We start from the raw sequence: 56,893 nt of genomic DNA, 5'->3' as shown, positions 1-56,893 counted from the left end.
CGGCCACCTGGTGACCCCCGGTCTGGTCAACACCCACCACCACTTCTACCAGTGGATCACCCGGGGCATGGCCACGGACCACAACCTCTTCAACTGGCTCGTCGCCCTGTACCCGGTCTGGGCGCGCATCGACGAGCGGATGACGTACGCGGCCGCGCAGGGGTCGCTGGCGATGATGGCCCGCGGTGGTGTCACCACGGCGATGGACCACCACTACGTCTTCCCCCAGGGCTCCGGCGACCTGTCCGGCTCCATCATCCGCGCCGCCCGCGAGACGGGCGTCCGCTTCACCCTCGCCCGGGGCTCCATGGACCGCAGCGAGAAGGACGGCGGGCTGCCGCCGGACTTCGCCGTGGAGACCCTCGACGGCGCGCTCGCCGCGACCGAGGAGACCGTCAAGCAGCACCACGACGCCTCCTTCGACGCCATGACGCAGGTCGCCGTCGCCCCCTGCTCCCCGTTCTCCGTCTCCACCGAACTCCTGCGTGAGGGCGCCGAGCTGGCCCGCCGCCTCGGCGTGCGCCTGCACACGCACGGTTCGGAGACCGTGGAGGAGGAGAAGTTCTGCCACGAGCTGTTCGGCATGGGCCCGACCGACTACTTCGAGTCCACCGGCTGGCTCGGCGAGGACGTGTGGATGGCGCACTGCGTCCACATGAACGACTCCGACATCGCCGCCTTCGCCCGCACGAAGACCGGTGTCGCCCACTGCCCCTCCTCCAACGCCCGGCTGGCGGCCGGTATCGCCCGGGTGCCCGACATGCTCGCCGCCGGTGTGCCCGTGGGCCTCGGCGTCGACGGCACCGCGTCGAACGAGTCCGGCGAACTGCACACCGAGCTGCGCAACGCCCTGCTCATCAACCGCCTCGGCGCCCACCGCGAGGCCGCCCTCAACGCCCGGCAGGCGCTGCGGCTCGGCACGTACGGCGGCGCCCAGGTGCTCGGCCGCGCCGACCAGATCGGCTCCCTGGAGCCCGGCAAGCTCGCCGACCTGGTGCTGTGGAAGCTGGACACCCTCGCCCACGCCTCCATCGCCGACCCGGTGACCGCGCTCGTCTTCGGCGCGGCGGCCCCGGTCACGCTGTCCCTGGTCAATGGCGAGGCGGTCGTCGAGAACGGCCGGCTGCTGCACGTCGACGAGGACGCGATCGCCCGCTCCACGCGGGACGAGGCGCGGCGGCTGGCGCGGATCGCCGCCCAGGGCTGAGGGGTCCTCGCACTATGAGCGTCCGGTCAGGTCGCGTGGTCTGGCAACGCGGCGGGGTGCGGTGCCAGACCACGCGACCCGGGCGGGCATAGTGCAAGGACCCCTGAAGCCGGTGAAGACTCCGGCCGGGAGGGACGGCTCCCGGCCGGCAGCCGTGGACCCGATCGGGGTCCATGGCGGCCGTCTCCGGGGCGTGCTTGGACGAGCGCGCCCCGGAACGGTCCCGTTCCCCGTCGAACGGCCGTCCCGGTCCCGCACGACCACCCGCACCACCTCCTTGAAACCCACGGCCGCCGTTCCGCGCTGCCGTGTAACCGACCGGAGGAGCCGCCGTGGCCGCTCAGCCCGATGCCGTACCGCCCACCGCCCCCGAGCAGCGGGCCGTCCATCCCGTCGACGAGAAACTCCCCGCCCTGAAGATGGCCACCACGGGCCTGCAGCACGTGGCCGCCATGTACGCGGGCGTCGTCGCCCCACCCCTGATCGTCGGCGCGGCCATCGGCCTGACCGGCACCGAACTGACCTTCCTCACCGGCGCCTGCCTGTTCACCGCGGGCCTCGCGACCTTCCTGCAGACCCTCGGCATCTGGAAGATCGGCGCCCGGCTGCCGTTCGTCAACGGCGTCACCTTCGCCGGTGTCGCCCCCATGACGGCGATCGTCGCCTCCACCGAGGACAAGTCCGACGCGCTGCCGATCATCTTCGGCGCGGTGATCGTCGCCGGCCTGCTGGGCTTCATAGCGGCCCCCTTCTTCAGCAAGATGGTCCGCTTCTTCCCGCCGGTCGTCACCGGCACGGTGATCACCCTCATCGGCGTCTCCCTGCTGCCGGTGGCCTTCGGCTGGGCGCAGGGCGCGAGCCCCTCGGCGGACGACTACGGCTCGGGCACCAACCTGGGCCTGGCCGCGGTGACCCTGCTGCTGGTCCTGCTCCTGCGCCGCTTCACCCGGGGCTTCGTCAAGCAGATCGCCGTGCTGCTCGGCCTGGTCGCGGGCACGCTGGTCGCGATACCGCTCGGCGTCACGGACTTCAGCCCGGTCACGGACGCGGACATCGTCGGCTTCCCGACGCCCTTCCACTTCGGCGCCCCGCAGTTCCAGCTCGCCGCGATCATCTCGCTGTGCGTGGTGATGGTGGTGTCGATGACCGAGTCCACGGCGGACATGCTGGCGCTGGGCGAGATCGTCGACCGCCCGGCCGACGAGAAGACCATCGCCGCGGGCCTGCGCGCCGACACCCTCGGCTCGGCCGTCAGCCCGCTGTTCAACGGCTTCATGTGCAGCGCCTTCGCCCAGAACATCGGCCTGGTCGCGATGACGAGGATCCGCAGCCGCTACGTCGTCGCCACCGGCGGAGGCTTCCTGGTCCTCATGGGCCTGTGCCCCGTGGCCGCCTCGCTCATCGCCGTCGTACCGCGCCCGGTGCTCGGCGGCGCGGGCGTGGTCCTGTTCGGCTCGGTCGCCGCGAGCGGCATCCAGACCCTGGTCCGGGCCGGTCTGGAGAAGGACAACAACGTCCTGATCGTCGCTGTCTCCCTCGCCGTCGGCATCATCCCGATCACGGCGCCGGAGTTCTACCACGCCTTCCCGGAGACCGCGAAGATCGTCCTCGACTCCGGCATCTCGACGGGCTGTGTGGCGGCGGTCCTGCTGAACCTGGTCTTCAACCACCTGGGCCGGGGCCGTGAGGCCGACGATGTCACGGCGCCGATGGAGCCGGTCTCCACGCCATGAGGTTCGCGAACAGCTCGGCCTGCTCGACGGCGTCGTCCAGCGCATGGTGCGTGTGACGGCGCCGCGACAACAGCTCACGCGGCATCGTGCCCTTGGCCACCGCCCGCAGCGGCAGCCCGGCCTTGACGGCGTACAGCGTCTTCATGTCGAGGCAGCCGGAGTGGCCGAAGGGGCTCGATCCGGTGAAGCGGATCAGGTACCAGTACAGGAAGGTCCAGTCGTACGACGCCGGATAGCCGCACATCACCGGCTGCGCACCCGCGGCGACCCCGTTCACCCAGCCGGTGAACTCGGCGAGGGCGACGGCGGGTTCGGCCCCGTCGCGGACGAGGCGCTCCCGGTCGAGCCCACTCACCGCGAGCGCCTCGGGCACGAACTGCTCGCTGATCGGCCGGAGTTCGCGGTAGAAGGTCAGCTCCTCCGGATCGGCGGCCTCGAACCCGTCGGCATCCTGCCGCCCGGCGACCGCCGCCCCCAGGCTCAGCATCGAGTACGGCCCCGGGATCGGGCCGTCGGCTTCGATGTCCACGGAGATGTAGAGGCTGGGTTTCACGCGTCGTGGGGCCATGGGGCCGGAGCATCGCAGGTCGGGGGCGGGTCCCGCATCCGATTTCAGGCCTGTGTCCGGCGTGTTCTCAGGGCCACCGCCGCCAGCCCCGGCGCTGGTCGACTCGCCGTAGCCGACAGCGTGCCCGCTTCGTCTCAGAGGCCGAACAGGCTCGGGTCGGTCGCCAGCTTCTTGAAGTGCGCCTGCGGATCGGCCAGCAGCCTGCGCTCCTTCAGGTCCAGCAACCCGCCGACCCCCACCAGTTCGGCCGCGACCGTGCCGTCGACCTTGCGGAGGGTCTGTCGCATCGTGAACGTCTTGCCCTCGCCCCACTCGAAGGCGCACGTGACGTCGACCTCGTCGCCCGCCAGCAGTTCCCGCAGGTAGCGGATGGTCGTCTCCAGGGCCACCGGTCCCACGCCCGTGGCCACCAGACCGGCCTGTGTGATCCCCGCCGCCTGGAGCAGTGACCAGCGAGCGTGCTCGGCGTAGTTGAGATAGACCGCCTGGTTGAGGTGGCCCTGCACATCGGTCTCGTATCCGCGGACCGTCACCCGGACGGAGAACGGTTCGGTCATGGCTTCCCCCTGTCGTGGTCGGCGCACTGCGCCATCAATCTTGGCATGCTCATCACGCCCGCCGCGGTGACGCCAGCAGATACCGCCTCCGCGTCCGCGGCTCCGTGTGCTCGCCCACCTGCCAGCCCGCCCGCTCCAGCGCCGCCGCGCAGGCCCGCAGCGCCTCGGCGTCCGGTTCGTGCACGGCGACGGCCTCCGGCTGCGGGGTCGCCCGCACCCGGTAGCCCTCGGTGTCCTGACCGGCGGGACGGTGCCCGGCGGCCTCCAGCGCGAGGGCGGCGGCCTGCACCAGATGCGTCCGCTCCCAGCCGCACGGCCGGTCCGCGGCACCGTCGGGATTCGTCATCCGGCGCAGCTCCAGCAGGCCCTGCCAGGCGCTGTGCACCTCGCGGACGCGGGAGGGACCGGCGTCCGGCGCGGCCTCCTCGCCGCCGACGCGCGCCGCGAACACACCGGCGTTCGCGACAGGCTCCGGCGCGGGCGCCTCCGCCTGCCGTATGCGATGCCCGGCCGGTGTCAGAAAGTGATCGTGCGGCGGCCGCGGATGCCGGAACGCCAGTCCGCGCTTCACCAGCCCCGCGAGCTGCGAATCCGTCCCCCTGAGCCGCCCGGTCACCGGATCGGCGGCGTCGATGACACGCCGCTGGGCGGCGGTCGGCGGTCGTGTCACGGCGTACTCCCTCCGGGCGCTGGGCCATGTCCCCACCGCTTCGAAGGTTAGGGCCTGTCGTTTGGATATCGTCGGCGTCGGGGGCCTGGCACGCGCATCCGCCGCGTTGTCGTCGGTTGCCGACACCCCACTCTCGACTTCGCTCGGGCGGGGGACCCCCATCGCGTCGCCGCCCTCCTCCGCCTTGCAGCTGCACCTGCCAGACCCCGCTCGGGTCGGCCGAAGGGTGCCGTCTCTCTCAGCCGACCTGATCCGAACGCCAGGCCCTACGACCCGGCTCTGACATTCCACCCCGCGATCACCGGCCGCCCGTGCTCCGTGCCCAGTCGGCACACCGCGCCGGTCGCCAGCTGGAACAGCGCGCCGTCCGCCGGCGGCAGCCCGAGCCGCCGGGCGGTCAGCACCCGCAGGAAGTGCCCGTGCGACACCAGCACCACCACGCCCTCGGTGTTGGCCAGGGCGGCGTCCACCTTGCCCAGCATCCGGTCGGCCCGTGTCCCGACCTGCTCCACGCTCTCCCCGGGATGCTCCGGCGGCCCGGGCGTCACCCCGTCCGTGAACAGGAACCAGCCCGGCCGCTCCCGCTGGATCTCGACGGTGGTGATCCCCTCGTAGCCCCCGTAGTCCCACTCCCGCAGATCCGCGTCCACCCGCACCGCGCCGTGCAGCCCGATGAGCTCGGCCGTCTCCCGCGCCCGCTGCAACGGACTGACGAAACAGGCCCCGATCCGGTGCGACCGGATCAGCGGCACCAGCCCGCGCGCCTCCTGACGGCCGTGCTCGGTCAGCGGGACGTCCGTCAGTCCGGTGTGCCGTCCGGACCGCGACCACTCGGTCTCCCCGTGCCGCACCAGCAGTAGATCACCCATACGGCACAGGCTATGTGGCCGCTACTGCCGGTACCCGCTGAGGAACCGCCCGATCCGCCCGATCGCCGCCTCCAGATCATCCGCGTGCGGCAACGTCAGGATCCGGAAGTGGTCCGGTGTCGGCCAGTTGAAGCCCGTCCCCTGCACCACCTGGATCTTCTCCCGCAGCAGCAGGTCCAGGACGAACTTCTCGTCGTCGTGGATCCGGTGCACCTTGGGATCGAGCCGCGGGAACGCGTACAGCGCGCCCTTCGGCTTCACGCACGACACGCCGGGGATCTCGTTGAGCTTCTCCCAGGCCACGTCGCGCTGTTCGTGCAGCCTGCCGCCCGGCGCGGTCAGCTCGTGGATGGACTGCCGCCCGCCGAGCGCCGCCTGGATGGCGTACTGCGCGGGCGCGTTGGAGCACAGGCGCATGGAGGCCAGCATGGTCAGCCCCTCCAGATAGTCCTTCGCGTGCTGCTTCGGACCCGTCACCACCAGCCAGCCGGAACGGAACCCCGCCACGCGGTACGTCTTCGACAGGCCGCAGAAGGTCAGGACCACCAGGTCGGGCGCGAGCGCGGCGGCCGAGTGGTGCACGGCGCCGTCGTACAGGATCCGGTCGTAGATCTCGTCGGCGAACACCATCAGGCCGTGGCGGCGGGCCAGGTCGAGGATGCCCTCGACGATCTCCTTCGGGTAGACCGCGCCGGTGGGGTTGTTCGGGTTGATGATCACGACCGCCTTCGTGCGGTCCGTGATCTTCGACGCCATGTCGTCCAGGTCCGGGTACCAGTCGGCCTGCTCGTCGCACAGGTAGTGCACCGCCTTGCCGCCCGCGAGCGTGGTCACCGCCGTCCAGAGCGGGAAGTCGGGGGCGGGGATCAGGACCTCGTCGCCGTCCTCCAGCAGCGCCTGTACGGCCATGGAGACCAGCTCGGACACGCCGTTGCCGAGGAACACGTCGTCGACGCCGACCTCCAGGCCGAGCGTCTGGTAGCGCTGGGCCACCGCGCGGCGGGCGGAGAGGACGCCGCGCGAGTCGGTGTAGCCGTGCGCCTGCGGCAGCATCCGGATCATGTCCTGGACGATCTCCTCCGGCGCCTCGAAGCCGAACAGCGCGGGGTTGCCGGTGTTGAGGCGCAGCACGCTGTGGCCCGCCTCCTCCAGCGCGTTCGCGTGCTCTATCACCGGGCCGCGGATCTCGTAACAGACCTCGCTCAGCTTGCTCGACTGCCGGAACTCCATGCGCCCCTCCGGTGACTGGTGTTGCTTGGTTTTACCAAGTTCGAGCTTGGAAAGTCCAACGACATGTCTAGACTGCGTCGCATGTCACCTCGTCGAAGCTACGACCAGTACTGCTCCGCCGCCCGCGCGCTCGATGTCGTCGGCGACCGCTGGACCCTGCTGATCGTCCGCGAACTCCTCGCCGGCGCGCGCCGCTACACGGACCTGCACGCGGACCTGCCGGGCGTCAGCACGGACGTACTGGCGTCCCGGCTGAAGGACATGGAGCGCGACGGGCTGACGACCCGGCGTCGGCTGCCGCCGCCCGGCGCGGCGTACGTCTACGAACTCACCCCGCGAGGCCGGGAGTTGCTGCCGGTGCTGCAGGCGCTCGGCGCCTGGGGGCAGGCCGAGCTCGGCGAGCGGCGGCCCACGGACGCGGTCCGCGCCCACTGGTTCGCACTGCCCTTGCTGCGGGCGCTGGAGGGGGAGGGGCTCGTCGAAGTGCGGCTGGAGGAGGGGGACTTCCACCTGTACGTCGGTGCCGAGGAGGGTCCCGTGTACGGCGACGGGCCCGCGCCGGGCGACCCCGACGCCCTGCTGGTCCTCGACACCGCCACGTGTACGGCCGTCGGCCGCGGCGAGGTGAGCGTGATCGACGCGGTGCGGGACGGTCGTATCACGGTGAGCGGCGACGGCACACTGGCCAAGGCGTTGCGGGAGGCGTGAGGAAAGGCAGAAGGCCCGCACGACGCGGGCCTTCTGATCGTGCGTCAGGCTCGCGGTGGCCGCCCCGCCCCCCGCGTCAGCGCATACCCCCCGACCCCGGCCAGCGCCGCCAGCGCGCCGCCCACCGCGGTCCACACCCACCGGTCGGACCACCAGCCGGAGGCCCAGCCGTCCTCGGGTTCGATGCTCGACAGGACGGCGGAATCCTCCCGCTCCTCCTCGGAGTTGACGGCCACGCCCGGCACCAGCGGCTCGGCCAGAGACCCGTCCACCGCCGCCGCGCCGCCGATCTCCCTGGACTCCACCCGTACCTCGGCGCTCACCGGCAGCCCCAGGTCGGACGTCGGCAGGCCCACCGCCGTGAGGCGGACGTAGTACGTGCCCGGCAGCGGGTCGCCCGCCCACGGCTCCGACCAGGCGCGGACCGTGCGCAGCGTGCAGGCCAGCTGCACGGAGGCCGCGCCCGGGGCGGCGGTCCGCGTCTGCGAGCCGTACTGGCAGGCCTGGCGGCGCCGCAGACCGTCGTACACGTCGATCTGCCAGGTCTCGGCGGCGTGCGTGTCCGGCAGTTTCACCGTCGCCTTGACGGTGGGACGCTGACCGGCGTCCGCAGGGAACGACCAGTAGAGGTAGTCGCCCGCGGAGCCGTCCGCCGTGGCCGTCTGCCCCTGGTCGAACTCGGCCGCCGTACGGAACGACGTACCCGCCTCGGTCGGGGCCGCGCTGTCCTCCGACGGGCTCGGCGACGGGGAGTCGGCCACAGCGGGAGAGACGGCCCAGCCCAGCGCCAGCACTGCCGCGCCCAAAGCCCTCACGATACGCATCAGTTGGTCCTCCAGACCGCGACCCGCCAGCGCGACAGCCAGCCCCACAGCAGACCGGCCACGAAACCCGTCAGGACGAGGGCGCCGAGCAGCCACCAGCCGCGCCCGAGGCCGAAGGCGGCCACATCGCTCGACGGCGCAGGCCCGTCGACGACGTCGATCGTCAGCTCCAGCGGCAGCCCGGGCGTGGTCTTCACGCCGGAGGCGGCCGAGAAGGAGTGGGTGACCTGGAGGCACACGGTCTCGGCCGCGGGCTTGTCCTCGTCCTCATCGCTCTCGCGCTTCGGATGGCGCAGTCCTGTCGAGATCACATCCGTACGGCCGATCCCGGCCGCCTCGCCCCGCACGATCTCGCGGCCCTTCACCGTGACCGCCCGCAGCAGCACCCCGTAGGCCGGACTGACGTCCCGGTCCGCCGACACGCTCACGGAGGCGCGCAGCTCCTGGCCGGGCAGCACGTCCACCCGGTACCAGCGCTGCTGCCCGAACTCCTCGCGGTCGGTGTACAGCCCGGACTTCAGCGTCGGCGCCTGCGCGCACCGCTCCGCGCCTTCCACGGCCACCGGCGTCACCACCGGATCGGCCGCCCGGTCCACCAACTGGTTGACACGGTCGGTGAGTTCGTCCGTGTGCCGCACCGACGTGTAGGTGCCGCCGGTCGCCTCGGCGATACAGCTGAGCTGCTGCCGCATCCTGGTGTTGGGCACCAGTCCGAGCGTGTCGATGGTGAGACCGATGCCCTTGGCGGCGATCTCGCGGGCCACCTCGCACGGGTCGAGCGGGGCGCAGGTGTCCTCGCCGTCGCTGATCAGCACGATCCGCTTGGAGCCGGTGCCGCCGTCGAGGTCGTCGGCGGCCTTCAGCAGCGCCGGGCCGATCGGGGTCCAGCCGGTCGGCGTCAGCGTGGCCACCGCCGCCTTGGCCTCGGTGCGGTCCAGCGGGCCGACCGGGTAGAGCTGCGCGGTGTCCTCGCAGCCCTTCTTCTGGTCGTCGCCCGGGTAGTTCGCGCCGAGGGTGCGGATGCCGAGCTGAACGTCCTCGGGCGTGGCGTCCAGCACCTCGTTGAACGCCTGCTTCGCCGCCGCCATCCGCGACTGGCCGTCGATGTCCCGCGCCCGCATCGAACCGCTGACGTCGAGTACGAGGTCGACCTTGGGCGCGGCGGCCGTGGTCTCGTCGGCGAGCGCCGTCGACGGGAGGGCGATCCCGGCCGCCAGCGCGGCGAACAGGGCGCAGGCCCCTGCCGCCAGCCGTTGTCTTGTGATCATCGGCGGATCTTATTGATCAGAGGTGTCGGGCTCCAAAACGGAAGATCGTCCTGCTCGGAAACGGCGGGTCACAGCAGCGGATTGGGCAGCTCCGTCCACAGATCGCCGACCGTCCCCGGCGACAGCCGCATCAGCGTCAGCGCCTTCGTGGGCAGCGGATCTTCGCACAGCGCGGAGAGGTCGGGGGTGCGCGGCAGGTCTCGTACGGCTCTCTCCAGCGCCGTCCGCAGCGCCGCCCTCGACCCGGCGGTCCCGGCCAGCGCGCCCGCCACCAGTGACCCGAACAGCTTGCGCCGCAGCGCCGTCACGTCGTCCGTGAGGATCCGGGCGGGCAGTTCCGGCACCGGGATGCCGTGCCGGGCCAGCCGGGCGGGGCTGACCCGGATGTCGGCCAGGTCGCGGTAGACCAGCCGTGCGGGGGCGCCGGTCGCGGACAGCACGACGAGGAGGTTCTGGCCGTGCGCCTCCAGCGCCACGCCCAGCTCCAGCAGCCGCAGCCCGACGCCGAGGGCGAGCCGGGCGAAGTCGCCCAACCAGGCTGCGGAGGCGGGGAGTCCGGTGGTCGCCAGCGCGGCCACCGGCAGGACCCGCTCACCGGGACGCCGGTACTCCTGCGGCGACTCCCGCAGCACGGCCGCCAGGTCCGGCGACCCGTCCGTGACCGCGCCCAGCGTGCGCGTGACGTGCAGCAGGCCGTCCGTGCACGCCGCCAGCTCCTCGGCGAACGCCGACAGGGTCATGGACGCGGCGACCGACGGCACCGAGATGTCCCGCACGGACGACGTCAGACGCGCGCTGAGCGCCGTTTTGACGTGAACTCCGGCGTCCAGGGCGAGGGTGCGCAAGGACATCAGCGGGTGCCCGGTGAGCCGCTCCTCGCACGGCCGCTTCAGCACATGCGCCGCCTGCCACGGATGCACCGGGACCAGCACCCGCCGCCCGTCCCGCATCCGCTCCGGCCAGGCACCCGTCACCAGGCACGCCTCCGCCGGGACCGGCACCAGCCCGAGCCCCACCAGCGGGCGGTGCTCGGGCGCGTGGGCGAGCTGCTCGGCGACCGAGAAACCGGGGCGGGAACGGCAGTTGGGGTGGTACGGATGCCCGTCCACCACCCGCTGCTCCCACTCCCAGTCGCTTCCCGGCCACTCCTCCGGGCGAGGCGGCTGTCCGGCCCTCGACAGGGCCAGCGAGGCGACACTGTGGTCGAGTTCGGCGGCGAGGTCCACGCCGTGCGGTACGGCGAGGTCCGTCATCAGCCGTGCCGGACGGTCGTACGGCACGTCGTCGAGCCGTACGGCGGTGACGTAGGCGGCGGTCGCGTACGGGTCCGGCGTGGGTCCGTGCAGGCGGCGGCCGTCGCGCAGGCGCAGGGTGACGCCGTCCCCGCCCGGGGTGCGGCCTTCCACCCAGGGGAGCGGCTCATGGGTGAGCGCACGCCACAGGCGCGTCAGTACGGCCGCCCGGGCGGCGGGCAGTTCGGCCGCGTACCGCTCGGCGAGGTCCGGGCGGACGACGGACAGCTCGTCGGCGACCTCGGCCTCGGCGGTGGGGCGACGGTGCACGGGCGGGCTCCTCGGGGGCGAGTCGGGGCGGCACGGCGCGACCTGGGCGGTCACGGCGGGGGTGACGACAGCGATACTGATCGTCTCCGCACGAAGGAACCGTAGGGAACGAGTGGAACGCGTGGACCTCATCCCCCCACCCGCCGACGCCGCAGCACATGACGCCGTCGCCGATCTGGCGGACGCCTACGCGGCCGCGCCGCTGCTCAACTGTCTGCTGCGCGAGGTGGCGCGCCCGCTGCCCGGCCGGGAGGGGGTCTACCGGCTGCCCGGCGGTGACCGGCTGCTGCGGGTGCGCGGCGGCCGGCGGCCCACCGCACCCGAGGTGTACACACCGCACGGCTGGCACCGCCTCGACCACACCGAACTCGTCAAGCTGGTCGGCGAGGAACTGCGCCGCCACACCGGCCTGTCCAACCACGAACTGCCCGCCGAGATGCTCGACAGCCGGGACGCCGTCGCCGCGCTCCTGGCCGCACGCGCGCGTGCCACCCCGCCCGACGACCCCTATCTGCGCTCCGAGCAGTCCCTGGTCACCGGCCACCCCCACCACCCCGCCCCCAAGGCGCGCGGCGGCGGCCCGGTGACAGGCTGGCTGCCCTACGCCCCCGAGGCGCACGCCCGTTTCCCCCTCGTCCTGCTCGGGGTGCGTGAGGACACCGTCGTGGAGGAGGGCGACACCTCGGCGCTCGACACCTTCGGCCAGCCCCCGCCCGGCTACCGGCTGCTGCCCGCCCACCCCTGGCAGCTCGACCTGACCGCCCGCGACCTCGCCCCCGCCTTCGCCGACGGCCGACTGATCCGGCTGGGCACCACCGCATCCCCGGTCTGGCCCACGGCCGCGATCCGCACGGTGTACGCCCCGGAGCGCGATCTCTTCCTCAAGTTCAGCCTCGATGTGCGCATCACCAACGACGTACGGCGGCTGTGGCGGCACGACCTGCTGAAGCTCCGCCGCACCGACGCCGCCGTGCGCAGGGCCTTCGCGGGCGGTACGGCGGCCTGGCTGACCGACCGGGGCTATCGCACCGCCGACTTCGCCTTCGAGGAACTCGCCGTCCTGGTCCGCGACGGGGTGCGCGGCCACGTCCTGCCCGGCGCGGCCCCGTTCCTCGCCGCCGGGCTGGTGGAGGGCTTCGCGGGCAGCCCGCTGGACGGTCCGGTGGACCCGGCGTGCTGGTGGGAGGCGTATCTGCGCCAAGTGGTGCCCCCGGTCCTCGCGGCCTTCGCCGACCACGGCGTCGTACTCGAAGCGCATCTGCAGAACTCGCTGGTCGCCTGTGCCGCGGACGGGACACCGGTGCAGGCGCTGTTCCGGGACGCGGAGGGCGTGAAGCTGCTGCCGGACGTGTCGCGGGCGGCCGGATGGGAGCGGCTGGTGTACTGCCTGGTCGTCAACCACCTGGCCGAGCTGGCCGGGGCACTCGCCGAACGGCACGGCGGGCTGGACCCCTGGCCCGCCGTCCGCCGCGAACTGGCCCGGCACGACCTGCCCGAGACCGCCGCGCTGCTCACGGCGCCCACGCTCCCCGCCAAGACCAACCTCCTGCTGCGCTGGACGGGCGCGGACGGCGCCGCCGCCCGCTATCGGCCGTTGCCGAATCCGCTGGTCGGCGGAGCCTGAGTACTGCTGGAGAGTCAGAGCATCAGCTGGTCGATGGTGATCGGCAGGGAGCGGATGCGGCGCGCTGGTCGTCGCGATGCTCGACGGTGCGGCCCGGCAGCTCCCGCGCCTGCCCGAAGCCGGTGAGTCCCGGGAACGCCCGCGACCCAGTCCTGGGCAGTCCCGGCCCCGCTCGTCCACGACCCGGTAACGCTGGACCGGATCGACGCCTCGGTCGCCCCGCCCAGGGCCACCAGACGGCAGCCGGGCCACGGTCGCGGCGAGGCGGCCGGGCAGGTCGAGGCCGACCCAGTCGCCCGACACCAGGGCCAGCCGCAGATCCGCGCTCCCCGGCTCGTCCCAGCGTGGGAGCATGCCGTGAAAGGTGAGGCACCCCTGCGCTCCGGCGGCTCCCTCCCCGCCGTCGTCGAGGCCGACGACCTGGGCACGTACGTCGTGACCAGATTCTCCCCAGGGAGGGCCGCTGCCACGTGCAGTGGCGAGCGGAAAACCATCGCTGCCGTAGGCGCGCTGAGTGGCTGCGGGCGATCCGGCGGGCCGTACCGGATCACCGTCCCTGTGACCCGGTGCTGGAACTCCCCCGGACAGGTGTCCGCGAAGACGAGGGCGAAGGGGGCGCCGTCGTGTCGACACCGGTCCCCAGTTCGAGGATCCGGCCGCCGGGGCAGGTCGCGGCGAGGGTGGCGAGCAGGCTCGCGGTACGGGGTTTCGCACGACATGGTGAAACCGGTGGCGTGGGCGGCGGCCTGCGGCTCCGTCAGGGCGGCGGGGAGCTGGTTGATGGTGGGGTTGTCGTCCATGCCGCAAGCGAATGCGCCACGCCGCGCACCTCAACCCAATTCCGGCCCGCGGACCGGGCTGGGGGCGGGCAGCCGTCAGATGGTGACGACGAGCTTGCCCCGGGGGTGGCCCTGCCTCAGGTGGTGGATGGCTGCGGGTGCCTCGGCGAGGGGGTAGGTGCGGTCGATGACCGGGGTGATCCGGTCCTTCTCGGTGAGGTCCTTCAGCGTCAGGAGGTCCTCGCGGCGGGTGAGGGAGACGAGGTTGCGGAGGTTCTGGGCGATGAAGGGGGAGAGCAGGACGGCCCGAAGGCCACGGCTCATACCGCCGAGGAAGCCGCTCCCGCCCTCGCCGCCGACGATGACGAGAGTGCCGCGTGGCGTGAGGGCCCGGCGGAGTACGGGCAGCGGCCGAAGTCCCGCGTTGTCGACGATGACGTCATAGCGGTGCGGGCTGTCGGTGATGTCCTCGCGCGTGTAGTCGATGACGTGGGTGGCGCCCAGGGACCGGACGAGGTCCGCGCCGGCGGGACCGCAGACGCCGGTGACCTCGGCGCCGTACATCGTGGCGAGCTGGACGGCGTACGTTCCCACGCCGCCGGACGCGCCGATGACGAGGACCCGCTGACCGGGCTGGGGGCGGGACTTGCCGCTGAGGGCCTGGAGGGCGGTCATGCCGGAGACGGGGAGGGCGGCGGCCTGCTCGAACGTGAGGTTGGCGGGCTTGAGCGCAATCCTGTCGGCCTTGGCACGGGCATACTCGGCGAAGGTCCCCTCGCAGTTGCCGAACACCTCATCCCCCGGCTTGAAGTCGGTCACCTTCGCCCCGACCGCCTCGACCCGCCCGGCCCCGTCCCAGCCCCGGACGGGGTTCTTGGGCCTACGAAGTCCGAGGGCGACCCGGGCCACGTACGGCTTGCCTGTCATCAGGTGCCACACTTCGGGCCCCACACCGGCGGCACGTACCTCGACGAGCACCTCGTCGTCGCCCGGTACGGGGCGGTCGATGTCACGCAGGTCCAGGAGATCCTCCGACCCGTACGCATCCTGAACGATCGCCTTCATGGCCGTAGCTCCCCTCTGCGGTCTCCGACACCGAACAACCATCCCGACGGATCGAACGTCTGACCAGATTCCTGAGTACGGTCTTGGGACCGGGCGCGATGAACTTTCCTACGGTGGACGCCCTACCGATCGACGACCCGGTGACCCGACGGGGGTGCATGTAGCGGACGTGTGGGCCGCCCAAGTAGCTGCGGACGACGTGTGGCAGACGCCGGCGCCGGTGGAAGAACCGGCGGGTCTCGGCGGCGAGTGGGGCCTGGTCGCGGGCCCGGCCGTGCATCGGAAGGCTCCGTTTGAGGTCGGCGTTGACCAGCTCGCCGGGGTTCAGCTCCGGCGAGTACGACGGCAGGAAGTGCAGTTCGACGCGTGCGCGAAGTGGCCGTCCACGACGAGGTGCACCTCACGGTCGAAGTGGCCCGCGAGCCGGTCCAGGAAGCGGCACATGACGTCGGCGTCGAAGGTCTCGGTGAACACCATGAAGTGCATCCGGCCCTTCGTGCTGATCGCGGACGTGGCGTTGACCGAGAACCGGTTGCCCGTGCGGCGCACGACGGGGGTGCACCCCTTGGCGCCCCAGCTGCGGCCGGTGACCTGGTCGGAGCGGATGCCGCCCCGGTCGGCAAGTGCACCTCGCCGCCCTCGGCTTTCGCCCGGGCCTGGATCGCCGGGCTCCTCGGCCCGTTGGTCCGGGCGCTGGAAGGACAAGCGCCAGCGGCGCAGTTACTAGCCCACGCCCTGCCCGGTCAGCCGCATCCGGTACGGCTTCGCGATCAGATGCCCACCCCGGCCCGCGTCCGCTGAGCCGGTACGCCAAGTGCCTGTATGACCGCAACCTCTTCCTCCCTGATGGCCGGAGAGCCGCGTGCCCGACGGCGCCGGCAGGGAGGGGCAGCCGCCGGCTTCCGGGGGGTTGGCCGTGCAGCTGGTGTTGCGAGCGACCGAGTGCACCTGTGCGCCCTCCTGCGTGGCAGACACCGGGGGCGGTAGGAGGCGGGTCATGGTGGAGGTACGGATGCGCTCTGCGAGGAGGAGTACGGCATGGCCGGGTCTGGCGCTGGCGGTACCGAGGGCGTGGCGGGCGGCAAGTCGCGGTTCGACGACATCTACGACCGGCCAGATCCCCGCACGTACTTCAGGCGGCTGGCCCCGTTGGAGTACGAGATCCCGCACCATGCCCAGCCGGTCTTCCGGCAGGTCGCCGCTGAACGGGCCGCATTCGACGACGGCCGTCCCCACAGGCCGGCGGTGCTGGACGTGTGCTGCTCGTACGGGATCAATGCCGCGCTGCTCAACCACGACGTGACGCTGGCGGAGATGTACGAGCGGTACACCCTCCCCGCCTGCCAGACGATGTCGACCACGGAACTCGCGGCATGGGACAAGGAGTTCTATGCCGAGCGGCGCCGACCGGACGCAGGGCCGGTGTTCGGCCTGGACGTCGCGGCACCCGCCGTGCACTACGCGCTCGAGGCGGGGCTTCTGGACGCCGCCTTCACCGACGACCTGGAACAGGGCTCACCCAGCCCCAGGCTGAACCGCGCGCTCGCCGAGGTCGGCCTGATCACGCTGACAGGCGGCGGCAGCTATATCACCGCCCGAACGTTCACGGCACTGCTGGATGGTGCCCGCAGACCGGTATGGGTCAGCGCGTTCGTGCTGCGGACGGTGTCGTACCACCCGATCGTCCGGACGTTGGCCGCGCACGGTCTGAGCACCACCGTCGATGTCTCCCGCACCTATCCGCAGCGCCTCTTCACCGGCGAGCGGGAACGGCAGTATGCGATCGCGGCGGTAAGGGCGCTGGGCGGCGACCCTACCGGGCGCGAGGAGAACGGTCGTTTCCACTGCCTGCGCTATGAGTCCCGACCCGGTACACGGTGACAGCCGGGAGTGGAAAGACAGCGATCAGGTGGAGCCGCCACTTCGATCACGTCGCCGTGGACCGTGATCTCTTCGTGCATCTCGTCCGGTACGTCGAAGAGCACGTTGGCGGCCCGTTGGATCAGTTCGACCCGCCCGTGACACGATCGCGAAAGGCGGTGCTCACGGGGTACGGCCGGACGCCTGCGTGCTGACGGACCGAGCCGTCGGCCGCGGGCCCGGCATCGACGTCAACGCATGCCGGTCCGCCCCCGCCCAGCCGGTGCCGCCCTCCTCGGCTGAGGCCCGGGCGAGAAGGCCCTCTGCCTGTGCCACGGCAGCGGCGGCGTTCCGTTGTCCCATGAGGACGCAGAGTGTAGAGGCGGCGTCGTTCGAGCCGACGGTAGCTGAGCGGGCTCGCCGGATCACGCAGCAGAGCGGCCCATGCGGACCGGTAAACGTGAAGTGCCGTGGCGACGGTCCTGACGTGGGGCATCAGCATCGGGGCCGCGGAGGACGGTACGGCGGGGAGGATGCTCCCTCCGCCGACGGCGGCGGATGACGGTCAGGTCCGCTGTGGAGAACACGGCGAGGGCGGGACACGGTCCTGCCAGACCCGCCAGTTGTGAGGAAGCCGGGCTCCTGCCCGGCCCCGAGTGCGCCGACCATACGGCGAACAGCACCGCCGGGCCCGGCCGCCCAGAGCACGCGCCGTGATAGCTGACGTGACTCATGCTTGGAGCCGGCGCCGCCGGTCGTCGTGGCGGGCCATGACGACGGGCGGTGCCAGGCGGGCGGCCGGGCCGACGCCTGTCGAGCCGTGGCGCCTCCTCCTGCTCGCCTGGTGATTGCCAGGAGGCGCCCTGGTTACCCGGCGAGCAGGGGAAGCCTCACAGATCCTGGCGGGAGGTGCAGGGGAATGCGCCACGAGGAGTTCACCGGTCAGGTGCAGTCGCGGGCGCGACTGGACAGTCGTGGCGCCGCGGAAAGGGCGACCCGTGCAACGCTGGAAACGCTGGCCGAACGCATCCCCGCCGGGCTGGCGGAGAAACTCGCCGCCCAGCTGCCGCACGAGATCGCGGAGCATCTGCGGCGCATCGAGAAGGCGCCGGACGTTCCCGCCACCGGGGTGCACATGAGCGCACACGAGTTCTTCGAGCGGGTTGCCCAGCGGGAGGAGAAGAACTTCCCCAAGGCGGTCCACCACGCCCGCTCGGTGATCGAAGTGGTGGCAGAGGCCGTGCAGGGCAGCGTGACCGCAAAGATCCGCGAGTGTCTGGACGATGAGCTGGCCACCAGCCTCTTCGCCGGCAGTACCGGTAGCGCGCCGTCCCGCCGGCCTGGCGTCCGCCACCAGCCGCCGCAGCGGAAGGAGGAGTCACGCAAGACGGCGATCAAGCTGGAAAGCCCCGCCTTCGAGGACCATCACCGTCTTCCGCCCCAGTACACCGAGGACGCCGGAGACGTCTCACCGCCACTGGCCTGGTCCGGTGTGCCGGACGAGGCGACGGAACTGGTGCTGCTGTGCGAGGACGTCGACGCGCCGTCGGGCAGTTTCGTCCACTGGACTGTGGTCGGCATCGACCCCCACAGCCGGGGCGTGGAGGCGGGTCGGACCCCGCCGGGCGGCACGGCACTCGTCAACGGCTTCGGCCGACGCGGCTGGAGCGGGCCCAACCCACCGCCCGGGGAGCAGCCGCACCGCTATGTCTTCCATGTCTACGCGCTCGCACAGCCGTGCGTCCTGCCCGACGCCCCCACCGCCGAGCAGGTCCACGGAGCCGTGGAGAGGCGGGAACTGGCCGACAGCACGCTCGTGGGCCTGTACCGACACTGACACGAACACGACGGCACATGTGGCAAGGCGGTCGGTATCGGGCGAGCATCTCCCGGCGGCAGGCCCTCTGACGTCACCTGCGTCGTGCACGTGGACGAGAGCAAGGAGTACATCTCGTGAGGCTGCACTTCCTCGACTCCCTGTATGCCAGGCCGGGCCCGTACGCCTCCGTCTATGTCGACACCTCCCGGGACATCGACGAGCCGGACAGGGCGATCGAGCTGCGCAGGCGCCACACCCGCTCGGACCTGATCGAGCTCGGAGCCGACCCGGCTACCGCTGACGCCTCCGCCGAGGCCGTAGGGACCGATGCCGATCTGCCCGGCCGCCACGGCCAGGCGCTCTTCGCCACCCACGGCGAGCTGGTCCTCACCGAGGAGCTGCCCCAACCTCCCTCCGTGGACAAGACCAGGTACGCCCTGCTTCCCGACGCCATGCCACTGGCGCTGGCGCATGCCCCCGACATCCCGTACGCCGCCGCCGTCCTCACCCGTGTCGGACCAGAGGACAGCGACACCGCCCCCGAAGACGTGCAAGTGAAGCTGCAAACCGGGCGTTGGCCGAGCAGCGCGGTCGCCCCTCGCGCCCTGACCTCCCTGCGCATACCGGTCCATGGCTGGCACCGGGAGGCCGAGCGGCTCGCCGACGAGCTGGCCCACCTCGTCGACCTCGGCCACGCCGACACTCTCGTGGTGTGCGGCGACGCCTGGGCCCGAGGCGTCCTGGTCAACCGCCTGCCCGCCCCCGTACGCCACCGGGTGGCCACCGTCCCCCGCAACGGACAGGACGTCGAGAGCGGCCGGGCCCTGCTCGAGCCCCAACTCGCCGCCCTCTTCGGCGGCCGCCTCTCCGCCCACGACCGCGACCGGCTGGAGGGCTTCGCCGCCCAGCGCGCCCGCCACCCCGACAGCGAGGGCCTCCCCGCGACCATCGCAGCCCTGCAACGTGGCCGGGCCGAAGCCCTCGTGGTCAACCACCCCATCGAGCAGTGGCCTCGCATCTGGTTGGGTACCGACCCGGACCAGATCGCCCTGTCCGCCGCGGACCTGCAAACCTTCGGCGTCACCGGCTACGAGAGACAGTCGGCCGACGCCGCCCTGCTGTACGCCGCCGTGACCACTGGTGCCGAACTGATCGTCGTCCCCCGCGAGGAGACGCCTCTGGAGGACGGGATCGGCGTGCTCCTGCGCTACTGACACCCCCGACCCCGCCGGTGTCGATCATCGTGCCCGTCCTGAACGAGGAACGCGCGATCCGGACGGCGCTGGGCCGCCTGTGCCTCGACTTCCCCGACTGCAAACTCGTCGTGGTCGACGGCGGCTCCACCGACGCCACCGTCGAGATCGCCTCCCTGCACGCCACCGTGATCCACAGCGAGCGGGGCCGGGCGAAGCAGATGAACGCCGGGGCCCGGCACTGCTCGGGCGAGGTGCTGTGGTTCGTCCATGCCGACACCGAGATCGACCCGGCCGCGCTCGCCCAGATCCGTGCCGCGATGTCCGTCCCGGAGGTGGTGGGCGGCGGGAATTGGCCCGGCACCTGCAGGCGTGCCTGGACGGCGAGGCCGCTCACCGCCCGCCGGGTCGCCGCCCATGTCGACGACTGTCGGCGCTGCGGCCTCGAAGCAGCCGTCTACAGAGAGATCAAAAGCGCCCTGGCCCGCCAGGAGACCCGGACGTAACCACCCTGGCGCGGCTGCGCGCTTTCGGCACCGCTCTGCTCACCGCGGGTCCGCCCGAGGCGCAGGACGAGGCCGCCGGACTCGGCGTTGCCTGCCGAGGTGGTTCGTGAAATCGACAGCGCGCACACGCCGCGCCGAGCAGGGCCCGCCCGTCCCAGCCGGTAGCGGCACCGCCTGAAGGGCTGTCACCACAGCGGTGAGGATGGCCACTCAGCAGCGCTGCGTCCGGGGGGCAACGAGGGCAGATACGGTGCTTCCCGTCCCTTCGGGGGGTACGGCTGTCACGTCCTGTCAGCGGTCAGCACGTCGGCGAGCTCTCGTAGGTCCCGTGCGCTGTGGGTCGGCCGGGACATCGTCTGCGGGTAGACGGCCGTGCCCCGCCGCAGCCAGGCGCCGCCCAGCCCCGCCCGCAGTGCGCCGTCGACGTCCCAGGGATGCACGGCGACCAGCAGGGCCTGGTACGGCTGTACTCCGGTGTGCTCGACGGCGTACCGGTACGCGGCCGGGGCGGGCTTCCAGCACCGTGGCCCGCGCACGTCCAGCAGCGCCTCGAAGGACTCCAGGAGCCCCGCCTTGGCCAGCAGCCGCTCGGTCAGCGCGGAACTGCCGTTGGTCATCGTCACCAGCCGGAACCCGGCCGAGCTCAACCGCCGTACGCCGTCCGGGACATCGGGGTGCACCTCCACATGGGCGAACCCGTCCAGGACGTGCCGGGCCGCGGCCTCGACGTCCCCGGCCCACCCCTCCACGCCCGGCAGCAGCGCCCGCAGCCCGTCCAGGGCGACGGACGCGAAGTCCGCGTACGCTCCCGCGGCCGTGAGCGCGAACCCGTCCCGCAGCACCCCGGCGAACCAGGTGGGCATCAGAGCCGCGGGGGCTCCGACGTCCTCGAAGCGGACCCGCAGCGGGCTGAGGTCACTGAGCGTCTCGTTCACGTCGAAGACCAGGACCTGCGGATCCCGGTGACCGTCGTCGGGCATGGTGTCCTCCGTAGACGCGGGTCCGCGGTCGGCCTCGGCCGGGATGTGCAGGTCGGTGCGGACGTAGTGGTTGAAGCAGTCGGTGTAGAGGTTCACGGTGACGTGCGCGAACGCCTCGGTCAGCTGTTCCCGCGTCCAGCCCGCCGCGACGGCGCCGTCCCGGGTGGTGTCGGAGACCTCGCCGGCGTCCCCGGCGATCTCCCGTACGAGCCGCCTGGCAGCAGGAGCAGTCGTCCGCGGCGCCGACGGCCGGAGCGATCGCCTCACGGGTCCGGGCGTCGAAGGTGCCGTGCTCGGCGATCGCGGCGCTCATCGCCGTGTACGCCGCCGGCGCGACCGGCGAGTGGGCCATCTCCCCCTGGATGTTGAGCACCTTGCCTCCGCCAGGCGGCGCAGCGCCTCCTGGCTCTCCTCGGGCGCCGTGTCCACCGTGTGCACGGGAATCCTGGGCACAAGACCCTCCCTACCTGCCCTCGTCCTCGTCCTCGTGGTGCGCGGAGCCGACTGCGCGCGGAGACGCGGACGACAGTAGCTGTCGTACATCCGCTGCCCGAGCAGGACCATCTCGCCGAAGATCGTGCCGGGCGTGGTGATCGCGGTGGTCAGGGCGCGGCCGTCGGCGGAGACCCGGAAGATGCGGACCCGGCCGCGTTTGAGGATGAACAGCGCCTCGCACGCCTGGGTCGGCGAGTACAGCATCTCCCCGGCCGGGTACGTCTTCATCGGCGCCGCGGCGGCGATGGCCTCCATTTCCGGCTCGGACAGGTCGCAGAAGACGTCGACCTCGGCCAGACACCAGGTCCTGTCGGCGTCGGCGTCCGGCCCGGCGCCGATCACGTGGTGTGTCTCCTCGCGTCGTCCCGGCGCCCAGGGCGGCGGCGCCGCGCCCCATGCCGGGCTGCCCAGCGCGTCGGCGCTCTCGGCCAGACAGTAGGGCACCGGCCCCCCGTCCGGGGTGCTGCCGCGCGGTGCAGCACCCCCGTGCGGCAGGTCCGGGCCGTCGGGCCGCGGAGGCGGTATCGGCGTCATCCCCCTGCCGGGCCCGTGCGCTTGGCCGTCATCTGGGCGATGCAGGAGAAGGTCAGGCCGGCCAGCAGCCCGAACACCAGGTGGCCGCCGAGGCTGGACTGGGTGACGGCGTTCCACTGGAAGACCGGCATGCCCATGTTGGCAGGCATGATCCACAGGGCGCCGAGGAACCACCACACGGCGCCGTACACCAGCCCGAGCACGACGGCGGGCGCCATCCTCTGGGCGAACTGGCCCAGCAGCACGCCGAACCCGATCCCGGCGAAGACGGAGATGCCCAGGTGGATCAGCCACCCGACCAGGGCGTTGGTGGAGCCGAGCAGACCGGCGACCATGGTGATCATCGCTGTGTCCATCATCGGCCGGGACACCGACATCCAGATGCCGAACCCGATCCCGCCGACCAGACCGGCCGCGGCACCCCACACCGCGTGGACCGGGATGACCGCCGTGCTCGGGGATACCCGAACGGTGGTTGCCATGATCTTCAAGTCCTCTCGCTTCGGGTTCCTGACTGTCGCTTTTGACGCTAGGACTGGCGGCATGTGCAGGTATGTGACGGCGCTTACGTACCAGCCGGTAGAGGATGCGGCCGTCAGGGGGATTTCCTGCCCGTGATCAGGACATGGCCGAGGGTTCCGTCCGTGACGGCCGCGTGGGCGGCCCGGGAGACGGCCGGGGCTGCGTCCGGATCCATGCCGGGAGTGCCGGGACGGGGCGGTGTCGGTCAGAGGGCGGAGCCCACGGGCCCCTCCCACGCCGGGGGAAGCGTCCTGGCGGCGCGGGCGAGCCAGGAAAAGAGAACCCGCACACCGGCTCGCCCGCGGTCAGTGCCACGGTCGGCGCGGTTGCGGCAGCACCCGCCGACAGCTCGTAGGCGGCCGGAATCCCGGACATGCGCCCGAAGGAGGCGAGCCGACCGTCATCGCCGGGCACACCGCGCCCGGAAGGACCCGCAGCACCACGATCCGAACGCTGTGCCCGATCGGAGCCGAGAACTGTAAGCGCGCTCACCGAGGACGCGCCTCATGGGGGAGAGCATCAGCAGCACAGGAACCAGGAACCAGGAACCAGGAACCAGGAACCGGGTTCCGGGTTCCGGGAGCGACCGCCGGGGCGGATCACCGCGCTGGGACCGGTGGTTCCCGGTGGGTCACTCGTATCCCGGGCGGTCCAGCTCCTGAGGGCGGCAGGGGTGTGGTGCGATCAGGGCTGGCACACCTGGCGTCCGCGGTGCGGCTGGGCTGGGCGCCCTCGCAGTACGCCGGGACGGCGCACCCCCGACGTACGCGGACGGGCCCTGGCACACCGCGACCCTCGACGCCCACCACAGGCTCGCCCGCAACCGGGGTGTCATCGGCCGCCTGCTGGGGCTGCGCAGGAGGATACGGCGATGATCCTCCGGCTGCTGGGCGGGAGCGGACGTCGCCCGGCCTGCGCAGCGGTGGAACCCATACATGCGTCGGCCGCCCTCACCACCCCCACACACAGCAGGAGCAGAACCGATGGGAATCGTCGCGAGACTGCGCTCCTTGGAGCGCGCCACCCGCCCCTACGACCCGGAGTTCGTGGCGGCCATGGAGCGCCGCTGGGCCGAGCTGCCGGACGGCGTGAAGACCCCCGCGCAGATCATCGGACAGCACGGGGTGGGCTGCGAGGGCACCCACGGCGTCTTTCCCAAGTGCAACCTGAAGTGCACCCCCTGCTACCACTCCCGCGACGCCAACGCCGTCCGCGTCGACGGCCCAAACACCCGTCAGCAGGTCGCCGCCCAGATGGGGCTGCTCCGCAGGCTGCGCGGACCGCGCGCCCACACCCAGCTGATCGGCGGTGAGGTGAGCCTGCTGGCGCCCGACGACCACGCCGCGACCTTGCAGATCATGCGGGAGCACGGGCGGGAGCCGATGAGCTTCACCCACGGCGACTTCGACTACGCCTACCTCGAACGGCTGGCCCTCGGCCCGGACGGCAGGAGGCGGTTCACCCGGTTGTCGTTCGCCGCGCACTTCGACAAGTTCATGTACGGGCGGCGCGGCATCGAACGCCCGCCCAGCGAGCAGGCGCTGAACCCCCACCGCAAGCGGTTCGCGCAGATGTTCGTGCGGCTGCGCCGCGAGCACGGGGTCCGTTTCTTCCTCGCCCACAACATGACCGTCACCCCGGGCAACCTGGACGAGGTCGCCGGCGTCATCCGCGACAACCACGCCGCCTGCTACGGCATGTTCTCCTTCCAGCCCGCGGCGTTCATCGGGGACGAGCGGCGCTGGAAGGAGCAGTACCGGGCGGCGACCCCGGACGCGGTCTGGGCCGAGATCGAGCGCGGCGCCGGAACCCGCCTGGACCACAACGTCTTCCACAACGGCGACGTACGCTGCAACCGCACCGCCTACGGCTTCTATGCCGGAGGTCGCTGGTTCCCGTTCCTCGACGGCGACGACCCGCGTGACCTCGCCGTACGCGACGCCTTCTTCCGCCACCTCGGCAAGGTCAACTTCACCGGCACTCCGCCCGCTCTGCTCGCGGCCAGGCTGCTGCGCGTCGTCGCTCGCCACCCCGTCACCATCGCCGCCGCGCTCACCTGGTTGGGCCGAACGGTCCGCCGTGTGGGCGTCGGCAGGCTGGTGCGCCATGGCTTCCGCGTGCGGCCCGTGACGTTCGTGATGCACATGTTCATGGACGCCGCGGACGTCGCCCCGGCCTGGGAACTCATGCAGCGCGGGGAGACGAGCGACGACCCGAGGCTGCGCGAGACGCAGGAGCGGCTGGCCGCCTGCCAGTACTCCATGGCGCACCCGGAGAACGGCACCCTGGTACCGGCCTGTGTGCAGCACTCGGTCCTGGACCCGGCGGAGAACGCCGAGTTGCGCACGCTGCTGCCGATCGTCGAAGTCCGCACGTCCGCAGGGCAGAAGCCAGGGAAGAAGTAGGTCCGTACGTCCGCAGGGCGGAAGTCAGGGAAGAAGCAAGGAAAGGGGAGGAACCCGGATGCGCATCGGCGTGATCACCGGCTCGGGCAGCTACGACTGGCCCCACCTGGAGGATGCCACGACCCGCAGCGTCACCACCGAGTACGGCGAGACCCAGGTCACCGAGGGGCGCCTCAAAGGGGCTGAGATCGTGCAACTGTCCCGGCACGGCGTGGGCCATCGCCGCCTGTCGCACCAGGTCGACCACAGAGCGAACCTGGCGGCGCTGCGCGCGCTCGCCGTGGACGCGGTGCTCTCGCTCACCGTGTGCGGGGCCGTCGACCCGGCCGCCGCGCCCGGCTCGCTGGTCGTCTTCGACGACCTGTACTTCCCCGCCAACCGGCTGCCCGACGGTTCCGCGTGCACCTGGTACGACACCCCGGGGCAGGCGGGCCGCGGCCACTGGATCTTCGACCGCCCGTTCAGCGAGCCGCTGCGCCAGACGCTGATCGCGGCCGCCGCGCAGACCGGGGCGCCGGTCGTTCCGCGCGGTGTGTACGGGCACGTGGACGGGCCGCGCTTCAACTCCCGCCCCGAGATCGCCGCCCTGGCCGCCGTCGGCGTCACGGCCGTGAGCCAGACCGCCGGCCCGGAGGCGGTCCTGGCCGGGGAGGCCGAACTGCCCCTGGCGCTGGCCGGTTTCGTCACCGACTTCGCCAACGGCGTCGCGCCCGAACCCGAGCCGGTCGAGGCACTGCTGGCGCGCATGGCGGCCGGCAAGGACACCTTCGCCCAGCTGGTCGGCCACGCGGTCGCAGGGCTGGACGCGGTGGCACCCGCCGGGTTCGTCCACCGGTTCGACTCATGAGCCTGTCACCCGCTCCCGCCGTCGTGGTCATGGCGAAGGCGCCGAGGCAGGGCATGGTCAAGACCCGGCTGCACCCATTGCTCGGGCCGCAGCGGTGCGCGGCCCTGCAGACCGAACTCATCCGCCACGCCCTGGAGACGACATCCGGCTCCCGCTGGCGGACCTACCCGGCCCACACGCCGTACGGCGGCCCGGACGACGGGCGTCACCTGGCACCGGTCGGTGTTCGTCTGCTCGTACAGCGCGGTGCGGACCTCGGGCAGCGGCTCGCCGCCGCCGTCACCGACGCGTTCGCCGACGGCGCAGGCCCGCTGGTGGTCATCGGCACCGACGCGCCCACCCTGACCGGGGACCACGTGGCCTGCGCGTTCGCCGCCTTGGAGAGCCGGGACGTGGTGCTGGGCCCGGCGCCGGACGGCGGCCACCACCTGATCGGCCTGCGCGCCCCGCACACCGGTCTGTTCGCCCTCGACCCGGCCTGGTGGAGCACGGACAACGTCCTGGCCGCCACCCGCGCGCTCACCGATGACGCGGGGTTGCGCACCGAACTCGGCACGCCCCTGCGGGACCTGGACACCCCCGAGGACGCGGCCGCTCTGCTGGCGGACCCGGCGCTGCCGCCCGGGATCGCGGCTCTGCTCAAGCCGACGGAGACCGTATGACACCCCCGACCCCGCCGGTGTCGATCATCGTGCCCGTCCTGAACGAGGAACGCGCGATCCGGACGGCGCTGGGCCGCCTGTGCCGCGACTTCCCCGACTGCGAACTCGTCGTGGTCGACGGCGGCTCCACCGACGCCACCGTCGAGATCGCCTCCCTGCACGCCACCGTGATCCACAGCGAGCGGGGCCGGGCGAAACAGATGAACGCCGGGGCCCGGCACTGCTCGGGCGAGGTGCTGTGGTTCGTCCATGCCGACACCGAGATCGACCCGGCCGCGCTCGCTCAGATCCGCGCCGCGATGTCCGACCCGGAGGTGGTCGGCGGCGGACTGACCCTGCGCTTCGACCGACGCGGCCCGGGCCTGAACTACCTGGCGTACACCTCCAACGCCCGCGCCCGCCATCTGCGGCACATCTTCGGCGACCAGGCGATGTTCATCCGCCGCGGCGTCTTCGACGAACTCGGCGGCTTCCCGGACCTGGCCATCATGGAGGACCTGGAGATGTCCCGCCGCCTTGCCCGCCGCGGCACCCTGGCCGTGCTGCCCGCCACGTCCACGGCCTCCGCGCGCCGCCTGGTCGAGCACGGCGTGTGGCGGATGATCGTCTTCATGCAGTACCTGAAGCTGCTGTACTTCGCGGGCGTCGATCCCGAGCGCATCCGCCGCCGCTACGCCAAGGGCCCGCCCCGGCTCCCGCGGCGCGGACGGAAGGCGGCCGTCCCCCGGCGGGTTCCCAGCCCGTGACCGTCACCGTGCCCGTGCCACCTTGGAGACATCTGACATGCGGATCGCAGTATGCGGCGGCCCCTACGGCAACCCCTACGCCCTGCGGGCCTTCGTGGACGACGCCCGCGCCCGCGGCGCCGAACGGCTGTACTGCCTGGGCGACCTCGGCGGCTTCGGCGCCGAGGTGGACGCCCTGTGGCCGATCCTGACCGGCAACGACATCACCTGCGTCGCGGGCAACTACGACGTGGCCATCGCCCGCGGCGACACCGACTGCGGCTGCGGCTACCGCGACGCGAAGGACAACGAGTTCGCCCAGATCGTCTACGACCACACCCTCGCCACCACCGACCGCGCCTTCGCCGCCTGGATGGGCGACCTGCCCACCGAGCGACGGGAGACGGTCGACGGCGTGGAGGTGCACATGGTGCACGGCTCCACGCTCGCGCTGAACGACTTCTGGTGGGAGTCCCTGCCCGAGGAGCAGCACCGGCGGCGGGTGGCGGCGTCCGGCGCGGACGTGATCCTGTGCACCCACAGCGGCCTGCCCTGGCAGCGGCGGACCGGCGACACGCTCACCGTCAACGTCGGGGTCCTCGGCAAACCCGCCAACGACGGGCAGCGCAACGTCTGGTACGCGCTCCTCGACCTCGACGACGGACACGCGACCGCCGAGCTGATCCCGCTCACGTACGACTGGCAGGCCCAGGCCGCCTCCATGCGCGCCGCCGGACTGCCGGAGGTGTTCGTGGAGACCATCGAGACCGGCTGGTGGACCACCTGCCTGGAGATCCTGCCGCCGCACGAGCGCGCCCGCGGCCGCTACCACCTGTACCGCTCCGCCCTCCCCACCGGCTTCCGTCCCGCCGCCGACGGCTGGGGCCCCGACCCGGGTCCGGACCTGGATGGTGACCGCCCGGTGGTACCGCTGTTCGGCAGCCCGTACTTCCCCTCCCGCCTGTGGATCTACACCAACTTCCACTGCAACCTGGCCTGCGACTACTGCGCCGTCGCCTCCTCCCCGAGGGCCACCCCGCGCACCCTGCCCGCGGACCGGTTCCGCGCCCTGGTCGAGGAGGCGGTCAAGGCCGGTTTCACGGAGCTGTACGTCACCGGCGGCGAGCCCTTCCTCCACCCCGGCATCATCGAACTGCTCGACCACGCCTCCGCCCAGCTGCCCACCGTCGTCATGACCAACGCCATGCTGCTGCGCGGCCGCCGCGCGGACGGCCTGGCCGGCCTCGCCGACCGCAAGCTCACCGTCCAGACCTCCCTCGACGGCGCCACCCCGCACGCCCACGACCTGCACCGCGGCTCCGGCTCCTGGCGACGCACCATGGACGGCATCCGCCACCTGATCGACCTGGGCCTGCCGCCCCGCGTCGCGCTCACCGAAACCCCCGAGAACACGCACGAGATCCCGGCCGTCGCCGCCCTCCTCGCCGAACTCGGCCTGCCGGCCGCCCACTTCGCCGTACGTCCCCTGCTGCGCCGCGGTCTCGCCGACACCGGTGCCGAGATCGGCGAGGACTCCTCCGTCCCGGAGCTGACCGTCACCGCCGACGGCCTGCACTGGCACCCCGCCGGAGCCGACCTCGCCACCAGCCCCGACCTGCACCTCGCCCCCGCCGGCACCCCGTTGGAGCAGGGCAAACAGCTGGTGACCGAGCGCTTCTTCACCGCCCGCCTCGCCGACGGCAGCCTGCCCCGGCCCGTCCACTGCGCGATCTGACGCTCGTCCCGGGAGGACCAGCCCATGCCCACCACCCCGCACGTCGCGATCCTCGGCGCCGGCCCCGTCGGCCTGGACGCCGCCCTCGCCTGCGCCGACGCCGGATGGCCGTTCACCGTCCACGAAGCCTCCGGTGCCGTGGCCGCGCACGTACGCGCCTGGGGACACGTCCGCCTGTTCACCCCCTGGGAACTGAACGTCTTCCACCGGATGCGCGCCCACCTCGGCGACGTACCGCAGGACGGCGTCTGTCCCACGGGCGCCGAACTCGTCACCCGGCTCCTCCGGCCGGTCGCCGAACTCCCCGCCCTGACCGGTCGTATCCGCTACCGCACCCGCGTCGCCGCGATTGCCCGCACCGGCCTGCTCAAACACGAACAGATCGGCACCACCGCCCGCGCCCTGGCCCCCTTCACCCTGCTCCTCGACACCCCCGACGGCGAGGACACCGCGGAGGCGGCCCTGGTCCTGGACTGCACCGGCACCTACGCCCACCCCAACACCCTCGGCGACGGCGGCATCCCCGCCCCCGGCGAACGCGCCCTGGCCCACCGCATCACGCGCACCATCCCGGACACCGCCGACCCCGACCGCTGGCGGGGCACCGTCCTGCTCGTCGGCGCCGGAAAGTCCGCCCAGACCGCCGCCCGTGACCTCGCCGCCCTCCCCGGCACCCGACTGGTCTGGGCGGTCCGCAGCGGGGCCCCCGACTGGGGCGCCGTCCCCGACGACACCCTGCCCGCACGCCAGGACCTCGTCGACACCTCGCAGGCGCTGGCCGACGGGGCATGCGACCGCGTCACCCTCCACACCGGCGCCCACGTCCGATCCCTCCATGCGCAGGGCGACCGCATCCGCGTCCGCCTGGCCACCACCACCAGCCTCCGGGAGGTGCTCGCCGACCATGTCGTGTCCCTCACCGGCTACACCGGTGACCACACCCTCCACCGCCAGCTCCAGGTCCACGAGTGCTATGCCACCGGCGCCCCCATGAACCTTTCCGCCGCCCTCCTCGCCGCCTCCGGCGCGAGCACCGACTGCCTGGCACAGCCCGCCCCCGGCATCGACCAACTCCGCACGCCAGAACCCGGCTTCTTCATCCTCGGTGCCAAGTCCTACGGCCGCCTCAACACCTTCCTGCTGCGCACCGGCTACCAGCAGGTCGACCAGGTCGTCGCCGCGTACGCCGCACCGGCGCACGCGCGTGCGGCCGAAGAGGCCGCGGCGCCCTGACCCGGAGCCCGGCCGGGAGCTGAGCGGGATCCCAACTGCGGACTGAGGACGGGAGGCGTTGACATGAGCGACCGGCCTGCCCGTCCAGTGGCATCACATCTGGGAGAACGACCAGGACGCCGCCTACGTCCGCTGCGTCAACCACTGTCTCCTTCGGCGGCCCCATCCTCGCCGCAATGCAAGCGCCGTCCCATACGGCGAAGTCCCTCCGCCCTCCGGCGTCGAGGTCACACCAGGCGTCGTCCCTGTCGCCTCGGCGGCACCGCGCAGCGCCGCCGCCCGAACCCGCAGGGGGCCGGCGCCGCCAGGGTGCACCACGAGCAGAGACGACGGTGCCTGGTGACCTCCGGCAGATGGGAGACGGCCCCGAACCGGTGCAGCGCCACAACACCGAAAGCACCGATCGCCGTGGTGGTCAGCAAGGCCAGACGGCGGCGCTGGGCCAGGAAGTCCCCACGGCCCAGTCGCAGATCATCACTGACCCGTTCGGCGTGGCGTGACGCTCCCCGCCCGATCCCGGGGCGGGCGGGGCGTACGTCAGCCGCCCGCAGTCGCCGGTGTGCGCTCACGGTGGTGCCTCATCCCCATCGATCGGGCCATCGCGCACATCGGCGGTGCGGCTCTGCGGACATCGCGGCGGGCCGTCGCACCGGACAGGCCCAAGACCCGGTCCATCTCCGCGACACCGCGCAGCATGGGCACCAGCCGGGCCTGCCGCACCACCCGCACGCTCCGGCGAGGACGGCGCGAGGCTGGCTGCAGGCCGTGGGGGCGCCGGAGAAGGCTGGGCGTAAGCACCCGATCGACGCATATCCGATTGCGGCATCGGCTACTCGTTGTCGAAGGCGGCAACTCGTCCTCCTCGGCGCCAGGGTTCAGATTGGCTCAGCGGAGTCGAAGGCACCGTGCGATGAACTGCCCATGAGGTGCGGCGCCGGCTGTCCCGCTGCTGGCTCACTCGTTCCCGCCCCTGCGGGCTCCTTTGACCTGCGCGGTGTGTGTCAGCGTCATGAGCAGCAGGCCCCCGACGAGGTTCCCCGCGCCGGCCAGGAGGAGGTTGAAGCCGACATCCGCGTAGGAGACCGTGTCGCCCAGCCATACGCCGAACAGCAGGTGCAGGCCGGAGACGACGACGTGGTCGAACGGCCCGAGGGCGAGGAAGAAGCCGACCACGTAGGCGAGGACGATGCGGCTTCCGGTCGACTCGGCGGCGTGGAGGAGATACGACAGCAGGGTCAGCAGCGTTCCGGCCGCGATTCCGCGGGTGAAGGTCGCCAGACCGCTCTTCGTGGAGATTTCCCGGGCCGCTTCCGCGAGGGCGTGGTGCGCTCCTGTGGGGAGCGTCCCCTCCACTGAAAAGATCGCGGCCATGACCGCTCCGCCGACAAGGTTGAGCGCCAGCACGACGACCCACAGCTGGCCCAGCTGGATCCATGCCGAGCTCTGGTGCTGCCGGTCGATCACTGCTGCGACCGGGCCGAAGAAGTTCTCGGTGAACAGCTCGGAGCGGCCGACCACGACGAAAACCACGCCGATCCCGAAGGCGAGCGCACCGATGAGATGGGCCAGAGCAGACCCCAGTCGGGGCCTGGCCAGTTCTTCCGCCATCGCGAACGCCACGATGCCGAACACGATGGTGATACCGGCGATGAACCCGGTGGATGTCTTCTCCAGCGGAGACATGGCAAGCCGGCGCTCGCCTTCCTCCGTGGCACGGCGATAGATCTCCCGGGGCTCTGGTGGTTGGGCCATGGAGGCTTCCTTCCCGGGAGGCTGCGGGTGAGGGGCGGGCCGTGCCGTATGGGACCCCGCCTTCACCCGCAAGGAGCAACCCCGATGATTCCCCGGGCTACGTATGGGGCACGGGTTAGCGCCGGACAGGCCCCCGCACGCTGATGGCCTGCCGTTGGGTGCGGTGGGGTTCGCGGAGCGCCCGGCGGCCTTCCGACGAGAGAACCGGCAAGGAGGTGGACTACGAGGACATCGTCAAGGGCTACGACCTGGGCGGCGGCGACTACGTGATCGTCGAACCCGACGAGCTCCACGAGACCGCCCCGGCACATCGCAGGCCGTCGAGATCACCGGTTTCGTCGACCTGGAGCAGGTCGAGCCGGTGTACTTCGACCGCACCTACTACCTCGCCCCAAAGGCGAGGAACACACCAAGATCTACGAGCTGCTGCGCCACCGCGCTGGAGCAGGAGAACAAGACCAGGTGCCGGTGCTGCCCACGTGGTGCACCACGCGGGCGTTGCACGCGATCCGTCACCCGGCGTCATCCGGGCGGCGCGCGGCGGAGCACCGGGGTGGGTGCGCGCCTGGTGGCCTGAATGCCGAGGGCGATGAGGGGTACGCCGTCGGCATCGGTGTTCACCTCCTGGGCGGGAGGCATCATGTCTTTGTGGTCATGGGTCCGCGAACATCTGGGGGGCCGATCAGCCCAGCCCTCCACGCCTGCCGGTACGGCAGAGGTCCACTCGGGCAGGCCGGAGGACACGGGCGGTAAGCCCGACGATCAGGCGGCGGACCGACACAGCACGACGGGGACGACACCCAACGACATCTTCGTGGGCCGGGTGGCCGGTGACGATCCCGGTTACTTGGAGACGGGTGCCGAGCAGCGCGCTGACCCGGATGCCGACGCCGGCGGCGAGCCAACGACATCCACGTAGGAAGACTCATGGGCAGCAGGTCACCGCACCTCGCGGCCTGCCGCAGCCCCGTCCCGCTGCCGCCCGGCGGCCAGGGAGCCTCACAGGGCGGCTTCGGTGCGAAGCTGTTCACCGCGCCGAGCGCCGCCCTGGACAGGGGTAGCCCTGGAATTCCTCGATAGCCGCCCCATCCGGGCCTGGTTGGATCGTCTGCCCCCCGGCGATGAGTCTGCGGAGAAGGAGGTTCTCCCTTCTGCTCACCACACGATTCGGCAACGCCGTGGCGGTGAACACGGGGCACACCTACACCTGGAAACCCGCGTGGGCCAAGGCCCGGCATCATTCCCGCCGCGCGCCAAGGGGGCGAAGGACTGGCAGTGGGAGGCGGCACCGAAGGGCGGCTTCCACGTGCTGGGGCGCACCCATGCCTCGATCATGCTGGAAGCGGGGGAGTCCGTAGTGACCTTGGCACGGTGGCTCGGGCCCGGTAGGTGCCGCCGGCGGTCATCAGCTCGGTGTGCGTGCCGACTCCGACGACGCTGCCCTCGTCCAGGACCACGATCCGGTCGGCGTCGCGGATGGTGGAGACGCGCTGGGCGACGATGACGACGGTGGCATCGCTCAGAGTGTCGGCGAGGGCTGCCCGCAGTGCCTTGTCGGTCGCGTGGTCCAGGGCGGAGAAGCAGTCGTCGAAGAGGTAGACGTCCGGCCGGGCGACCAGGGTGCGGGCGATGGACAGCCGCTGGCGCTGACCGCCGGAGAGGGTGTGGCCGCCCTGGCCGATCGGGGTCCCGAGCCCCTGGGGGAGGTCCTCGACGAAGGTGCGGGCCTGGGCGGTCTCCAGGGCCCGCCAGAGGTCGTCGTCGGTGGCCGCGGGATTTCCGTAACGGAGGTTGGACGCGATCGTTCCGGAGAACAGGTACGGCCTTTGCGGTACGTGGCCGACGACCGTCGCCAGGTCGGCCGGTGCCACGTCGCGGACATCGACGCCGTTGACCAGGACACGGCCCCGGTCCGGGTCGAACAGGCGCGGCACCAGGTTCAGGAGTGTGGTCTTGCCGGCCCCGGTGGAACCGATGACGGCGACCGTCTCCCCGGGCCGGGCTGTGAGGTCGGCCGCGCGCAGCACCGGCTCGTCGGCGCCGGGGTAGCGGACCTCCACGCCGCGGATGTCGAGCGATCCACCGCCCCTGCGCAGGCTGATCGGCGCGGTGGGTGGCCGGACACCGGGCTCGGTGCCGAGGACTTCCGTGATGCGCTGGGCGCAGACGACGGCACGGGGCGCCATCATGAACGCCGCGGCGGCGATCAGCACGGCCTGCAGGATCTGCAGCAGGTAGTGCAGGAAGGCCAGGAGCGAGCCGGCCTGCATCGCACCGTCGTCGACCCGGTGTCCGGCGAACCACAGGACGGCGACGCTCGATCCGTCCATCACCAGCATCACGGCCGGCTTCATCAGCGCCGACAGCCGGCCGAGGCGCAGGGAGGCCGTGGCCAGGTCGGTGTTGGCCTTCGCGAACCGGGCCCGCTCGCGTTCCTCCTGAACGTAGGCGCGGATGACCCGTACGCCCGAGATCTGTTCCCGCACCACTCGGCTGACCGCGTCGATGCGGCGCTGCACGGTCCTGGAGACGGGCCCCATCCGCCCGATGACCAGGGCGAGAGTGCCTGCCAGCACCGGCAGCACGGCCAGCAGGAGCAGCGACGTGGGAACGTCCTGGTGGAGGGCCAGGACGAGGCCCCCGATGCCCGTGACCGGGGCGATGACCACCATCGTGAGCGCCATCAGCACCAGCATCTCGATCTGCTGGACGTCGTTGGTCGTACGGGTGATCAGCGAGGAGGGGCCCAGTTGGCCCACCTCACGGACGGACAGGTCCTGGACCTTGCGGAAGACCACGGCCCGCAGATCACGCCCCACCCCCATCGAGACACGGGCGCTGTAGTACACCGCGGCCACGGAGCACACGATCTGCACGAGGGTGACCGCAAGCATCACGGCCCCGTTCCGCAGGACGTGGTCACTGTCGCCGCGGGCCACCCCGTTGTCGATGATGCCGGCGTTCAGGGTGGGCAGATACAGCGTCGCGCAGGTCTGCGTCAGTTGCAGTGCCACGACCAGGGCGATCTCGCGGACGTACGGGCGCAGGTGTCTGCGTAAGAGCGGGAAGAGCACGGCAACCCCCAAGCAGCCGTCAGCCGAGCGACGTTGGTGCGACTCAGGCGACTATGCCACATGAGGCAAAGTAAACCCAGTGGCATTTTGACCGGAGAGGCGGGACTACACTCTGCGGGATGGCGCCGGATCCCTCCCTGTCCCCCTCACCGCACCTGCCGCTCCGCGAGCGCAAGAAGCTGCGCACCCGCCATGCCTTGGCGGCGACGGCACTGGAACTCTTCACCGAGCGGGGCTTCGACGACGTGACGCTCAGCGAGCTCGTCGACAAGGTCGAGATCTCCAAGCGGACCTTCTTCCGCCACTTCGCCTCGAAAGAGGACGTGGCGATCGCCGCCGAGGCCGAACTGTGGGACGCCTACCTCGAGGAGCTGGCGCACACGGAACTGGCCGGTTCCGTGCTCACGGCACTGCACGCGACGCTCATCTCCACGATCAACGGCATGGGAGACGACTGGGAGCGGCGCTTCCTGGCCACACGCCGGCTCATCGCCGGCACGGCGGCCCTGCGCAAGCAGAGCACCATGCTGTCCTTCCAGGCACAGGAACGTTTGGTTGAGGAACTGGAAAGGCAACTCGGCACGGACAGCCGCTGGGACGTCCGGCTGCGACTCCTGGGTGAGTTCACGCTCGGCGTCTACCGGTGCGGGGCCAAGAACTGGTCTGCCGGGCGCGGTGAGGGCGGTGACACTGGGTACGGCCGTCGCACCACCCTCGCCCGCCGGGTGCAGGAGGCGTTCGCCGAGATCCCCCGCGCCCTGGACCTGACCGTCTCCCGCTGACCGCGGCGCCAGGGGGCGGCAGCCACCGACCGTGTTGCGGGCTCCCTGCTGCTCCAGCGATGCCCGAGCGACGGCGCGATGCCGTTCCGACTCGGGACGTCACCCTACGGCGTGCCCGGTTCCATGCCTGCTACATAGACGGTGTTGGCCGAGGTGCCGCCTTGCAGGGGGTTGTCGAACTCGACGATATGGGCGGCTGCCTGTGCGAAGACCTCGGTGAGCGCGGAGGTGAACTGCTCGTCGGGCGGGTCGTTCGACCACAGGGCGAACACCCCGCCGGGGTGGAGGTGTTCGGCGAGGGCGCGGAGCCCGGGAGGCTGGTAGAGCGCCGCGTGCCGGGAGTGGAGTACATGGCGCGGCGAGTGGTCGATGTCCAGCAGGATGGCGTGGAAGCGGCGGCCCGGCTCTTTGGGATCCAGACCGCTCGGGTCGGCGGCCAGCGCGAAGAAGTCGCCGTGCACCAGGCGGCAGCGGGCGTCCGAGGACAGCCGGGCCCCGAGGGGCACCAGGCCCCGTTGGTGCCAGTCGATGACTTCGGCGAGCGCTTCGATCACGGTCAGGGAGCGCACCCGGGGGTCGTCCAGGGCCGCCTGGGCGGTGTAGCCGAGTCCGAGTCCGCCGACGGCGACGTCCAGTTGGGTGTCCGGCAGCTTGGCCAGTGCCAGTTCCGCCAGCGCGGTCTCGCCGGTGGTGAAGAGGCTGGACATCAGGAACTCGTCGCCGAGCTTCACCTCGTACACGTCCTCGCCCGACCCCGGGTGGCGGCGCCGCCGCAGACTGATCTCACCGATCGGCGTCGGCTGCCAGTCGATCTCCTCGAAGCGCAGGCTCATCCGTTCACCTCTCTGGTGTCGTCAGTGTGCTGGGGGGAGTTGGGGCGCGGCCCGGTCAGGCGTCGATGATGACGGGGATGATCAGGGGCCTGCGGCGGTGGGTGCGGAAGGCCCAGTTCGCCACGGCGCGGGCGATGAGCTGTTCGAGCTGGTGGGCGTCGCCGACGCCTTCCTGTGCGGCGTTGGCCAGCGTCTTCTCGATGACGGGGATGACCGGCTCGAAGGTGGTGTCGTCGTGGACGAAGCCGCGGGCCAGGAAGTCGGGGGGCTCGGCCAGGGCGCCGGTATCGGCGTCGACGATGGCCACGACCGTGACGACGCCCTCCTCGGCGAGGGTGCGGCGGTCCTTGAGGGATGCCTCCGTCGCGCCGCCGGCTTCCATGCCCTCCACGTAGACGTTCCCCGCGGGCACCTTGCCCGTGATGGAGGCGCGGCCGTCGACGAGGTCGACGACGACACCGTCCTCGGCGATGACGACCCGCTCGGGGTCGACACCGGTACGGATGGCCAGGTCGGCGTTGGCCCGCAGGTGACGATACTCGCCGTGCACGGGCATGACGTTGCGGGGGCGGACGATGTTGTAGCAGTAGACGAGTTCCCCGGCGCTGGCGTGGCCGGAGACGTGCACTTTGGCGTTGCCCTTGTGGACGACGTTGGCGCCCCACCGGGTCAGGCCGTTGATGACCCGGTAGACGGCGTTCTCGTTGCCGGGGATGAGGGAGCTGGCGAGCAGGACGGTGTCGCCCTCGCTGATGCGGATCGCGTGGTCGCGGTTGGCCATGCGGGACAGTGCGGCCATCGGCTCGCCCTGCGATCCGGTGCACACCAGCGTGACCTGATGGTCCGGCAGCTTCTCCAGTTCCTTGGTGCTGACCAGCAGGCCGGGCGGGACCCTGAGGTAGCCCAGGTCGCGGGCGATGCCCATGTTGCGGACCATCGAGCGGCCCACGAAGGCCACCTTGCGGCCGTGCTGGTGGGCGGCGTCGAGGATCTGCTGGATGCGGTGTACGTGGCTGGCGAAGCTGGAGACGATGACCCGGCGTGGTGCGGTGCGCATGACCTGCTCGATCGCGGGGTTCAGTTCGCGCTCGGAGGTGGTGAAGCCGGGGACCTCGGCGTTGGTGGAGTCGACCAGGAACAGGTCCACGCCCTCCTCGCCGAGGCGGGCGAAGGCGCGCAGGTCGGTGATGCGGTCGTCGAGGGGGAACTGGTCCATCTTGAAGTCGCCGGTGTGCAGCACCAGCCCGGCTCCGGTGCGCAGGGCCAGTGCGAGCCCGTCCGGGATGGAGTGGTTGACGGCCAGGAACTCGCAGTCGAAGGGACCGAAGCCGCGCCGGTCGCCTTCGCGCACGCGCACCGTGCGGGGGGTGATGCCGTGCTCTTTGAGCTTGGCCTCGATGAAGGCGAGGGTGAGCTTGGAGCCGACGACGGGAATGTCGGCCCGCTCCCTGAGCAGGTAGGGAACGCCGCCGATGTGGTCTTCGTGGCCGTGGGTGAGGACGATGGCCGCGATGTCGTCGAGGCGGTCCCGGATCGAGGTGAAGTCGGGCAGGATCACGTCCACGCCGGGCTGGTTTTCCTCGGGGAACAGCACACCGCAGTCCACGATCAGCAGCTTGCCGGCATGCTCGAAGACGGTCATGTTGCGACCGATTTCGCCCAGGCCGCCCAGGGCGGTGATCCTCAGCCCTCCGTCGGGCAGCGGCGGGGCGGCTTTGAGTTCTGGGTGCGGATGGCTCATATCCTGACGCTACCGGAGAGTCTGCCGAGGTGAACCACTGCCTGCCAGGTGATGCCATGCGAGGAGCGGCGGGAAGCCGGGCGTGCCGGTCACGGCAGGCGGAGGGACAGTGAGCGGTGGAGGCGGTAGCGCCCGCCGTGGGTGAGGCGTACGCCGGGCGTTCCCGACATGATGTCGTGTCCCTTGTCGTGGTCGCCGGCCTCGGCGGCCTCCTGATGCGCCTCGATGCTGGTCCACTCGGCGCAGAGGAGCACCCGGGTGCCGTCGGCGCTCAGCAGGAAGTGCGCGGAGATCGCCCCGGGATGCCCGCCGTCCTCGGGCTGGACGGCGACGAGGCTGTCGACGAGGTGGCGCTGGCGCTCGGGTCCGTCGACGTCGAAGGCGGCGGTGATCAGGCAGCCCGGGACGCGGGTCTCATGCTCCTCGGCCAGGCTGCGGTGGAGGCGGTAGCGGGGCGGGCCGGCCAGCGGGGCCGCGTAGCCGCCGCCGCGCAGGTATGCGTCGTGGGCCAGGGCACTGTCCCATTGTGCGAGCGTCAGCACGGTCTCGCCGTCCGTGCTCGCGAACCAGCTCACGGCGGCCAGGCCCCGGGGCGGGGCCGTGCAGTCCAGTGCGTTGGCTTCGGCGTCGGTGACGAGCTGCTGCCGCTCGGCGTCTCCGACATACCGGGTGCCGATCACGGCCGTGCCGGTGCGGGTGAGGTCCGGGAAGCGGTCGGTGGTCAACACGGTCTCCATGGAGGGTGAGGGATGGTCGGATCCCGACGATGATGCCGGGGCGGGAGCAGAGGTGGGCAACTGCTTTACCGAGCCCCAGGGCAGACGCCGGGCACGCGGGCGGGGACTCATGTCACCCACGCATTCGGCTTCGTCGCACCGCTCCTGCGGCACCGTCTTGAGCGTCTCCGCGGCCCCGGCGAGCGGCACCATCACGATGTCCGTGCCGCGCAGGGCGGTCATCCTGCCGAACTCGCCACGGTGTACGGCCTCCACGGCGTGCCAGCCGAACCGTGTCGCCAGTACACGGTCGTAGGCGGTGGGGGTGCCGCCGCGCTGGACGTGGCCGAGGACGACGGGCCGGGCCTCCTTGCCGAGCCGCTGCTCCAGTTCCACGGAGAGCTGGCGGGCGATGCCGGCGAAGCGTTCGTGCCCGTAGATGTCCTTGCCGCCCTCGTCGAACACCATGGTGCCGGGCCGCGGCTTGGCACCCTCCGCGGCCACGACGATCGCGAACCGCTTGCCGGCCTCGAACCGTTCGCCGACCCGCTTGGCCAACTCCTCGATGTCAAAGGGCCGTTCGGGGACGACGATGGCGTGCGCGCCGGCCGCCATGCCGGAGTGCAGCGCGATCCAGCCGGTGTGGCGTCCCATGACCTCGACCACGAGGACGCGCTGGTGGGACTCGGCGGTGGTCTTGAGCCGGTCGAGGGCCTCGGTGGCCACGGTCACCGCGGTGTCGAAGCCGAAGGCGACGTCCGTGACGGCGATGTCGTTGTCGATGGTCTTCGGCACACCCACGACGGGCAGGCCGCTGTCCGACATCAGCCGCGCCGCCGCCGTTCGCCGCCGACTGCCCCCATCCGCCGTGTGCAGACGGCGGCGCGCCACCGAGGGGCGTGATCTTCCCTCGTCCCGCAGTCCGCACACAAACGTCACCGGCGTCTCCGGATCCCCCACCGCTCCCGCCGACCCGTACTCGACCGCTGGCTCGCCACCTGTGGCGCAGCATCCGTCACGGGCACGGTCGTGAAGTGCCGTCCGACCACACCGAGCTGACAGGCGGCCCTTGGCAAGAGCCGGGCGGGCGTGGCCCGGGGGAGGGCGGCGGCCCCGGTCGTATAACTGGAGGACCTACCGGAGCCGCCGTGCCGGCCGAGGTGTCCCATGCAGCGGCCGACTACTCTACCGATACGTGAGGGTCTGGGATGGACCTTCCGGGTTAACAGCGTGGCTTCACCTTCTTGGAACTCTCGCGTTACGTCAGAGATGCACGCACGGTCTTGGATGCCCTGTGCCTCTCGTTCCGACACGCAGGGGCGGGCGGTGCGGCCGCTCCGGGGCGGTCCTGCGCCGCCCCGCGCGGCCGCGTCGCACTGCCCGACCGGGTGGCCTCGCGGGCCCCGGCGGCTTCGCGGGTGTGCCGCGGCGCCTGCGCTTCGAACGGGCCTGGGGCGCCTACCTGCTGGATCTCGACGGCACGCCCGCCCGCGATGTCCATGCTCCCCTGCGTATCCCTGCCGGGCCGCCTCCATCTGCTCCATCCGTGAGAACAGGCCATGAGTGAGAAGATGCCGACGCCCCGGGAGCACAGAACGGGCGGGAACTTCGCCCCCGGGGCGTACGGCCGCGGCCTGCGGGCCGCACGGGGATACGGCTCCGGATCCGCGAGGCGGCGCGTCACCAGTCTCCACGGCGCCGCCCTCTCGGCTGCATACTCTCACCCAACGTCAGTGATGAGGAAACATCGGGGTGCGCCGGAACCTCACTCTCCCCTGGGGTATTGCTGATCGTTATACGACCCTTGCCAACCAACTCTTCCCTTGCGTTAGAGTAGTGTTGCTCGCCGACCTAGTCGGTCTGCTTTCGAAAGCCGTCCCCGGGCCGTGTCCGCTCCGTTGTCTCGGCCGCTGCTCGGGGGCGGTGCCAGAGCCGCCCGTTCGGGCTGCCCCGACCAGTTCAGCGCCGTCGAAGAGCACGCCTGCGCTGACGTATTCCACACCTTGGGGAGAGCCATGGCCGAAGAGGTCACCCGCATTGAGATCGCCGACCGTCTGGCCGGACTGTTCGCCAACGGCGCCGTGAGCAAGCACGACATGCTCATCGCCGCCGCCGATGCCCGCCCGGAGGTCCTTGAGGTCCTCTCGGCGCTGCCCGACCGCCGCTACACCGAACTGCGCCAGGTCTGGGAGGACCTGCCGCGTGTGCCGGTCGGCGCCTGAAACGGCAGGACAGCCGCATCATGGCCCTGTTCATGCTCCAGTTCGCCAGTGGTGAGGACACCGTCATCGAGGCGGACGCCGCCGGGCGCACGGCCGAAGGGGAGATCGTGCTGGAACGCGCCGACCAGCACGGCCCGCCGGTCCGCTTCAAGGCGTACCCGGCGGAGGCGGTGACCGCGGTCTTCCGCCAGGCCCCGCTCGACGGAGGCGGCTACGGCTGGCTTCCCCAGCCCGCAACCGGCACCTGGTGGTGTTACTGACACCGCATACGCCACGCCACTAACGCCCGATGGGAGGGACCTGATGGGGATCTTTCTGCTGGAGATGGCCGATGGCAGCGAGATGATCCTCACCGCGGGCCGCGCCACCCGCACGGAGAGCGGCGACGTGGCCTTCGAGTACGTCGACGCCCGCGGGAACTGGTCCCGCTCCTGCACCGTACAAAGCACCCAAGTGAAGACCGCCTACGCACGGCGCGTCGGCGAGGACGGCATGGCCCGCTGGGTACCTCAGCTGTCCACGGGCCGCTGGTGGGCTTACTGAACAGCGCCCGCCGCCGACATTCCCCAACCTCCGCCACCCCCGGGGGGCCTCGAAGTCAGCGGCGGCGCGCAACGGCCGCTGTGCCGGTCTGCCGATGAGACAGGACGGGGGTGAGCGCAGAAGGCCAACGGGCTCCTGATCGGCCCGTTGCCGTCGGTCACTCAGGCCCGATCCCGCTGCGGAACTCAAGGCATTCCTGACACGCGACGGGTGATCCGGCACTTCGCCGGAGCGCCCACACCATGCGATACGCGCTTGGCGTGACTGCAGAAATGACTGTCCACGCGGAAACGCGCCGCCCGGACACCAACCCCACAGTCCGCAGAGCCGGACATCGTTCCGAGGGGCAGGTGCCGGCGGCGGTCCTCCGTTCCGTCCCGCACGGTCGTGCACGCCACCTGCCGGCAGCCACGATCCGCCGCACCGCACGCCCAGCGGGTATCGGCATCCCCTACTCGGAGATGGAAAGACCCCTGTGACCGAGCCACAAAGCAGCATGGACGGCCCCGCCACGCAGCTCCCCCCACAAGCCCACAGACCAGGGGCGCCGCTTCGAGGCACGCCGCGACCTCGAGCTCTACGGCATCACCTGCCACCCCCACGGCTGGCTCCAGCGCATCCACCCCTGACACGCGCCGCCAACCGGTGAGGGCGTCTCCCCGTCTGCCCACCGCCCCCTGCAACCACCAGCTCGGCGTGCTCCGCCTCCATGCAAGGCAGCCGCCGACGGGCCATGCTGCCTGTGATCCGGCCGCGACTCCCGGCACGGCGAGAGTCGCCGCAGACGCCGGGGAAACGGCAGCAACAGCGCGCGTGGCAAGCCGCACGCGTGATCCGCCGCGCGCCCTCCGTCGCGTATCCGCAGTCGACTGGTCTCGGACTCGGCCGTCTCCCTCATGCTGAGCGGTGCGGCGAAGACAGCCCCGGGCCATGCATACAGGCATGGAGGACGGACCCGGGGCCGCCGCGCCGAAGGGGCGTGTCCAGTTGGCGCCTTCGGCAACCTCCAACTCTACGCATGCGTAAAGATGTGCGCTTGTTTGCCCACTACGGAGCCTCCTATGGGTCAACTGGACTCTCGCGTAAGGTAAGAGAAGGGCGGTCGGGGCGCTGCCATTCGTTCCGCCCCGGGCCCCAGGGGCGGAGCCACGAGGTCGTCGTCCCGGAGCGGCCACTGGCCGACGCCCGCGAGACCGATCACATGCCGGTCTCGCGGGTCCGCCCGTCCGGCGCGGCCGTGCTTGCATTCAGTGCGGCCGGAGCCGCGGCGACCGGGAACGCTGCGGGGCGCTGCGCGCACCTTGGCGAGGGAGCATCAGCGGCATGGAGCATCGATCCGCTGCCTGTGCTTCGGCGGCCGACACTCCGCACTGCAGAGCGGTTTCATCGCCTCCCCCTTGCCCATCAACTCTACCGTTGCGTTAGAGTGATGACGCTCGTCGGCGACACTGTCGGCCTGCTTCCAACCGTTCCCGGGCCGCGGCAAGGGTTGCGCTGGCTGCTGCTCGGGAACGGTGCCAGAGCGTACGGTCCGGCTACCCGGCCGGTGCCGTTGCTTGGTGCGGGTGCACACCCGGACCCGAGGACAGGACGCGCATGGCGGGGGACCCGTCAAGCAGGACCAGGTGGCGGTCGACGACACGATCGGCCCTCGCCCGGTGGCCGTTCGCGGGGGGTGCCGCCCCGCGGGTGACACAGGGAGGCGTCGCCTGCCGACGACGGCGGCGGCATGTCGGGTCCTCCCTCGCAGCAGCGACGCAACCTTCCCTAACGTCAGGGTAGGTTTGCGGTCGGGCTGGGCGCTGGACTGCGGGGCATGGCGGTGAGGCCGCGACCGCAGCGCTGATGCGGATCGGCACGGCACGTGCCCACGGGATGCCCTCGTGGCGTACCGGTCGGCGACAGCGAGGACGGCGCCGAGTGTGATCAGGCTGAAGGCGACCAGCCTGAGATCGCGGAAGTGCCGGCGATGTAGCCCTTCAGGGCCAGGCCGAGCGCGCCGGCGGACAGGGGCCCGAACATCACCAGCCAGTCGATCCTCGCACCGAGGCCCTCGCGGGCCTCCTCGTTTGCCATGGAACGGGCCCAGGCGGAGACGATCTGGGTGATGCCCTTCCCGGAAATGGATCGGTTGCCTTCGAAACCGGCACCGGCGGCGCGGTCACCGCCTGAGCGGAGTCGTCAACGCAGCTGCCGGAAGGCGTCGGCGACTGTACTACCGCGTGGTGCCACGAGGCGTGTGGGGCCGACTCCTTCGTCGCGCATCGCGGCCCAAGTGGCTCAGGCACCCGAGCGGGCGTCGGCCTGCAAGCGGCGGCGCAGCGTGGCGGCGAAGTCCTCGGCCATCTCCAACCGGGCCCGCAGGGTCTCGCAGCGGGCGTCGACCACCTTGCGGTAGGAGTCGAGCCGCTCCCGAAGACGCTCGCGCTCCTCGCGGGCGGGCGGGGCGTCCGTGGCGGCGAGGCGGTCGGTGATGTCCAGCAGGTCGCGCATCTCCTCCAGGGAGAAGTCCAGCGGCTTCATCCGGCGGATCACCATCAGGCGCTCGACGTCGGAGTCCGTGTACAGCCGGAAGCCGCCCTTGCTGCGGGCCGAGGGGATCACCAGGCCCACTTCCTCGTAGTGGCGGATGGTGCGCAGCGACAAACCGGTCCGCTCGGCCACCTCGCCGATCTGCATCTGCCGCTCGCCCATTGCCGAGCCCTCTCCCTCTGCCGTCCGTCAGGTTTCAGAAACGTGAAGTGAATCAGTCTACGTGAGATCAATCACAGGATCTTGGCCGGGACTTACCTGCGTTTCACAAGCCACAGCTCGCACTCTCCCCTCACGTCAGGGTAGAGTGTTGGCGTGCTCGCCTCCGCTGTCCAGTACGCGGCAGGGGTGATCCTGCCGTAGTGCGGGCCCCGACCGGGACCCATGCGGCTCCGAAGACTTCCGGGCAATGAGGCCCGACCGGCGACCAGAGGTTGCCGCTCTGTCCGGCACTCAGCCCGCTGCGGTGGGACCTGTGTGCCGGAGATTCCCATCCCTCTTGCGGAATCAGTACGACGCTGTGCGTCCGGCGGCTCGGATGCACACCCGAACAGAAACGGTTGCATGTCCTCACTGCTGCCCGCAGCCCCGAAGTTCCGCCTGTCCAAGCCGGACTGGCTCGACTCCCCGAAGGTCTTCCGTACCGAGGTGCTGGCCGGTCTGGTCGTCGCCCTGGCGCTGATCCCCGAGGCGATCTCCTTCTCCATCATTGCCGGGGTCGACCCGGCGGTCGGCCTGTTCGCCTCCTTCACCATGGCCGTGGTGATCTCGGTCGTGGGCGGCCGGAAGGCGATGATCTCCGCCGCGACCGGTGCGATGGCCCTGGTCATCGCCCCGCTCAACCATGAGCACGGGCTCGGCTACCTGATCGCGGCTGTCATCCTGGGCGGCGTCTTCCAGTTGGTTCTGGGCGCGCTCGGGGTGGCCAAGCTGATGCGGTTCGTGCCGCGCAGCGTGATGGTCGGCTTCGTCAACGCCCTCGCGATCCTGATCTTCATGGCGCAGGTGCCGGAGATGCGGGACGTGCCCTGGGCCGTCTATCCGCTCATTGTCGCCGGCCTGGCGCTGATGGTGTTCTTCCCGAAGGTCACCACGGTGATCCCGGCTCCGCTGGTGTCCATCGTCGTGCTGACCGTGATCACTGTGGCGGCCGGGATCGCGGTGCCGACCGTCGGTGACAAGGGCCAACTGCCGTCCTCGCTTCCGGTTCCGGGTCTGCCGGACGTGCCCTTCACCATGGACACCCTGACGACGATCGCTCCCTACGCGTTCGCGTTCGCGCTGGTCGGTCTCATGGAGTCGCTGATGACGGCCAAGCTGGTCGACGACATCACCGACACCCACTCGGGCAAGACCCGCGAGTCTCTCGGCCAGGGCGTCGCCAACATCATCACCGGCTTCTTCGGCGGCATGGGCGGCTGCGCCATGATCGGCCAGACGATGATCAACGTACGGGTGGCCGGGGCCCGTACGCGCCTGTCGACGTTCCTGTCCGGCGTGTTCCTGATGGTGCTGTGCATCGCGTTCGGCCCGGTCGTCTCCGACATCCCGATGGCTGCCCTGGTCGCTGTGATGATCATGGTGTCGGTGGCCACTTTCGACTGGCACTCCGTCGCCCCGAAGACCGTCAAGCGGATGCCGCTCGGCGAGATGATCGTCATGGTCGTCACGGTCGCCTGCGTGGTCGCCACCCACAACCTCGCGATCGGCGTCGTGGTGGGCTGCATCACCGCGATGGTGGTCTTCGCCAAGCGCGTCGCGCACGTGGTGAACGTCTCCGGAGTCGTCGATCCCGACGGCAACCAGGTCGTCTACGCGGTCACCGGCGAGCTGTTCTTCGCCTCCTCCAACGACCTCGTCTACCAGTTCAACTACAAGGACGACCCGGACGACGTCGTCATAGACCTCTCCGACGCCCACATCTGGGACGCCTCGTCCGTCGCCGCCCTGGACGCGGTCGAGACCAAGTACGCCCAGCGGGGCAAGAAGGTCACCATCATCGGCCTGAACAAGCCCAGCGCCGACATGCACGGGCGCCTCGCCGGCCAGCTGACCGGCAGCCACTGACCGGACCGGCCGCCCTTCCCCGACCACGGACGTAGCGGGGGAGGGCGGTCTTTCCGCGGGCGGGCCGGGCCCGGGACAATGCCCTGACGCCCCAGAGCCCGGTCCGCGCATCCGGTGCCGCTCCTCGGGGACGAGGAAGCGGCCGCGAGGAGGAACACTGAGCCGCACCGCCAAGTCCTTCCGTATTCAAGCCGACTCCGTCGCGACGCCCGCCGACCCCGCATCCGGCGGGCGTTGTGACGGCTGGCGCATCGTCGCCTACAGCGCGCTGGCGATGGCGATGACCGCGCCCGGCCAGACGACGGGTGTCTCGGTCTTCATCGACCCGCTCATCGCCGACCTCGGCGTCAGCCGCACCCAGGTCTCCACCGCCTACCTCACCGGTACCCTGGTCGGTGCGTGCGCGATGCCCCTGGTCGGCCGGATGATCGACCGGTACGGTCCGCGCCGGGTGATCGCCGTCGTGGCGGCCGTCTTCGGCGCGATCCTCATCGCTCTGTCCCTCGTCAGTGGGCTCGTCGGCCTGACGGCGGGGTTCATCGGTATCCGCATGGCCGGGCAGGGGGCCCTGGGCCTGGTGGCGACGACCACGGTGGCGTACTGGTTCGACAAGCGGCGCGGCCTGGCCCTGGGCATCACCGGCGCCGTCGGCACTGCCGGGATCTCCCTGGCTCCCATGCTGATCGAGCGTCTGGTCGCGGAGTACGGCTGGCGCCAGGCGTGGGCCATCGAGGGGATCGCCGTGTGGGCCGTGGTCCTCCCGCTGGCGCTGTTCGGCATCCGCAACCGGCCCGCCGACGTCGGTCAGCATGTCGACGGCATCGCCCCGGAGGCGGACACCGACCCGGATGCCCCGCTGACCGGCTGGCCGTTGCGCAAGGCCCTGCGCACGAGCATCTTCTGGGCGGTGGCCGCCTGCCTGGCGGCCAGCAGCATGCTCACCACCGGTTTGAACTTCCACCAGGTCGCCCTGCTCGGTGAACGCGGTCTGACCCCGGCCGAGGCCGCCGCGAACTTCCTGCCGCAGACCGCGGCCGCTCTGCTTGCCACTCTCGCTGTCGGAGCGCTCATCGACCGTCTCCCGCCCAAGGCCGTGCTGGCTGCGGCCATGGCGATCCTGGCCTGCGGCGTGCTGTCCGCCCGCCTGGTCTCGCCCGGCTGGACGGCAATCGGCTACGGCATCCTGCTCGGCACTTCAGGCGGCCTGCTGCGCGTTGTGGAATCGGCCACCCTGCCCCGCTACTTCGGCACCGCCCACCTGGGCGCCATCCGTGGCAGCGCCCACACGGTCACCATCGCGGCCAGTGCCTTCGGCCCGCTCGCCGTCTCCGTCGGTCACGACCTCACCGGGCACTACGGGCCCGCCGTCATCGCCCTCACCGCTGTGCCGGCGCTGGCGGCTCTCGCTGTCCTGCTGGCCAGGCCCCCGCAGACGGCCGTTCCCCACACAACGGACTGACCAGGGCCAGCCTCCGCAACGGTCCGGAGGCCCAGGGCCTTTGTGCCGGATCCGACGTCCGACCAGGCGGGACCAAGCACATCGTCCGGTCGGCGCGGAGGCACCACTTTCGGCCTGGACGAGTAAGTCCACGGCGCCCTTTGCGCCGACGCCCGTGGCTTCTTCCTCAAGGACACCGCCGACCGTGACACCGACACGGCGGCCCGCCGGCTGGACGTGCTGACCGCGCGGGAACGCGCCGTCCTCCTGGGCGTGGTCCGCCACCTGTCCAACGCCGAGGCCGGCCACCCGCCGGACATGCGGGAGGGCATCGTGAAAGCCCACGTCAGCAGCATCCTGAACAAGCTCGGCCTGATCAACCGCGGGCAGGCGGCCATCCTCGCGCACGACGCCGGCTGGGTGCCAGGAGACGACAGGCCCAGGGCTGACCCACGCGCCCCAGAAGGTGATCGCCGACACGCCCGCACTCACGGCACGCAACCTGCACTACCAGGAGCAGAGCCGCAGGCTGCTGGCCGAGGCGCTGGTCGAGGAAGGCGCCTCGGAGCTGTCCGCGTCACTGATCGCGGCACAGATCCTCGCGGTACAGGAAGTCCTCGCCGCCACGAACGCCCACCGCGTCATCGCCGGAGACCCCCCGGCGCCGTGTACCCCGACGCCGTGGCGGCCACCGAACACGCCTTCCCCATGCTGGAGCGGGGCCTCGGCGATCTGCTGCGCCGCCCCGAAACGAGCGTCCCGCCCGTCGGGGCCGACTGACGGCCGGGTGCCCGCAGCAGCCGGGGCGCCCTACAGGTCGCGGCGCCATGCCGTCACAGCCTCCACGGCCTTCCGGGCATGCTGGGCCTTGAGCCGGATCCAGTACGTCCGGCCGGCCAGCACCAGCCGCACGAAACCGGCCGGAGCGTACCAGGGCGCCGTCGCACGGACACGCGCCAGCACCTCGCTGTCGATCTCCACGCCATAACTGGTCAGAAGCGTCAGCCGGGCCCCGCCGATCCGGAGCCTGCCGGCCCGCGTGAGCGTGCGCCACCATCCCCTGCGGACGGCGACCCCGTCTGCCTCAAACTCCCGCCCGGTCAAGGGGCCACCCTCCTTCGCCTGTATCTCACGGCGGTGGACCGCTTCCCGATGCGCGAATGTGCGGCACCCCATAAGGACTCTACCCTCACGAGAGGGTATGGATTGCCGCGGTCCACCCGTACGCCCACCTCGCCCGGCGATGTCGGATCGGGGGGTGGCGCCGGTGCCCGTCTGGGTGACGCGACGTTCGGATGTGCGGGCTTCGCGCGCGTGAGGGCGGACGATTTGCGTCGCTGTGAGGTGGTCTCGGCGGCTGGTGGTCGACCTCGACGCCACTACGGCCAAGGGCCGCACACCCCGCTGGCGATAACCGTCGGCGCCCGCCCGGGTCACACGTCTACCCTACTCTAACGTGACAGTAGGCTCGACGCGGACCCCTGAACAGGAGATGGCTTTGACGGACGTGCAGACACGCGACGAAGAACGAGAGCGTCAGTATCTGGCCGAGACGGTGCGTCTACTGAAACGGGAGCTGGAGCGGCTCGGCGCCTCCATCGACCGGACCGCCAAGACCATCCAGGAGCAGAAGGAGTTCATGTGGGAGAACTGGCGCGACATGGACTTCGCCGAGAAGGCCGCCATGCGCACGGAGGTCAACACCTCGGTCGGCGTGGGCGACAGTGCCGTGACGGTGCGCCGGCATGTTGAGCGCCTGCTGGAGTCGCCCTACTTCGGCCGGGTCGACTTCCGCAGGGCGGACGACGGGGAGGGAAAGGGCCACTACATCGGCGTCCATGACTTCTCGGACCCGGAGACACAGGAGATCCTGGTCCACGACTGGCGGGCCCCGGTCTCCAGCCTCTACTACGACTTCGAGTTGGGCGAGGCGCATTTCGAGGCCCCGACGGGGACCGTCCACGGAACGATCACGGGCAAGCGCCAGTACAAGGTCGCGGGCGATCGCCTCGAGTACATGTTCGACAGCGCGCTGACCATCGGCGACGAGGTCCTGCAGCGGGAGCTGAGCCGGTCCGCCGACGACAGGATGAAGAACATCGTCGCGACGATTCAGCGTGAGCAGAACGAGGTGATCCGCAACGAGTCGGCGAAGGTGCTGATCCTGCAGGGCGTGGCGGGCTCCGGGAAGACGTCGATCGCCCTGCACCGGGTGGCGTTCCTGCTCTACCGATTCAAGGACTCCCTGTCGTCCGACGACGTCATGATCCTCTCCCCGAACAAGGTCTTCGGCGACTACATCGCAGGCGTCCTTCCCGAGCTGGGTGAGGAGCAGATCGCGGAGATCGACTTCGAGAGGATCGCCGACCGGTTCCTCGCCAAGGTGACGGAGTACGAGACCTTCAGCGAGCAGGTGGTCAAGCTGCTCGACGGGGCGGAGGCGGCGGCGGCGGAGCGGATGCGTTTCAAGGCGACGCCGCAGTTCGTTACCCAGCTCGATGCGTGGCTGGCCGCGCGGGGGGACGAGGACTTCACCCCGCGGCAGATCGAGCAGCGGAACAAGCGGCTGTCGGAGGAGTGGGTCGCGGACGCCTTCGCGGCCTCGCGTGGACTGCCCGTCTTCACCCGGCTCGATCTTCTCGCCGAGAACGCCGCGAACACGTTGCGCCAGCAGGTGCTGGACAAGGGCGGCAAGTGGTCGGCGGCGGACACCAACGGCATCCGCAAGCAGGTGCGCGCCATGTTCCCGCACAAGGACGCGTTCGCCCTGTACAAGGCGTTCTACCAGGACCCCGGGCACCCCGAGCGCAGGGGCCTGTTCAAGCCGCTGGGCCGCAAGAAGATCGAGTACGCGGACGTCTTCCCGCTGGTCTACACCATGATCAGGACGTCCCGGCAGGAGGGCTACGGCCACATCCGGCACCTCCTGGTGGACGAGATGCAGGACTACACGCCCGTCCAGTACGCGGTGCTGCGCGCGCTGTTCTCCTGCAAGATGACGATCCTCGGGGACGCCAACCAGAAGGTGAACCCGTTCAGCTCCTCGTCGCTGCCGGTCATCCGCGACATCTTCCCGGAAGCGGACTGTCTGGAGCTGTGCAAGAGCTACCGATCCACGACCGAGATCACGGATTTCGCCCAGCACATCTCGCGCAACGACAAGCTCGTCCCGATCGAGCGGCACGGGCTGCCACCGCAGGTCGCCGCCGCCGCGGACCACAAGGCGCAGGAAGCGGAGATCTTGGCGCTGGTCGAGCGGCACCGGCGAAGCGAGTACCGCTCCCTCGGCATCGTCTGCAAGACCGTCGCGCAGGCGGAGGAGCTGTACCGGACCCTGTCGGCGGCGGGCGTCGAGCTGACCTTCCTCGACTACGAGAGCACGGAGTTCAACGCCGGCACCGTGATCACTTCGGCGCACATCGCCAAGGGGCTGGAGTTCGACGCCGTGATCGTCCCGGACGTGGACGACACGAACTACGCCACCGAGATGGACAAGTGCATGCTCTACATCGCCTGCACCCGGGCCATGCACGAGCTCCACCTGACCCACGTCGGACCGATCTCGCGCTTCTTGGAGTTCACCAAGGAGCCCGGGAGCCGCCTCGGTGTCGTCGAGGCGGAGACGGCGGAAACGCTCGATCGCGCGATCCCTGCCCGAGTGGGCTGAGCTCGGCAAGGAGCAGCACCGGCAGGTGAGTGCCCGTCTCGGGTGATGCTCGGCACCCCTTTCATCTGCGGGTACAGGGCGCGGTGGCTCGGGCACTCCTCGCCGGCGATCACCCTCGGTTACTATGCTCACTTCATGCCGGAGGCCGGCAGCAAGGGGCGGACGGCCCTTGACCGACTGCTGGAGAGGCAGGGAGATTTGCATGCCAGTCGGAACTCCCCAGATTCTCCCCAGGGCGGACGACGCGCAATTCCCGCTGCTGGGCACCTCCGAGGTCGACCGTGGATTGCAAGGTCAATGAAGTGGGTGGCCTGAGAAAATGCTGAGAGAGGTCACCGCAACCCGCTACATCACACCCCTGCGCTCCGGCGGCTCCGTCCCCGCCGTCGTCGAGGCCGACGACCTGGGCACGTACGTCGTGAAGTTCACCGGCTCCGCGCAGGGCCGCAAGGCGCTGGTCGCCGAGGTGATCGTCGGGGAACTGGCGCGGGCGCTGGGGCTGCGCTTCCCGGAGCTGGTCCTGGTGCACTTCGACCCGGCGATCGCCGGGGACGAGGAGCACCAGGAGGTACGTGATCTGCACACGTCCAGCGGCGGCGTCAACCTGGGGATGGACTACCTGCCGGGCGCGCGGGACCTCACGCCGGAGGTCGCGAAGACCTTCCGGGTCGATCCGCTGGAGGCGGGACGGATCGTCTGGCTCGACGCGCTGACCGTGAACGTCGACCGTACGGTGCACAGCTCGAACCTGGTGATCTGGCCGACGCTCGGCATCGCGCCGCCCCGGCTCTGGCTCATCGACCACGGGGCGGCCCTGGTCTTCCACCACCGCTGGGATCTGTCGGCGCCCGAGAAGTCGTACGACTTCCGCCACCACGCCCTCGGGCACTACGCGCCCGACGTACGGGCCGCGGACGCCGAGCTGGCGCCCAAGGTGACCGAGGAGCTGCTGCGCGAGATCGTGTGGGAGGTACCGGACGCCTGGCTGATCGGCGAACTGGACTTCGCCACGCCCGAGAAGGTCCGGGAGGCGTACGTCGGCTACCTGCACGCGCGCGTGCAGGCGTCCGGCGCCTGGCTGCCCACCGACTTCCCCACCCGGGAGGAGATCGCCGCCGAGGAGGCCCTGCGCGCGGCGCGGACACAGCAAGGCAGGCCGAAGTGGCTCAAGCAGGTCCCCGACCTGCACGGCAGACCGGCCGTGGAACAGGATGGGTCGGTGCACCTGGGATGACGTCCGGGATCCAGCACGTACGGGAGAACCAGCACGTCCAGATCGAGTACTGCACCCAGTGCCGGTGGCTGCCGCGCGCGGCCTGGCTGGCACAGGAGCTGCTGACGACCTTCGAGGCCGAACTGACCGAGCTGTCCCTCAAGCCCGGCACGGGCGGTGTCTTCGTCGTCCGCGTGAACGACGAGGTGGTGTGGGACCGGCGGGAGCAGGGCTTCCCGGAACCGACGGCCGTGAAGAAGGCCGTACGCGACCGAGTGGCCCCGGGGAAGTCCCTGGGCCACTCGGACAGGTGACGCGTCAGCCCTTGAGCTGCTCGTACGCCGGCAGCGTCAGGAAGTCGGCGTAGTCCTCGTCGAGGGAGACCTTCAGCAGCAGGTCGTGGGCCTGCTGCCAGTTGCCGGCCGCGAAGGACTCCTCGCCGATCTCGGCGCGGATGTTCACCAGCTCCTCGGCGGCGACCTTGCGGGCCAGCTCGGCGGTGACCTGCTCGCCGTTGTCCAGGACGACACCCGCGTTGATCCACTGCCAGATCTGCGAGCGGGAGATCTCGGCGGTGGCCGCGTCCTCCATCAGGTTGAAGATCGCCACCGCGCCCAGGCCGCGCAGCCAGGCCTCGATGTAGCGGATGCCGACCTGCACGGCGTTCACCAGACCCGCGTACGTCGGCTTGGCGTCGAGGGAGTCGATGGCGATCAGGTCCTCGGCCTTGACCTCGACGTCCTCGCGCAGCCGGTCCTTCTGGTGGGGCCTGTCGCCGAGGACCTTGTCGAAGGACTCCATGGCGATCGGGACCAGGTCCGGGTGGGCGACCCAGGAGCCGTCGAAGCCGTCGTTCGCCTCGCGGTCCTTGTCGGCCCGGACCTTCTCGAAGGCGACCTTGTTGACCTCGGGGTCCTTGCGGGACGGGATGAAAGCCGCCATGCCGCCGATGGCGTGCGCGCCACGCTTGTGGCAGGTGCGGACGAGGAGTTCGGTGTACGCGCGCATGAACGGGGCGGTCATGGTCACCGCGTTGCGGTCCGGAAGCACGAACTTCGGGCCGCCGTCGCGGAAGTTCTTCACGATGGAGAACAGGTAGTCCCAACGGCCCGCGTTCAACCCGGAGGCGTGGTCGCGGAGTTCGTAGAGGATCTCCTCCATCTCGTACGCGGCCGTGATCGTCTCGATCAGGACGGTGGCGCGGATGGTGCCCTGCGGGATGCCGACGTAGTCCTGTGCGAAGACGAACACGTCGTTCCAGAGGCGGGCCTCCAGGTGCGACTCCGTCTTCGGCAGGTAGAAGTACGGGCCCCTGCCCAGGTCCAGCAGGCGCTGGGCGTTGTGGAAGAAGTACAGGCCGAAGTCGACGAAGGCGCCCGGGACCGGTGTGCCGTTCGCGTCGACGAGGTGACGCTCGTTCAGGTGCCAGCCGCGCGGGCGCATGACGACGGTCGCCAGCTCCTCATCGGCCTTGAGCGCGTACGACTTGCCCGACCCGGGGTCCGTGAAGTCGATGGTCCGGGTGTAGGCGTCGATCAGGTTGAGCTGGCCGAGGACGACGTTCTCCCAGGTGGGGGCGGATGCGTCCTCGAAGTCCGCGAGCCAGACCCTCGCGCCCGAGTTGAGGGCGTTGATGGTCATCTTCCGGTCGGTGGGGCCGGTGATCTCGACCCGGCGGTCGTTCAGCGCGGCCGGGGCGGGCGCCACACGCCAGGTGGGGTCCTCGCGGATCTGTGCGGTCTCCGGGAGGAAGTCGAGGGCGGAGGTGCGGGCGATCTCGGCGCGGCGTTCCGCGCGGCGGGCGAGGAGTTCGTCACGCCGGGGCGTGAACCGGCGGTGCAGCTCGGCCACGAAGGCGAGCGCCGCGTCGGTGAGGACCTCCTCCTGCCGGGGCAGGGGCTCGGCGTCGACGATGGCCAGCGGAGACGGCGCTGGTGCGGACATGAGCTGTCACTTCCTTCAGCGGTGGCACCGGTGGCACCAGGTGCCAGGAGGCACGAATGGGGTGTATCGCACCCGTTGTGCGGTCGGGTGCTTCTGGTCAGTGGATATTAGTTTTCTCATCGTGGAACTTCAATGGTTTGTTGATGTCGAGATTCTCTGAGTCGAGGCAAGGTGGCGCTGCGTGCCACCCCGTTCACTCAAGGTGGCTCAGGTCGGCCGCCGTGTCGATGTCGTACGGCCGCGCCACGTCACCGCACTCCACGAGACGGATCCCGGCCGCGTGTTCCTTCAGGTACGCGCGTGCCCCCTGGTCGCCGGTCGCAGTCGCCGCGATGTCCACCCAGTGCGCGGCGCCGAAGAGCACGGGATGGCCGCGTACGCCGTCGTAGGCGGCCGAGACCAGCGAGGACTCGTCCCTGTAGGCGGCCAGGACGCGAGCGACCGCCTCCGGGCCGATCCCGGGCTGGTCGACGAGCGACACCAGCGCGGCCCGCGCTCCCGTGCCGACGAGCGAGTCCAGCCCGACGCGCAGCGAGGAACCCATGCCCTGCTCCCACTCCGGGTTCTCCACCAGCACACAGCCGGACAGCTCCGCCCGCTCCCGTACGACGTCGGCGCGCGCCCCCAGGACGACGTGCACGCGGGCGCATCCGCCCGCGCGCAGCACCGCGACGGCGTGTTCGATCAGCGGGTGGCCCCGGTGTTCGAGCAGCGCCTTGGGCCGGCCGCCGAGCCGGCGTCCACCGCCCGCGGCCAGCAGCAGTGCGGCGACCGGGCGTTCGTTCTGATCCGTCATGGGTCCCTGCATACCTGACACCGCGGGGGCCGCGCGGTGTCCATGGACTGAATTTCGGTCCCCGTGGTGGCGGATCCGCACCCGGTGGCGTTTACTGGCCCGCGTCCCCCGGCGCACGACCCGCGTCACGGGGGCGCATGGGGGAGCAGGGCGTGACTGTGCACCACGACGTGCCAGGGGGGAGCTGTGTTGCGGAGCTTGGGGCAGAGGCGAGTGACCGGCAGCGACGAGGACCCGAGGGTGGCGGAACTGCGGACCGCGGTGTCCCGGCTGCGCCGTGAACTGGCCGCGCACCCCGTGGAGTTCCCCGACCGTGCCGTCGCCGAGGACGAACTCGCGGCGCTCGCCGCGATGACCGCCGACGGCCCGCCCGAGGTGCCGCGACTGCGCCGGTCCCTGCTGCTGATCGCCGGGGCGATCGGGTCGGTGAGCGCGCTGTCGCGGGGGCTGTCTCAGGTGCGGTACGCGGTGGAGCTGTTCGGGGAGCCGCCGCGGCGCTGAGGCCCTCAGGGGGCCTCAGGCGGGCCTGGTCGGCGGCGCTCGGGTGGGGTCTGGTCGGCGGCGCTCGGGTGGGGCCAAGTCAGCGGCCCTCAGGGGGCCCGGTCGGCTGAAGCCCCTCAGGGGATCCATCAGCCGAAGCCCCCCATGACAGTCAGGCGCCCGAGCTGGCCAGTACCTCCGACAGCTCCGTCGCCACCTGCTGGAGCACCGGCACGATCCGGTCCGTCGCCGCCTCCGTCACCCGGCCCGCCGGGCCCGAGATGGAGATGGCGGCGGCGGTGGGGGAGTCGGGCACCGACACCGCAAGGCACCGGACGCCGATCTCCTGCTCGTTGTCGTCGACGGCGTACCCGAGCCGGCGGACGTCGTCCAGCGCCGCGAGGAAGCCCTCCGGCGTGGTGATCGTCTTCTCCGTCGCGGCGGGCATGCCGGTGCGGGCCAGCAGGGAGCGCACCTCCTCGTCCGGGAAACCGGCGAGCAGCGCCTTGCCCACGCCCGTGGAGTGCGGCAGGACACGCCGGCCCACCTCGGTGAACATGCGCATCGAGTGCTTGGACGGCACCTGGGCGACGTAAACGATTTCGTCCCCGTCGAGCAGCGCCATGTTGGCCGTCTCGCCGGTCTCCTCGACCAGCCGGGCGAGGTAGGGGCGGGCCCAGGTGCCGAGGAGGCGGGAGGCGGACTCGCCGAGCCGGATCAGGCGGGGGCCGAGCGCGTAGCGCCGGTTGGGCTGCTGGCGGACGTACCCGCACGCGACCAGGGTGCGCATCAGCCGGTGGATGGTCGGCAGCGGCAGCCCGCTGCTCGCGGAGAGCTCGCTCAGGCCGACCTCGCCGCCCGCGTCCGCCATCCGCTCCAGCAGGTCGAAGGCGCGCTCAAGGGACTGGACGCC

The 56,893-nt window shown here is 71.1% G+C and carries 48 protein-coding genes and 4 pseudogenes (2 of these 52 only partly in view); 27 read left to right on the top strand and 25 right to left on the bottom strand.

Annotated features, from left to right (window positions below):
• On the top strand, window positions 1-1,207 hold the 3' portion of the coding sequence (locus KWI83_RS18035) for an 8-oxoguanine deaminase (protein WP_218515380.1). The gene continues 173 nt to the left of window position 1, outside the view; the window shows 1,207 of its 1,380 coding nt (coding positions 174-1,380); its start codon lies beyond the left edge, outside the window; it ends in the stop codon at window positions 1,205-1,207.
• A 419-nt stretch (window positions 1,208-1,626) separates the two neighbouring features.
• Entirely contained in the window at window positions 1,627-2,940 is a 1,314-nt protein-coding gene (locus KWI83_RS18030; protein ID WP_218515471.1) for a nucleobase:cation symporter-2 family protein, read from the top strand.
• Here KWI83_RS18030 and KWI83_RS18025 read toward each other — a convergent pair.
• The 5 genes from KWI83_RS18025 to KWI83_RS18005 all read right to left on the bottom strand — a co-directional run bounded on the left by KWI83_RS18025 (window position 2,906) and on the right by KWI83_RS18005 (window position 6,834).
• Complete coding sequence (locus KWI83_RS18025; RefSeq protein ID WP_218515379.1) at window positions 2,906-3,508, bottom strand: exonuclease; 603 nt, start codon at window positions 3,506-3,508, stop codon at window positions 2,906-2,908. The two genes, KWI83_RS18030 and KWI83_RS18025, sit on opposite strands and share 35 nt — an antisense overlap.
• Before the next feature lie 134 nt (window positions 3,509-3,642).
• Window positions 3,643-4,065 carry a thioesterase family protein gene (locus KWI83_RS18020; protein WP_218515378.1) on the bottom strand — a complete coding sequence of 141 codons (423 nt, stop codon included), beginning with the start codon at window positions 4,063-4,065 and terminating at the stop codon, window positions 3,643-3,645.
• A gap of 52 nt (window positions 4,066-4,117) precedes the next feature.
• The gene (locus KWI83_RS18015) at window positions 4,118-4,735 is read right to left on the bottom strand and encodes a hypothetical protein (protein ID WP_218515377.1); all 618 of its coding nucleotides are present in this window, start codon (window positions 4,733-4,735) and stop codon (window positions 4,118-4,120) included.
• Window positions 4,736-5,001: 266 nt separating this feature from the next.
• Window positions 5,002-5,604 (bottom strand): histidine phosphatase family protein, encoded by a 603-nt coding sequence (locus tag KWI83_RS18010; RefSeq protein WP_218515376.1) that lies wholly within the window; start codon window positions 5,602-5,604, stop codon window positions 5,002-5,004.
• A gap of 21 nt (window positions 5,605-5,625) precedes the next feature.
• Window positions 5,626-6,834: a pyridoxal phosphate-dependent aminotransferase gene (locus tag KWI83_RS18005; protein ID WP_218515375.1), complete on the bottom strand. Its 1,209-nt coding sequence runs from the start codon at window positions 6,832-6,834 to the stop codon at window positions 5,626-5,628.
• 81 nt (window positions 6,835-6,915) lie between these two features.
• On the opposite strand from KWI83_RS18005, the gene KWI83_RS18000 reads away from it, so the two are divergent.
• Window positions 6,916-7,542: a helix-turn-helix domain-containing protein gene (locus tag KWI83_RS18000; protein WP_218515374.1), complete on the top strand. Its 627-nt coding sequence runs from the start codon at window positions 6,916-6,918 to the stop codon at window positions 7,540-7,542.
• 44 nt (window positions 7,543-7,586) lie between these two features.
• Here the strand turns inward: KWI83_RS18000 and KWI83_RS17995 are convergent, their stop codons facing one another.
• From KWI83_RS17995 to KWI83_RS17985, 3 genes are all read right to left on the bottom strand, one after another.
• The gene (locus KWI83_RS17995) at window positions 7,587-8,366 is read right to left on the bottom strand and encodes a hypothetical protein (RefSeq protein WP_218515373.1); all 780 of its coding nucleotides are present in this window, start codon (window positions 8,364-8,366) and stop codon (window positions 7,587-7,589) included.
• The gene (locus tag KWI83_RS17990) at window positions 8,366-9,634 is read right to left on the bottom strand and encodes a VWA domain-containing protein (protein WP_218515372.1); all 1,269 of its coding nucleotides are present in this window, start codon (window positions 9,632-9,634) and stop codon (window positions 8,366-8,368) included. The genes KWI83_RS17995 and KWI83_RS17990 overlap by 1 nt, the downstream gene beginning before the upstream one ends.
• A gap of 68 nt (window positions 9,635-9,702) precedes the next feature.
• Entirely contained in the window at window positions 9,703-11,196 is a 1,494-nt protein-coding gene (locus KWI83_RS17985) for an IucA/IucC family protein (RefSeq protein WP_218515371.1), read from the bottom strand.
• A gap of 112 nt (window positions 11,197-11,308) precedes the next feature.
• Between KWI83_RS17985 and KWI83_RS17980 the strand changes: the two genes are divergently transcribed.
• Window positions 11,309-12,820 carry an IucA/IucC family protein gene (locus KWI83_RS17980; protein WP_218515370.1) on the top strand — a complete coding sequence of 504 codons (1,512 nt, stop codon included), beginning with the start codon at window positions 11,309-11,311 and terminating at the stop codon, window positions 12,818-12,820.
• Between the two features lie 875 nt (window positions 12,821-13,695).
• Here KWI83_RS17980 and KWI83_RS17975 read toward each other — a convergent pair.
• Together KWI83_RS17975 and KWI83_RS40325 are read right to left on the bottom strand one after the other, a co-directional pair.
• Window positions 13,696-14,664 (bottom strand): NAD(P)-dependent alcohol dehydrogenase, encoded by a 969-nt coding sequence (locus tag KWI83_RS17975; protein WP_218515369.1) that lies wholly within the window; start codon window positions 14,662-14,664, stop codon window positions 13,696-13,698.
• Window positions 14,609-15,369: pseudogene (locus KWI83_RS40325) on the bottom strand (transposase). The gene KWI83_RS17975 and the pseudogene KWI83_RS40325 overlap by 56 nt, the downstream one beginning before the upstream one ends.
• Window positions 15,370-15,702: 333 nt before the next feature.
• On the opposite strand from KWI83_RS40325, the gene KWI83_RS17960 reads away from it, so the two are divergent.
• The gene (locus tag KWI83_RS17960; RefSeq protein WP_218515368.1) at window positions 15,703-16,545 is read left to right on the top strand and encodes a hypothetical protein; all 843 of its coding nucleotides are present in this window, start codon (window positions 15,703-15,705) and stop codon (window positions 16,543-16,545) included.
• Window positions 16,546-16,707: 162 nt separating this feature from the next.
• Here the strand turns inward: KWI83_RS17960 and KWI83_RS40320 are convergent, their stop codons facing one another.
• Window positions 16,708-16,953 (bottom strand): DUF5133 domain-containing protein, encoded by a 246-nt coding sequence (locus KWI83_RS40320; RefSeq protein ID WP_374106324.1) that lies wholly within the window; start codon window positions 16,951-16,953, stop codon window positions 16,708-16,710.
• A 490-nt stretch (window positions 16,954-17,443) separates the two neighbouring features.
• On the opposite strand from KWI83_RS40320, the gene KWI83_RS40010 reads away from it, so the two are divergent.
• The 3 genes from KWI83_RS40010 (at window position 17,444) to KWI83_RS17935 (ending at window position 20,042) form a co-directional block, all read left to right on the top strand.
• The gene (locus KWI83_RS40010; protein ID WP_308122094.1) at window positions 17,444-18,361 is read left to right on the top strand and encodes a YbhB/YbcL family Raf kinase inhibitor-like protein; all 918 of its coding nucleotides are present in this window, start codon (window positions 17,444-17,446) and stop codon (window positions 18,359-18,361) included.
• A gap of 116 nt (window positions 18,362-18,477) precedes the next feature.
• Entirely contained in the window at window positions 18,478-19,557 is a 1,080-nt protein-coding gene (locus KWI83_RS17940; RefSeq protein ID WP_218515366.1) for a hypothetical protein, read from the top strand.
• Between the two features lie 17 nt (window positions 19,558-19,574).
• Window positions 19,575-20,042, top strand: coding sequence for a glycosyltransferase (locus KWI83_RS17935; protein ID WP_218515365.1), 468 nt, complete (start codon window positions 19,575-19,577; stop codon window positions 20,040-20,042).
• Between the two features lie 281 nt (window positions 20,043-20,323).
• Here the strand turns inward: KWI83_RS17935 and KWI83_RS17930 are convergent, their stop codons facing one another.
• From KWI83_RS17930 to KWI83_RS17915, 3 genes are all read right to left on the bottom strand, one after another.
• A complete protein-coding gene (locus tag KWI83_RS17930; RefSeq protein WP_308122093.1) occupies window positions 20,324-21,289 on the bottom strand; it encodes a haloacid dehalogenase type II in 966 nt (321 codons plus the stop codon).
• A gap of 42 nt (window positions 21,290-21,331) precedes the next feature.
• Window positions 21,332-21,961, bottom strand: coding sequence for a cyclic nucleotide-binding domain-containing protein (locus KWI83_RS38705; RefSeq protein WP_308122092.1), 630 nt, complete (start codon window positions 21,959-21,961; stop codon window positions 21,332-21,334).
• A gap of 86 nt (window positions 21,962-22,047) precedes the next feature.
• A complete protein-coding gene (locus tag KWI83_RS17915; protein ID WP_218515364.1) occupies window positions 22,048-22,533 on the bottom strand; it encodes a hypothetical protein in 486 nt (161 codons plus the stop codon).
• A gap of 1,023 nt (window positions 22,534-23,556) precedes the next feature.
• Here KWI83_RS17915 and KWI83_RS17910 point away from each other — a divergent pair.
• From KWI83_RS17910 to KWI83_RS17880, 7 genes are all read left to right on the top strand, one after another.
• Window positions 23,557-24,978: a radical SAM domain-containing protein gene (locus KWI83_RS17910; protein ID WP_218515363.1), complete on the top strand. Its 1,422-nt coding sequence runs from the start codon at window positions 23,557-23,559 to the stop codon at window positions 24,976-24,978.
• 58 nt (window positions 24,979-25,036) lie between these two features.
• On the top strand, window positions 25,037-25,825 hold the full coding sequence (locus KWI83_RS17905) for an MTAP family purine nucleoside phosphorylase (protein WP_218515362.1): 789 nt from the start codon (window positions 25,037-25,039) through the stop codon (window positions 25,823-25,825).
• On the top strand, window positions 25,822-26,487 hold the full coding sequence (locus KWI83_RS17900; RefSeq protein WP_218515361.1) for a TIGR04282 family arsenosugar biosynthesis glycosyltransferase: 666 nt from the start codon (window positions 25,822-25,824) through the stop codon (window positions 26,485-26,487). Before KWI83_RS17905 ends, KWI83_RS17900 begins: the two co-directional genes overlap by 4 nt.
• On the top strand, window positions 26,484-27,233 hold the full coding sequence (locus KWI83_RS17895; protein WP_218515360.1) for a TIGR04283 family arsenosugar biosynthesis glycosyltransferase: 750 nt from the start codon (window positions 26,484-26,486) through the stop codon (window positions 27,231-27,233). The genes KWI83_RS17900 and KWI83_RS17895 overlap by 4 nt, the downstream gene beginning before the upstream one ends.
• A 37-nt stretch (window positions 27,234-27,270) precedes the next feature.
• Window positions 27,271-28,947 carry a radical SAM protein gene (locus tag KWI83_RS17890; RefSeq protein WP_218515359.1) on the top strand — a complete coding sequence of 559 codons (1,677 nt, stop codon included), beginning with the start codon at window positions 27,271-27,273 and terminating at the stop codon, window positions 28,945-28,947.
• Window positions 28,948-28,971: 24 nt separating this feature from the next.
• Window positions 28,972-30,180: an NAD(P)-binding domain-containing protein gene (locus KWI83_RS17885; RefSeq protein WP_218515358.1), complete on the top strand. Its 1,209-nt coding sequence runs from the start codon at window positions 28,972-28,974 to the stop codon at window positions 30,178-30,180.
• Between the two features lie 353 nt (window positions 30,181-30,533).
• Window positions 30,534-30,680: a hypothetical protein gene (locus KWI83_RS17880; RefSeq protein WP_218515357.1), complete on the top strand. Its 147-nt coding sequence runs from the start codon at window positions 30,534-30,536 to the stop codon at window positions 30,678-30,680.
• 454 nt (window positions 30,681-31,134) lie between these two features.
• Here KWI83_RS17880 and KWI83_RS17875 read toward each other — a convergent pair whose 3' ends face one another.
• The gene (locus KWI83_RS17875) at window positions 31,135-31,932 is read right to left on the bottom strand and encodes a formate/nitrite transporter family protein (RefSeq protein WP_218515356.1); all 798 of its coding nucleotides are present in this window, start codon (window positions 31,930-31,932) and stop codon (window positions 31,135-31,137) included.
• A gap of 143 nt (window positions 31,933-32,075) precedes the next feature.
• Between KWI83_RS17875 and KWI83_RS40315 the strand changes: the two are divergent.
• A pseudogene (locus KWI83_RS40315) lies at window positions 32,076-32,509 on the top strand (Ku protein).
• A gap of 754 nt (window positions 32,510-33,263) precedes the next feature.
• Here KWI83_RS40315 and KWI83_RS17870 read toward each other — a convergent pair.
• On the bottom strand, window positions 33,264-35,006 hold the full coding sequence (locus KWI83_RS17870; protein ID WP_218515355.1) for an ABC transporter ATP-binding protein: 1,743 nt from the start codon (window positions 35,004-35,006) through the stop codon (window positions 33,264-33,266).
• A 119-nt stretch (window positions 35,007-35,125) separates the two neighbouring features.
• On the opposite strand from KWI83_RS17870, the gene KWI83_RS17865 reads away from it, so the two are divergent.
• On the top strand, window positions 35,126-35,788 hold the full coding sequence (locus tag KWI83_RS17865; RefSeq protein ID WP_218515354.1) for a TetR family transcriptional regulator: 663 nt from the start codon (window positions 35,126-35,128) through the stop codon (window positions 35,786-35,788).
• A 104-nt stretch (window positions 35,789-35,892) separates the two neighbouring features.
• On the opposite strand, the gene KWI83_RS17860 is transcribed toward KWI83_RS17865, so the two are convergent.
• The 3 genes and pseudogenes from KWI83_RS17860 to KWI83_RS38690 all read right to left on the bottom strand — a co-directional run.
• Window positions 35,893-36,621, bottom strand: coding sequence for a spermidine synthase (locus KWI83_RS17860; protein ID WP_218515353.1), 729 nt, complete (start codon window positions 36,619-36,621; stop codon window positions 35,893-35,895).
• Between the two features lie 55 nt (window positions 36,622-36,676).
• Window positions 36,677-38,362 (bottom strand): ribonuclease J, encoded by a 1,686-nt coding sequence (locus tag KWI83_RS17855; protein WP_218515352.1) that lies wholly within the window; start codon window positions 38,360-38,362, stop codon window positions 36,677-36,679.
• Window positions 38,363-39,216: 854 nt separating this feature from the next.
• Window positions 39,217-39,969: pseudogene (locus KWI83_RS38690) on the bottom strand (ATP-dependent 6-phosphofructokinase); the annotation flags it as partial.
• 1,124 nt (window positions 39,970-41,093) lie between these two features.
• On the opposite strand from KWI83_RS38690, the gene KWI83_RS17845 reads away from it, so the two are divergent.
• Genes KWI83_RS17845 through KWI83_RS17835 form a run of 3 tightly spaced genes read left to right on the top strand, consistent with a single transcriptional unit; the run spans window position 41,094 to window position 41,843 of the window.
• Window positions 41,094-41,300: a DUF2795 domain-containing protein gene (locus KWI83_RS17845; protein WP_218515350.1), complete on the top strand. Its 207-nt coding sequence runs from the start codon at window positions 41,094-41,096 to the stop codon at window positions 41,298-41,300.
• Window positions 41,301-41,320: 20 nt separating this feature from the next.
• Window positions 41,321-41,560 (top strand): hypothetical protein, encoded by a 240-nt coding sequence (locus KWI83_RS17840; RefSeq protein ID WP_218515349.1) that lies wholly within the window; start codon window positions 41,321-41,323, stop codon window positions 41,558-41,560.
• Window positions 41,561-41,603: 43 nt separating this feature from the next.
• A complete protein-coding gene (locus tag KWI83_RS17835; RefSeq protein WP_218515348.1) occupies window positions 41,604-41,843 on the top strand; it encodes a hypothetical protein in 240 nt (79 codons plus the stop codon).
• 1,926 nt (window positions 41,844-43,769) lie between these two features.
• On the opposite strand, the gene KWI83_RS17830 is transcribed toward KWI83_RS17835, so the two are convergent.
• Both KWI83_RS17830 and KWI83_RS17825 read right to left on the bottom strand, forming a co-directional pair.
• Window positions 43,770-43,919, bottom strand: coding sequence for a hypothetical protein (locus KWI83_RS17830; protein ID WP_218515347.1), 150 nt, complete (start codon window positions 43,917-43,919; stop codon window positions 43,770-43,772).
• Window positions 43,920-44,123: 204 nt separating this feature from the next.
• A complete protein-coding gene (locus KWI83_RS17825) occupies window positions 44,124-44,537 on the bottom strand; it encodes a MerR family transcriptional regulator (protein ID WP_218515346.1) in 414 nt (137 codons plus the stop codon).
• A gap of 402 nt (window positions 44,538-44,939) precedes the next feature.
• Between KWI83_RS17825 and KWI83_RS17820 the strand changes: the two genes are divergently transcribed.
• From KWI83_RS17820 to KWI83_RS40310, 3 genes and pseudogenes are all read left to right on the top strand, one after another.
• Entirely contained in the window at window positions 44,940-46,442 is a 1,503-nt protein-coding gene (locus KWI83_RS17820; RefSeq protein WP_218515345.1) for a SulP family inorganic anion transporter, read from the top strand.
• A gap of 274 nt (window positions 46,443-46,716) precedes the next feature.
• A complete protein-coding gene (locus tag KWI83_RS17815; RefSeq protein WP_256362434.1) occupies window positions 46,717-47,901 on the top strand; it encodes an MFS transporter in 1,185 nt (394 codons plus the stop codon).
• 216 nt (window positions 47,902-48,117) lie between these two features.
• Window positions 48,118-48,273 (top strand): annotated as a pseudogene (locus KWI83_RS40310) (LuxR C-terminal-related transcriptional regulator); the annotation flags it as partial.
• Window positions 48,274-48,690: 417 nt separating this feature from the next.
• Here KWI83_RS40310 and KWI83_RS17805 read toward each other — a convergent pair.
• Window positions 48,691-48,984, bottom strand: a complete 294-nt coding sequence (locus KWI83_RS17805) for a hypothetical protein (protein WP_218515343.1) — start codon at window positions 48,982-48,984, stop codon at window positions 48,691-48,693.
• Between the two features lie 403 nt (window positions 48,985-49,387).
• Between KWI83_RS17805 and KWI83_RS17800 the strand changes: the two genes are divergently transcribed.
• The 3 genes from KWI83_RS17800 to KWI83_RS17790 all read left to right on the top strand — a co-directional run bounded on the left by KWI83_RS17800 (window position 49,388) and on the right by KWI83_RS17790 (window position 53,074).
• Complete coding sequence (locus KWI83_RS17800; protein ID WP_308122101.1) at window positions 49,388-51,547, top strand: UvrD-helicase domain-containing protein; 2,160 nt, start codon at window positions 49,388-49,390, stop codon at window positions 51,545-51,547.
• Window positions 51,548-51,866: 319 nt separating this feature from the next.
• Window positions 51,867-52,781, top strand: coding sequence for a HipA family kinase (locus KWI83_RS17795; RefSeq protein WP_218515342.1), 915 nt, complete (start codon window positions 51,867-51,869; stop codon window positions 52,779-52,781).
• A complete protein-coding gene (locus tag KWI83_RS17790; protein WP_218515341.1) occupies window positions 52,778-53,074 on the top strand; it encodes a SelT/SelW/SelH family protein in 297 nt (98 codons plus the stop codon). Before KWI83_RS17795 ends, KWI83_RS17790 begins: the two co-directional genes overlap by 4 nt.
• 4 nt (window positions 53,075-53,078) lie before the next feature.
• Here the strand turns inward: KWI83_RS17790 and aceB are convergent, their stop codons facing one another.
• Window positions 53,079-54,704: a malate synthase A gene (gene aceB, locus KWI83_RS17785; protein WP_218515340.1), complete on the bottom strand. Its 1,626-nt coding sequence runs from the start codon at window positions 54,702-54,704 to the stop codon at window positions 53,079-53,081.
• A 193-nt stretch (window positions 54,705-54,897) separates the two neighbouring features.
• On the bottom strand, window positions 54,898-55,500 hold the full coding sequence (locus KWI83_RS17780; RefSeq protein WP_218515339.1) for an NTP transferase domain-containing protein: 603 nt from the start codon (window positions 55,498-55,500) through the stop codon (window positions 54,898-54,900).
• Window positions 55,501-55,686: 186 nt separating this feature from the next.
• Here KWI83_RS17780 and KWI83_RS17775 point away from each other — a divergent pair, with 186 nt between their 5' ends.
• Window positions 55,687-56,001, top strand: coding sequence for a DUF5955 family protein (locus KWI83_RS17775; protein ID WP_218515338.1), 315 nt, complete (start codon window positions 55,687-55,689; stop codon window positions 55,999-56,001).
• A gap of 151 nt (window positions 56,002-56,152) precedes the next feature.
• Here the strand turns inward: KWI83_RS17775 and KWI83_RS17770 are convergent, their stop codons facing one another.
• A protein-coding gene (locus KWI83_RS17770; RefSeq protein ID WP_218515337.1) for an IclR family transcriptional regulator crosses the window boundary here: on the bottom strand, window positions 56,153-56,893 show its 3' portion. It continues 48 nt past the right edge of the window; the window shows 741 of its 789 coding nt (coding positions 49-789); its start codon lies beyond the right edge, outside the window; the stop codon is at window positions 56,153-56,155.

Origin of the sequence: Streptomyces sp. TRM70350, from assembly GCF_019219825.1 — a bacterium.
GTDB lineage: Bacteria > Actinomycetota > Actinomycetes > Streptomycetales > Streptomycetaceae > Streptomyces.
This window is presented reverse-complemented; position numbering and strand designations above follow the sequence as displayed.

Excerpts from the sequence above, each read along its gene's own strand:
- KWI83_RS18030 (WP_218515471.1), top strand. The coding sequence starts at position 1,627 with ATGGCCACCACGGGCCTGCAGCACGTGGCCGCCATGTACGCGGGCGTC.
- KWI83_RS18025 (WP_218515379.1), bottom strand. The coding sequence starts at position 3,508 with ATGGCCCCACGACGCGTGAAACCCAGCCTCTACATCTCCGTGGACATC.
- KWI83_RS18020 (WP_218515378.1), bottom strand. The coding sequence starts at position 4,065 with ATGACCGAACCGTTCTCCGTCCGGGTGACGGTCCGCGGATACGAGACC.
- KWI83_RS18010 (WP_218515376.1), bottom strand. The coding sequence starts at position 5,604 with ATGGGTGATCTACTGCTGGTGCGGCACGGGGAGACCGAGTGGTCGCGG.
- KWI83_RS18005 (WP_218515375.1), bottom strand. The coding sequence starts at position 6,834 with ATGGAGTTCCGGCAGTCGAGCAAGCTGAGCGAGGTCTGTTACGAGATC.
- KWI83_RS18000 (WP_218515374.1), top strand. The coding sequence starts at position 6,916 with ATGTCACCTCGTCGAAGCTACGACCAGTACTGCTCCGCCGCCCGCGCG.
- KWI83_RS17995 (WP_218515373.1), bottom strand. The coding sequence starts at position 8,366 with ATGCGTATCGTGAGGGCTTTGGGCGCGGCAGTGCTGGCGCTGGGCTGG.
- KWI83_RS17990 (WP_218515372.1), bottom strand. The coding sequence starts at position 9,634 with ATGATCACAAGACAACGGCTGGCGGCAGGGGCCTGCGCCCTGTTCGCC.
- KWI83_RS17975 (WP_218515369.1), bottom strand. The coding sequence starts at position 14,664 with ATGAAGGCGATCGTTCAGGATGCGTACGGGTCGGAGGATCTCCTGGAC.
- KWI83_RS17960 (WP_218515368.1), top strand. The coding sequence starts at position 15,703 with ATGGCCGGGTCTGGCGCTGGCGGTACCGAGGGCGTGGCGGGCGGCAAG.
- KWI83_RS40010 (WP_308122094.1), top strand. The coding sequence starts at position 17,444 with ATGCGCCACGAGGAGTTCACCGGTCAGGTGCAGTCGCGGGCGCGACTG.
- KWI83_RS17915 (WP_218515364.1), bottom strand. The coding sequence starts at position 22,533 with ATGGCAACCACCGTTCGGGTATCCCCGAGCACGGCGGTCATCCCGGTC.
- KWI83_RS17910 (WP_218515363.1), top strand. The coding sequence starts at position 23,557 with ATGGGAATCGTCGCGAGACTGCGCTCCTTGGAGCGCGCCACCCGCCCC.
- KWI83_RS17905 (WP_218515362.1), top strand. The coding sequence starts at position 25,037 with ATGCGCATCGGCGTGATCACCGGCTCGGGCAGCTACGACTGGCCCCAC.
- KWI83_RS17900 (WP_218515361.1), top strand. The coding sequence starts at position 25,822 with ATGAGCCTGTCACCCGCTCCCGCCGTCGTGGTCATGGCGAAGGCGCCG.
- KWI83_RS17895 (WP_218515360.1), top strand. The coding sequence starts at position 26,484 with ATGACACCCCCGACCCCGCCGGTGTCGATCATCGTGCCCGTCCTGAAC.
- KWI83_RS17890 (WP_218515359.1), top strand. The coding sequence starts at position 27,271 with ATGCGGATCGCAGTATGCGGCGGCCCCTACGGCAACCCCTACGCCCTG.
- KWI83_RS17885 (WP_218515358.1), top strand. The coding sequence starts at position 28,972 with ATGCCCACCACCCCGCACGTCGCGATCCTCGGCGCCGGCCCCGTCGGC.
- KWI83_RS17880 (WP_218515357.1), top strand. The coding sequence starts at position 30,534 with ATGGGAGACGGCCCCGAACCGGTGCAGCGCCACAACACCGAAAGCACC.
- KWI83_RS17875 (WP_218515356.1), bottom strand. The coding sequence starts at position 31,932 with ATGGCCCAACCACCAGAGCCCCGGGAGATCTATCGCCGTGCCACGGAG.
- KWI83_RS17865 (WP_218515354.1), top strand. The coding sequence starts at position 35,126 with ATGGCGCCGGATCCCTCCCTGTCCCCCTCACCGCACCTGCCGCTCCGC.
- KWI83_RS17860 (WP_218515353.1), bottom strand. The coding sequence starts at position 36,621 with ATGAGCCTGCGCTTCGAGGAGATCGACTGGCAGCCGACGCCGATCGGT.
- KWI83_RS17855 (WP_218515352.1), bottom strand. The coding sequence starts at position 38,362 with ATGAGCCATCCGCACCCAGAACTCAAAGCCGCCCCGCCGCTGCCCGAC.
- KWI83_RS17845 (WP_218515350.1), top strand. The coding sequence starts at position 41,094 with ATGGCCGAAGAGGTCACCCGCATTGAGATCGCCGACCGTCTGGCCGGA.
- KWI83_RS17840 (WP_218515349.1), top strand. The coding sequence starts at position 41,321 with ATGGCCCTGTTCATGCTCCAGTTCGCCAGTGGTGAGGACACCGTCATC.
- KWI83_RS17835 (WP_218515348.1), top strand. The coding sequence starts at position 41,604 with ATGGGGATCTTTCTGCTGGAGATGGCCGATGGCAGCGAGATGATCCTC.
- KWI83_RS17830 (WP_218515347.1), bottom strand. The coding sequence starts at position 43,919 with ATGGCAAACGAGGAGGCCCGCGAGGGCCTCGGTGCGAGGATCGACTGG.
- KWI83_RS17825 (WP_218515346.1), bottom strand. The coding sequence starts at position 44,537 with ATGGGCGAGCGGCAGATGCAGATCGGCGAGGTGGCCGAGCGGACCGGT.
- KWI83_RS17820 (WP_218515345.1), top strand. The coding sequence starts at position 44,940 with ATGTCCTCACTGCTGCCCGCAGCCCCGAAGTTCCGCCTGTCCAAGCCG.
- KWI83_RS17815 (WP_256362434.1), top strand. The coding sequence starts at position 46,717 with ATGGCGATGACCGCGCCCGGCCAGACGACGGGTGTCTCGGTCTTCATC.
- KWI83_RS17795 (WP_218515342.1), top strand. The coding sequence starts at position 51,867 with ATGCTGAGAGAGGTCACCGCAACCCGCTACATCACACCCCTGCGCTCC.
- KWI83_RS17790 (WP_218515341.1), top strand. The coding sequence starts at position 52,778 with ATGACGTCCGGGATCCAGCACGTACGGGAGAACCAGCACGTCCAGATC.
- aceB (WP_218515340.1), bottom strand. The coding sequence starts at position 54,704 with ATGTCCGCACCAGCGCCGTCTCCGCTGGCCATCGTCGACGCCGAGCCC.
- KWI83_RS17780 (WP_218515339.1), bottom strand. The coding sequence starts at position 55,500 with ATGACGGATCAGAACGAACGCCCGGTCGCCGCACTGCTGCTGGCCGCG.